The organism is Amycolatopsis sp., assembly GCF_036008905.1.
GTDB lineage: Bacteria > Actinomycetota > Actinomycetes > Mycobacteriales > Pseudonocardiaceae > Amycolatopsis.
In genome coordinates, this window is record NZ_DASYMU010000220.1 from 1 (window position 1) to 45,131 (window position 45,131).

General features: G+C 69.3%; 47 protein-coding genes and 1 pseudogene. 28 read left to right on the forward strand and 20 right to left on the reverse strand.

What is annotated here, in order from left to right:
• Positions 1–79 precede the first annotated feature (79 nt).
• Genes VGP60_RS35545 through VGP60_RS35560 form a run of 4 tightly spaced genes read right to left on the reverse strand, consistent with a single transcriptional unit; the run spans position 80 to position 3,737 of the window.
• Complete coding sequence (locus VGP60_RS35545; RefSeq protein WP_327552579.1) at positions 80–1,240, reverse strand: sulfotransferase; 1,161 nt, start codon at positions 1,238–1,240, stop codon at positions 80–82.
• Positions 1,241–1,249: 9 nt separating this feature from the next.
• Positions 1,250–2,041, reverse strand: coding sequence for an SDR family oxidoreductase (locus VGP60_RS35550; RefSeq protein ID WP_327552580.1), 792 nt, complete (start codon positions 2,039–2,041; stop codon positions 1,250–1,252).
• 4 nt (positions 2,042–2,045) lie between these two features.
• Positions 2,046–3,209: a hypothetical protein gene (locus VGP60_RS35555; protein WP_327552581.1), complete on the reverse strand. Its 1,164-nt coding sequence runs from the start codon at positions 3,207–3,209 to the stop codon at positions 2,046–2,048.
• Positions 3,210–3,248: 39 nt separating this feature from the next.
• Complete coding sequence (locus VGP60_RS35560; protein ID WP_327552582.1) at positions 3,249–3,737, reverse strand: nuclear transport factor 2 family protein; 489 nt, start codon at positions 3,735–3,737, stop codon at positions 3,249–3,251.
• Between the two features lie 85 nt (positions 3,738–3,822).
• Between VGP60_RS35560 and cysD the strand changes: the two genes are divergently transcribed.
• On the forward strand, positions 3,823–4,728 hold the full coding sequence (gene cysD / locus VGP60_RS35565) for a sulfate adenylyltransferase subunit CysD (RefSeq protein WP_327552583.1): 906 nt from the start codon (positions 3,823–3,825) through the stop codon (positions 4,726–4,728).
• Entirely contained in the window at positions 4,728–6,533 is a 1,806-nt protein-coding gene (gene cysC, locus VGP60_RS35570) for an adenylyl-sulfate kinase (RefSeq protein ID WP_327552584.1), read from the forward strand. The genes cysD and cysC overlap by 1 nt, the downstream gene beginning before the upstream one ends.
• Before the next feature lie 172 nt (positions 6,534–6,705).
• On the opposite strand, the gene VGP60_RS35575 is transcribed toward cysC, so the two are convergent.
• Entirely contained in the window at positions 6,706–6,915 is a 210-nt protein-coding gene (locus tag VGP60_RS35575; RefSeq protein ID WP_327552585.1) for a hypothetical protein, read from the reverse strand.
• Positions 6,916–6,962: 47 nt separating this feature from the next.
• Here VGP60_RS35575 and VGP60_RS35580 point away from each other — a divergent pair, with 47 nt between their 5' ends.
• Complete coding sequence (locus VGP60_RS35580; protein ID WP_327552586.1) at positions 6,963–7,379, forward strand: hypothetical protein; 417 nt, start codon at positions 6,963–6,965, stop codon at positions 7,377–7,379.
• Between the two features lie 69 nt (positions 7,380–7,448).
• Here the strand turns inward: VGP60_RS35580 and VGP60_RS35585 are convergent, their stop codons facing one another.
• From VGP60_RS35585 to VGP60_RS35595, 3 genes are all read right to left on the reverse strand, one after another.
• On the reverse strand, positions 7,449–7,892 hold the full coding sequence (locus VGP60_RS35585; protein WP_327552587.1) for a hypothetical protein: 444 nt from the start codon (positions 7,890–7,892) through the stop codon (positions 7,449–7,451).
• Positions 7,893–8,017: 125 nt separating this feature from the next.
• Positions 8,018–8,311, reverse strand: a complete 294-nt coding sequence (locus VGP60_RS35590) for a hypothetical protein (RefSeq protein WP_327552588.1) — start codon at positions 8,309–8,311, stop codon at positions 8,018–8,020.
• Between the two features lie 530 nt (positions 8,312–8,841).
• Positions 8,842–9,849 (reverse strand): glutathione S-transferase family protein, encoded by a 1,008-nt coding sequence (locus VGP60_RS35595; protein WP_327552589.1) that lies wholly within the window; start codon positions 9,847–9,849, stop codon positions 8,842–8,844.
• Positions 9,850–10,056: 207 nt separating this feature from the next.
• Here VGP60_RS35595 and VGP60_RS35600 point away from each other — a divergent pair, with 207 nt between their 5' ends.
• Positions 10,057–11,187, forward strand: a complete 1,131-nt coding sequence (locus VGP60_RS35600; protein WP_327552590.1) for a sialidase family protein — start codon at positions 10,057–10,059, stop codon at positions 11,185–11,187.
• Positions 11,188–11,324: 137 nt separating this feature from the next.
• Here VGP60_RS35600 and VGP60_RS35605 read toward each other — a convergent pair whose 3' ends face one another.
• Positions 11,325–11,852, reverse strand: coding sequence for a winged helix-turn-helix domain-containing protein (locus VGP60_RS35605; RefSeq protein ID WP_327552591.1), 528 nt, complete (start codon positions 11,850–11,852; stop codon positions 11,325–11,327).
• A gap of 75 nt (positions 11,853–11,927) precedes the next feature.
• Here VGP60_RS35605 and VGP60_RS35610 point away from each other — a divergent pair, with 75 nt between their 5' ends.
• The gene (locus VGP60_RS35610; RefSeq protein WP_327552592.1) at positions 11,928–13,157 is read left to right on the forward strand and encodes an MFS transporter; all 1,230 of its coding nucleotides are present in this window, start codon (positions 11,928–11,930) and stop codon (positions 13,155–13,157) included.
• Here the strand turns inward: VGP60_RS35610 and VGP60_RS35615 are convergent.
• Positions 13,154–14,257, reverse strand: coding sequence for a M20 family metallopeptidase (locus VGP60_RS35615; protein ID WP_327552593.1), 1,104 nt, complete (start codon positions 14,255–14,257; stop codon positions 13,154–13,156). The two genes, VGP60_RS35610 and VGP60_RS35615, sit on opposite strands and share 4 nt — an antisense overlap.
• A gap of 528 nt (positions 14,258–14,785) precedes the next feature.
• Here VGP60_RS35615 and VGP60_RS35620 point away from each other — a divergent pair.
• The 10 genes from VGP60_RS35620 to VGP60_RS35665 are packed head-to-tail and all read left to right on the forward strand — an operon-like array spanning position 14,786 to position 25,816.
• On the forward strand, positions 14,786–16,003 hold the full coding sequence (locus tag VGP60_RS35620) for a threonine synthase (RefSeq protein ID WP_327552594.1): 1,218 nt from the start codon (positions 14,786–14,788) through the stop codon (positions 16,001–16,003).
• Positions 16,004–16,022: 19 nt separating this feature from the next.
• On the forward strand, positions 16,023–17,540 hold the full coding sequence (locus tag VGP60_RS35625; protein WP_327552595.1) for an ABC transporter substrate-binding protein: 1,518 nt from the start codon (positions 16,023–16,025) through the stop codon (positions 17,538–17,540).
• 2 nt (positions 17,541–17,542) lie between these two features.
• Positions 17,543–18,529, forward strand: coding sequence for an ABC transporter permease (locus VGP60_RS35630; RefSeq protein ID WP_327552596.1), 987 nt, complete (start codon positions 17,543–17,545; stop codon positions 18,527–18,529).
• Positions 18,526–19,392: an ABC transporter permease gene (locus VGP60_RS35635; RefSeq protein ID WP_327552597.1), complete on the forward strand. Its 867-nt coding sequence runs from the start codon at positions 18,526–18,528 to the stop codon at positions 19,390–19,392. The genes VGP60_RS35630 and VGP60_RS35635 overlap by 4 nt, the downstream gene beginning before the upstream one ends.
• Entirely contained in the window at positions 19,389–20,168 is a 780-nt protein-coding gene (locus VGP60_RS35640) for an SDR family NAD(P)-dependent oxidoreductase (protein ID WP_327552598.1), read from the forward strand. Before VGP60_RS35635 ends, VGP60_RS35640 begins: the two co-directional genes overlap by 4 nt.
• Complete coding sequence (locus tag VGP60_RS35645) at positions 20,168–21,004, forward strand: polysaccharide deacetylase family protein (protein ID WP_327552599.1); 837 nt, start codon at positions 20,168–20,170, stop codon at positions 21,002–21,004. Before VGP60_RS35640 ends, VGP60_RS35645 begins: the two co-directional genes overlap by 1 nt.
• Positions 20,997–21,968, forward strand: a complete 972-nt coding sequence (locus tag VGP60_RS35650; RefSeq protein ID WP_327552600.1) for an ABC transporter ATP-binding protein — start codon at positions 20,997–20,999, stop codon at positions 21,966–21,968. The genes VGP60_RS35645 and VGP60_RS35650 overlap by 8 nt, the downstream gene beginning before the upstream one ends.
• The gene (locus tag VGP60_RS35655) at positions 21,965–22,942 is read left to right on the forward strand and encodes an oligopeptide/dipeptide ABC transporter ATP-binding protein (protein WP_327552601.1); all 978 of its coding nucleotides are present in this window, start codon (positions 21,965–21,967) and stop codon (positions 22,940–22,942) included. The genes VGP60_RS35650 and VGP60_RS35655 overlap by 4 nt, the downstream gene beginning before the upstream one ends.
• Positions 22,939–25,173, forward strand: a complete 2,235-nt coding sequence (locus VGP60_RS35660) for a penicillin acylase family protein (RefSeq protein WP_327552602.1) — start codon at positions 22,939–22,941, stop codon at positions 25,171–25,173. The genes VGP60_RS35655 and VGP60_RS35660 overlap by 4 nt, the downstream gene beginning before the upstream one ends.
• A complete protein-coding gene (locus VGP60_RS35665; RefSeq protein ID WP_327552603.1) occupies positions 25,166–25,816 on the forward strand; it encodes a GntR family transcriptional regulator in 651 nt (216 codons plus the stop codon). Before VGP60_RS35660 ends, VGP60_RS35665 begins: the two co-directional genes overlap by 8 nt.
• On the opposite strand, the gene VGP60_RS35670 is transcribed toward VGP60_RS35665, so the two are convergent.
• Complete coding sequence (locus VGP60_RS35670) at positions 25,813–26,577, reverse strand: GntR family transcriptional regulator (protein ID WP_327552604.1); 765 nt, start codon at positions 26,575–26,577, stop codon at positions 25,813–25,815. The two genes, VGP60_RS35665 and VGP60_RS35670, sit on opposite strands and share 4 nt — an antisense overlap.
• Before the next feature lie 113 nt (positions 26,578–26,690).
• Here VGP60_RS35670 and VGP60_RS35675 point away from each other — a divergent pair, with 113 nt between their 5' ends.
• Positions 26,691–27,770 carry a YeiH family protein gene (locus VGP60_RS35675; protein WP_327552605.1) on the forward strand — a complete coding sequence of 360 codons (1,080 nt, stop codon included), beginning with the start codon at positions 26,691–26,693 and terminating at the stop codon, positions 27,768–27,770.
• A 10-nt stretch (positions 27,771–27,780) separates the two neighbouring features.
• Positions 27,781–28,278 carry a GNAT family N-acetyltransferase gene (locus VGP60_RS35680; RefSeq protein WP_327552606.1) on the forward strand — a complete coding sequence of 166 codons (498 nt, stop codon included), beginning with the start codon at positions 27,781–27,783 and terminating at the stop codon, positions 28,276–28,278.
• A 46-nt stretch (positions 28,279–28,324) separates the two neighbouring features.
• Here VGP60_RS35680 and VGP60_RS35685 read toward each other — a convergent pair whose 3' ends face one another.
• From VGP60_RS35685 to VGP60_RS35715, 7 genes are all read right to left on the reverse strand, one after another.
• The gene (locus VGP60_RS35685; RefSeq protein ID WP_327552623.1) at positions 28,325–28,654 is read right to left on the reverse strand and encodes an SAM-dependent methyltransferase; all 330 of its coding nucleotides are present in this window, start codon (positions 28,652–28,654) and stop codon (positions 28,325–28,327) included.
• Positions 28,655–28,701: 47 nt separating this feature from the next.
• Positions 28,702–29,418: a hypothetical protein gene (locus VGP60_RS35690; protein WP_327552607.1), complete on the reverse strand. Its 717-nt coding sequence runs from the start codon at positions 29,416–29,418 to the stop codon at positions 28,702–28,704.
• A 52-nt stretch (positions 29,419–29,470) separates the two neighbouring features.
• Positions 29,471–29,815 carry an MmcQ/YjbR family DNA-binding protein gene (locus tag VGP60_RS35695; RefSeq protein WP_327552608.1) on the reverse strand — a complete coding sequence of 115 codons (345 nt, stop codon included), beginning with the start codon at positions 29,813–29,815 and terminating at the stop codon, positions 29,471–29,473.
• 62 nt (positions 29,816–29,877) lie between these two features.
• Positions 29,878–30,522 carry a response regulator transcription factor gene (locus VGP60_RS35700; RefSeq protein WP_327552609.1) on the reverse strand — a complete coding sequence of 215 codons (645 nt, stop codon included), beginning with the start codon at positions 30,520–30,522 and terminating at the stop codon, positions 29,878–29,880.
• A complete protein-coding gene (locus tag VGP60_RS35705; RefSeq protein ID WP_327552610.1) occupies positions 30,510–31,736 on the reverse strand; it encodes a sensor histidine kinase in 1,227 nt (408 codons plus the stop codon). Before VGP60_RS35705 ends, VGP60_RS35700 begins: the two co-directional genes overlap by 13 nt.
• 4 nt (positions 31,737–31,740) lie before the next feature.
• Complete coding sequence (locus VGP60_RS35710) at positions 31,741–34,257, reverse strand: ABC transporter permease (RefSeq protein ID WP_327552611.1); 2,517 nt, start codon at positions 34,255–34,257, stop codon at positions 31,741–31,743.
• Positions 34,254–35,003, reverse strand: coding sequence for an ABC transporter ATP-binding protein (locus tag VGP60_RS35715; RefSeq protein ID WP_327552612.1), 750 nt, complete (start codon positions 35,001–35,003; stop codon positions 34,254–34,256). The genes VGP60_RS35710 and VGP60_RS35715 overlap by 4 nt, the downstream gene beginning before the upstream one ends.
• Positions 35,004–35,146: 143 nt before the next feature.
• Between VGP60_RS35715 and lexA the strand changes: the two genes are divergently transcribed.
• The 9 genes from lexA (at position 35,147) to VGP60_RS35760 (ending at position 43,465) form a co-directional block, all read left to right on the forward strand.
• The gene (lexA, locus tag VGP60_RS35720; RefSeq protein ID WP_327552613.1) at positions 35,147–35,809 is read left to right on the forward strand and encodes a transcriptional repressor LexA; all 663 of its coding nucleotides are present in this window, start codon (positions 35,147–35,149) and stop codon (positions 35,807–35,809) included.
• A 61-nt stretch (positions 35,810–35,870) separates the two neighbouring features.
• Complete coding sequence (locus VGP60_RS35725; protein ID WP_327552614.1) at positions 35,871–36,848, forward strand: hypothetical protein; 978 nt, start codon at positions 35,871–35,873, stop codon at positions 36,846–36,848.
• Between the two features lie 208 nt (positions 36,849–37,056).
• Positions 37,057–38,187 carry a sensor histidine kinase gene (locus VGP60_RS35730; RefSeq protein ID WP_327552624.1) on the forward strand — a complete coding sequence of 377 codons (1,131 nt, stop codon included), beginning with the start codon at positions 37,057–37,059 and terminating at the stop codon, positions 38,185–38,187.
• Positions 38,184–38,828, forward strand: a complete 645-nt coding sequence (locus VGP60_RS35735) for a response regulator transcription factor (RefSeq protein WP_327552615.1) — start codon at positions 38,184–38,186, stop codon at positions 38,826–38,828. The genes VGP60_RS35730 and VGP60_RS35735 overlap by 4 nt, the downstream gene beginning before the upstream one ends.
• A 104-nt stretch (positions 38,829–38,932) precedes the next feature.
• Positions 38,933–39,358: a hypothetical protein gene (locus tag VGP60_RS35740; RefSeq protein ID WP_327552616.1), complete on the forward strand. Its 426-nt coding sequence runs from the start codon at positions 38,933–38,935 to the stop codon at positions 39,356–39,358.
• Positions 39,359–39,364: 6 nt separating this feature from the next.
• The gene (locus tag VGP60_RS35745) at positions 39,365–40,684 is read left to right on the forward strand and encodes a DJ-1/PfpI family protein (RefSeq protein ID WP_327552617.1); all 1,320 of its coding nucleotides are present in this window, start codon (positions 39,365–39,367) and stop codon (positions 40,682–40,684) included.
• A 137-nt stretch (positions 40,685–40,821) separates the two neighbouring features.
• Positions 40,822–41,658: a CPBP family intramembrane glutamic endopeptidase gene (locus VGP60_RS35750; protein ID WP_327552618.1), complete on the forward strand. Its 837-nt coding sequence runs from the start codon at positions 40,822–40,824 to the stop codon at positions 41,656–41,658.
• Complete coding sequence (locus VGP60_RS35755; protein WP_327552619.1) at positions 41,655–42,809, forward strand: sensor histidine kinase; 1,155 nt, start codon at positions 41,655–41,657, stop codon at positions 42,807–42,809. The genes VGP60_RS35750 and VGP60_RS35755 overlap by 4 nt, the downstream gene beginning before the upstream one ends.
• Entirely contained in the window at positions 42,806–43,465 is a 660-nt protein-coding gene (locus VGP60_RS35760) for a response regulator transcription factor (RefSeq protein WP_327552620.1), read from the forward strand. The genes VGP60_RS35755 and VGP60_RS35760 overlap by 4 nt, the downstream gene beginning before the upstream one ends.
• Positions 43,466–43,575: 110 nt before the next feature.
• Here the strand turns inward: VGP60_RS35760 and VGP60_RS35765 are convergent, their stop codons facing one another.
• A complete protein-coding gene (locus VGP60_RS35765) occupies positions 43,576–44,055 on the reverse strand; it encodes a GNAT family N-acetyltransferase (protein ID WP_327552621.1) in 480 nt (159 codons plus the stop codon).
• 73 nt (positions 44,056–44,128) lie between these two features.
• Here VGP60_RS35765 and VGP60_RS35770 point away from each other — a divergent pair, with 73 nt between their 5' ends.
• Positions 44,129–44,542 carry an MmcQ/YjbR family DNA-binding protein gene (locus tag VGP60_RS35770; RefSeq protein WP_327552622.1) on the forward strand — a complete coding sequence of 138 codons (414 nt, stop codon included), beginning with the start codon at positions 44,129–44,131 and terminating at the stop codon, positions 44,540–44,542.
• Positions 44,543–44,854: 312 nt separating this feature from the next.
• On the forward strand, positions 44,855–44,998 hold the full coding sequence (locus VGP60_RS41830) for a hypothetical protein (RefSeq protein WP_414640459.1): 144 nt from the start codon (positions 44,855–44,857) through the stop codon (positions 44,996–44,998).
• A gap of 20 nt (positions 44,999–45,018) precedes the next feature.
• Here the strand turns inward: VGP60_RS41830 and VGP60_RS35780 are convergent.
• A pseudogene (locus tag VGP60_RS35780) lies at positions 45,019–45,131 on the reverse strand (IS982 family transposase); the annotation flags it as partial.

The following is a 45,131-nucleotide window of genomic DNA, read 5'->3' on the forward strand; positions in this document are numbered from 1 at the left end:
GTGAGTGGCTACAAGTGTTCTATAATAACACTTGTAGCCACTCACGACCCCTGCCCAGCGGAAACGTCCAGCAAGGCCGTCACTGGGCGTGGGCCTGCAGGTAGTCGCCGAAGCGGGCGTCTACCTCCTCGCCGGTCAGGCCGAAATCGGCCAGCTGGTAGCGGTGCGAAGGCCGCCGTTCGCCGGACCGGCTTTCGGTGTGCAAGGTGGCCATCGCGGTTTCGGCTTCGGGGGTCAGCGGGAGGCCGAAATGGGCGTAGATCGACTCGACGGTGCCGATCGGGTCGGCGACGAAGTCGTCGTAGTGGACGTCGTAGAAGCGGTTCGGATCGTGCCTCGCGCGGGCCGAGCTGAAGCTGTCGAGCCCGCCGGCCCAGAGGTCGAGCTGGGCGCGGCCGACGACCGCTCCCCGGTAGACGTCGGACCAGCCTTCGGTCGCGCGTTCGGTGAGGCTGCACACCGACGCCATCGCCACCCGCGGCGCGCGGTGTGTCTGGATCACCAGCGCGTCCGGGTACGCCTCGAACAGCGCGTCGACCGCGAACAGGTGGCTGGGGTTCTTGAGTACCCAGCGTTTCCCGGCGTCGGGCAGGCCGATGAGCTGCAGGTTACGGCGATGCCTGCGGTAGGCGTCCGTCCAATCCCGACCGTCCAACCAGGACGAATAGCCAGGCAGGAAAGCCAGGCACTCGAAGGAGATCGACGTCATCGACTGCCGCAGCAGTTGCCAGCACTCCTCGACCTGCTCGGCCGACATGAAATGCAGCCCCATGAATTCCGGATGCTCGACGTGATGCTGCTCGTAGGCGGACTGAAGTCGTTGGAACACCGGGTTGTCCGGCCACGTCTCGCGTGGCGGCCGGGGCTGGGGCACCTCGGTGAGCCACACCTCCAGTCCCTGGTGCGCCGGATCCTCGGTGAGCAGCCGGTGCAGCGCGGTGGTCCCGGTGCGGGGAAGCCCGGTGACGAAGATCGGCCGCTCGATCGCCACCTGGGCGTAGTCCGGATACTGCTTCCAGCCCGACTCGCTGAGCAGCCGGGCCATCAGCGCGCCGCGCAGGAACGCGCGTTTCACCTTGTTGCCCAACGGGGTCAGGCCCGCGTCGCGCTCGTAGGACTCAAGCAGCACCTGAAGTCCGTCGAGGTAGTCGCCGGAGCCGAAGTCGGTCAGTCCGGTGACCTTCGTGGCCGAGGCGTGCAGGTCTTCGACGGTGCCGACGTCGTCACGTCCGAGAGGCATTTTGCTCCTTCAGTGGTGGTACTCGCCACCGTTGACGTCGAGGCACTGCCCGGTGATGATCCGGGCCAGCGGCGAGGCGAGGAACACCACGGCGTCGGCGATCTCGTCCGGCTCCGGCAGCTTCCGCAGGTCGATGGTGGCCGCGGTCTCGTCGTAGACCTGTTGCGGTTCGACGCCGCGTTTCTCGGCCAGGTAAGCGAAGTACCACTTCAGCGAGTCCGCCCAGATATAGCCCGGCGCGACGGTGTTGACCCGGATGCCGCGTGGCCCGAGTTCGGTGGCGAGGCTCTGCGCGAGGGCGAGCAGGCTGGCCTTGGCCATCTTGTACGGGCCGAAGGTGCGGCGGGAATGGCGCAGCACCGCCGAGTTGATCATCACCACCGAGCCGCCGGTGTCTTCGAGCGCAGGGGTGAACAACCGGGTCAGGCGCAGCGCGGCGAGCGACGACGCTTCGAACCCGGCCCGGACGTCATCGAGGTCGACCTCCAGCAGATCGGTGATCGGCGGGATCGCGAACGCGTTGTTCACCAAGGTGTCCACCCGGCCGAACGCCTCCACCGCCTGGTCGGCCAGCTGTGTGGCGGACGCGTCGTCGGTGATGTCGGTGGGGACCGTCACCGCGCGCCGGCCCAGGTCGGTGACCTCTTTGGCCACCTCCGCGAGCCGCGATTCGGTGCGGGCGGCGAGAACGATGTCGGCACCGGCGTGCGCGCAGCGAAGCGCGATCGAGCGCCCGAGCCCGGGGCCGATGCCGGAGACGACCACGACTTTCCCTTGGAGTAACGGTGTTTGCGGGGACACAGTTTCAGCCCAGCATCCTGGCGGCCACGGCCGCCTGTCGGGTCGCGATCGTCGCCGCGTACTGCTCGGGAGTCACACGCGCGGTGTCGTAGAACGGAAGCCGCTCGGGGAGTTCGTCCACCTCGACCACCTCGACTTCGGGCCCGTCCTCGGCGGTGAGGTCGCGGGACAGGCGCTGCCAGCGGATCTGCACGTAACCGCGGGCATGCCCGGTGCGTTCGAGCCAGTTCGCCAACCCGGGATCCCGTTCGCTGATCACGAATCGGATCTTCCCGTCCGGGTCCACGTGCGCCTGGTCGGCGGTGAGGCTCGTCTGGTGGTTGAGGTAGTCCAGCGACAGGTACCACATGCTGCCGAGCTGGATGCCCTGGTAAGGCGCGTCCGACTTCGGCACGGTGACCACCATCGCCTGGTTGTCGGCCAGTTCGTAGTGCCCGGCGGAGGAGAACTGCGTGGTGAGCCCGCCCGGGGTGGACCGCGGCGCGGTCATCGTGTTCACCGGCAGCTTCAGGTAGAACCACTCGGGAAAAGCGAGGAACGTCTTGAGCCGCCCCAGCAACATCTTTCCCGCGACGCCGTAGCGTTTGCGGATCAGGTCCTCGGTCAGTGCCGCGGGCGCCGAGCCGACGCGGTCCGCGCGCTGGATGCGCAGCACACCACGGTTTTCGGCCGTCCAGTCGCTGTACACCTCGCGCACCACGAGCATCGCCGAGCCGGGTCCGAGCGTGAAGTGATTCGGGCCTGAACACTCAGGGCCGAACCGGACCTCGAACTCGCCGTCCTCGCCGATCTTGATTTCCCGATCGTCGAACGCGGTGAGACTGTCCGGCACGTCGACGGGGGAGTAGTCGCCGTTGAGCACCTGGAAACTCAGGTCCCGGGTGCTGCCCCGCCTGCCGGTGACAATGTATTCGGCGTCGTCGCGGATGTTGGCGTGGAAGTACAGCGTGTCCGGGTTGTCGAGGCCCATTTTCGTGTACGGCCCGGTGGACTGCGTGAAGAACGGGAAGTCGCGTTCGTAGGCCCAGGCCATCTGCATCGAGGCCCGGATGCTGCCCGCGAGATAGTCGTAGCCCTCCAGCAGGTCCTGTTCGGTCCGGATATGCGGGGCTTCCGTGATGATCTTTTCGGCCGCCAGTACCGCGTCGGCGAACGGCTGGGTGAACAACCGGGTCTCCTTATGGTCCGAATTCGATGAGAACGCGTTCTAAGACTGGGTTTGTTCGACCGGTGCCCAGCGGTTCGCGGTGAGCCGGAAACCCGGGAGGTCGGCGTAGGAGAACACGGCTTCGTAGGTCCGGGTGTAGCCAGTGCGGCTGATCCGCCAGACGCCGTCCTCGCCGCGGGCGTAGGTGTCTTCGTAGAACGCGGCGCCCTGGATCACCGTCTTGTGCTCGCTGGCGATCACGGTGTCCTCGAAGCCCCAGGTCCCGGTGGCGGTGTCGCCGTCGATGTCGATTTCGGGCTGGCTCGCCAGATGCACCGTGGTGATACCGGGCCCGAGTGTCTCCCGCATGAACCGCACGATCTCGTCGCGGCCGGTCAGGAGCAGTGGTTTGCCGTAGACCGGGGTCCCGTAGTCGGCGACGGCGTCCGGCGTGAGGGTCTCGGCGAGGTCGTCCCAGAGCTTCAGGTCGACGCAGCGCAGATAGCGGTACTTCAGCCGGCGAATTTCTTCGAGAGCGACGAGGTCCATGCCAGGCAGTTTCCTCCGCGCCTTGACCGCGCACAAGAACCTGTTCTACTTTTCGACAGTGTGAAGGTCGAGAAGGCGGTGCGCGGTGACCACGAGCTACGAGCTTTCCCATCTGGGCGCGCTGGAAGCCGAATCCGTGCACATCTTCCGCGAGGTGGCGGCGACCTTCGAACACCCGGTCCTGCTGTTCTCCGGCGGCAAGGACTCGGTGGTCATGCTGCACCTGGCGGCCAAGGCGTTCTGGCCCGCGCCGCTGCCGTTCCCGGTGATGCACGTCGACACCGGGCACAACTTCGACGAGGTGCTCGCGTTCCGGGACCACACCGTGCGGAGACTCGGTGTACGGCTGGTCGTCAGCAGCGTGCAGGACGATATCGACGCCGGACGCGTGGTGGAACAACCAGGCGCCGGACGCAACCGGCTGCAGACCACGGCGTTGCTGCGGGCGATCGGTGCCAACGGGTTCGACGCGGTGTTCGGCGGCGCCCGGCGCGACGAGGAGAAGGCTCGCGCGAAGGAACGGGTGTTCAGCTTCCGCGACGAGTTCGGGCAATGGGATCCGCGAGCGCAGCGGCCTGAGCTGTGGAGCCTCTACAACGGCGGCCACCACAAGGGCGAGCACATCCGCGTCTTCCCGCTGTCGAACTGGACCGAGCTGGACATCTGGCAGTACATCCTCGACGAGGGCATCGAACTGCCGTCGCTCTACTACGCGCATCGCCGCGAAGTCGTCCAGCGCGACGGGATGCTGCTCGCGCACACGCGGTTCCTCGCCCTGCAAGACGGCGAAAAGCCTTACGAGGCACTGGTCCGGTTCCGGACCGTGGGCGACGCGACCTGCACGGGCTGCGTCGAATCCGCCGCGGTGACCCCGGAAGCCGTGGTCGCCGAAGTGGCCGCCACCCGCGTCACCGAACGCGGTGCGACCCGGGCCGACGACCGGATTTCCGAGGCGGGCATGGAAGACCGGAAGAAGGAAGGCTACTTCTGATGGCCCGCTTGCTGCGGATCGCCACGGCCGGCAGCGTCGACGACGGCAAGTCGACGCTCATCGGCCGCCTGCTCTACGACTCCAAGACGATCTTCGCCGACCAGCTGGCCGCGCTCGAACGTGTCAGCGCGCAACGCGGCGAGGAACACCCGAACCTCGCGCTGCTGACCGACGGCCTGCGTGCCGAGCGGGAACAGAACATCACCATCGACGTCGCCTACCGGTATTTCGCCACCCCGCGGCGGAAGTTCATCATCGCCGACACCCCGGGCCATATCCAGTACACCCGCAACATGGTCACCGGCGCCTCGACGGCCGACCTCGCGCTGATCCTGGTCGACGCCAGGAAGGGCCTGCTGGAGCAGTCGCGGCGGCACGCGTTCCTCGCGAGCCTGCTCGGCGTCCCGCACATGGTGCTGTGCGTGAACAAGATGGACCTGGCCGGGTACTCGCAGGAGCGCTTCGACGAAATCCGCGAGGACTTCCTCCGGTTCGCGATGAAACTCGACGTCCACGACCTGAGCTTCGTGCCGGTTTCGGCGCTGCACGGCGACAACGTGGTGCACCGCGGCGCGGAGATGCCGTGGTACGAGGGGTTGCCGCTGCTGCACCAGCTGGAGCAGGTGCACGTCGCCTCGGACAGGAACCTGATCGACGCCCGGTTCCCCGTGCAGTACGTGATCCGCTCGAAGGAGTACCGCGGGTACGCGGGAACAGTGGCCGGCGGCGTGTTCAAACCGGGGGACGAGGTCGTCGTGCTGCCGTCGGGCTTCGCCACCACAGTCCGCGAGATCCGGGGCCCCGGCGGAGTGCCGGTGCGGGAGGCGTTCGCGCCGCAGTCGGTGACGCTGCGGCTGACCGACGATCTCGACGTCGCGCGCGGCGACCTCGTCTGCCGCCCCGGCAACCGGCCGCACGCCGGACAGGAACTCGACGCCATGGTCTGCTGGCTCACCGAACGCTCCCGGCTGACGCCGGGCGCGCGGTACGTCGTCCAGCACACCACGCGGCAGACGCCCGCCCGCGTGCGCGAACTCGACTACCGCCTCGACGTCAACACGCTCCACCGCGACGACAGCGCGGAAAGCCTGACCCTCAACGAGATCGGCCGGATCAAGCTGCGCACGCAACAGCCGCTGCTGTTCGATCCCTATCGCCGCAACCGGGACACCGGTGGTTTCATCCTGATCGACGAAGCCACGCACGACACCGTCGCCGCGGGCATGATCACCGGGCCCACGCTGCCGGCGTCGAACGTGGTGTGGCATTCGGCCGCGGTCGCCAGGAAGGACCGCGCCACCCGCGGGATGACGATCTGGCTCACCGGACTGTCCGCGTCGGGCAAGTCCACGCTGGCGGTGGAGATCGAGCGGCGGTTGGTCGCCGCGGGCAGGCCCGCCTACCTCCTCGACGGGGACAACCTCCGGCACGGCCTCACCTCGGACCTCGGCTTCAGCGCGCAGGATCGCGCCGAGAACGTGCGCCGGGTCGGCGAGGTCGCGAAGCTGTTCGCCGACGCCGGGGTGATCGCGATCGTCTCGCTGATCAGCCCGTACCTGGCCGGCCGCGAGCTGGCGCGAACCGCGCACGAGACCGCGGGCCTGTCCTTTGTGGAGGTCTACGTCGACACGCCGCTCGAGGTCTGTGAGGCACGGGATCCGAAAGGGATGTACGCCAAGGCCCGGGCCGGGGAGATCACCGGGTTCACCGGTATCGACGATCCCTACGAGGTGCCGCCCGACCCCGAACTCGTGCTGCGCCCGGATACCGACGACGCCGCCGGAGCCGTGCTCGACCTGCTGTGACGGCTCACCGGAGTTCGAGAGTGGCGAGTAGCCGGGTCTGGGCGTTCACCCACGCCGTGACCCGGGCCTGTTCGTCCTCGCCGAGCGCCTTCACGAACAGGACCAGATGATCCGCCGCCGTGCTCAGGCCGACCTTCGCCAGCAGCCGACGGTGTGCGCCACCGGTTCTGGTTCAGCTGGTCAGGTCGGCGAGATCGGCGAGGAGTTCGGACGCGCTCAACGCGTCCAGCTCCCCGAAAAGCAACCCGTCGCGATGGTTCCACTTCGAGCCGGGGGCGTCGTTGAGCCAGACATTCTCGATCGTCTGCTCGGGAAACTCGCGCATCGCGGAAAAGGTGCCGGTGATCAACGGAGGTGCGCGGACTGGGTATCTTTCACTCATCGCCTCCAACCCCGGCGGGTACGTCAGACGATCGAAGGGAAAGCCGAGTGGCAACGTGGAACGACCTGGTGCGGTACGTCAGGCTCCGCTACGAGGTGATGCGGGGTGATGAGGACGAGATGAGGATCCTGTACCGGCTGGGCGACCAGGACGAGGACAGCATCATCGAGGAACGCACCCAGGTGATGATCCTGGCGCGCGAAGAGCTCGACAAGGAAGAGGACTGGGTCCAGATCGCCACCCCCTTCGCCAAGGTCGCCGGCGTGGACGTCAACGCCGTTCTCGAGGAGATGGGCCAGACCACGGTCGTCGGCGGCGCGGTGATCATGGGCGAGTGGCTCGTGCTCCGGCACTCGCTGCCGCTGCGGAACCTGCAGTACAACGAGCTCGACGACCCGCTCCACCTGGTGGCGAGCGCCGCCGACACGCTCGAACACCGGTACGTCGGCGGCGACAACTTCTAGCCCTGCCGACCCGAAAACCCGGAATGGCCCGTCTCGCGGATCGCGGGACGGGCCATTCCGGGCTTCAGGTCAGCGAGGGACGATCTCGAACTTTGAGCCGCTCGTGGTGAACGGAGAGGCCACGAGGTCGAAATGGCGGTACTCGCCCACGATTTGCCAGGGCCCGATGATCTGGATCCGATACTTGCCAGCGGGTCCGGTCGCCGTGCTGTCGCCGTTCGCGTCCGTGCGGGCGGCGATGATCCGGCCGTTGCCGACATCGGTCAGCACCAGCTTCGTGTCGGCCAGCCCTTCACCGGCATCGGAGCTCCCGTTCCCGTTGTCGTCGCGGTAGAACTGCCCGCCGGTGGAGTCCTGCATACCGGTCACCTTCACGGTGGCCAGGGTTTCCGGGCCGCCGTCCGGGCCGGGATCCAGGTTGAAGTCACACCCCTGGCCGAGGTGCCCGAAGTAGGCGTTGACCGCTCGTACTTTGCCGGCCACGACGAAGGTGCGGCTCTGCCCGGCGGGCATCGTCACTCCCGCGGCGGAGGAGTGGAGTTCGCCCCACGCGGCGGGGGTGATTTCGAGGTCCCGCCCGAATCCGCCACGGTCACAGGTCGCCCTGATCCCCGCGATCGGCTGCGAACTCGTGTTCGTCAGCTGATGACCAGCTGTGCCGGGTCGTCGGCGACGTAGGACTTCTTGTCGAGGTACGTCGTGGCCGACAGATCCGCGGAAAGGGGCCGCCGCGCTAGGAACGAAAGTCCGTTGTTGGCTCCGGAACCGTCGAGCCGGAAGCTTTTGTCGTTGTTCGGGACGTACCACTCCCTGGACAGGCCGGTGGCGGTGACGTAGTAGTCCGTGCCGACGGGGATGTCGGTGACGGAGAATCTGCCATCGGCGTCGGTGGTCCGCTCGGCCACAACGCGGTCGATCCCCTGCCCCAGCACCGCTTTGACCCCGGGCAGACCTTCGCCCGGTGACGCCGAACCGTTGCCGTTACGCGGCCGCCGAGCCAGACGTTATGGGTATGCCCAGGGGTAATGGATGCGCCGCCGCCGTTCGGGTCGATTTGTCCCCAGAACTCGACGGCGAAGGCCGACCCCGCGATGTTCGTCATGCTGCCGAACGCGGGTTTGGACGCGACGTCGCCGATATTGTGACGGTCACGTGCACCAAGATGAGTTCCCCGACCAGGCGAGGTCCGCCCGTGACCGAGGCGGTGACCCGCAGATCGACGGTCGGACCTGGTTGCGCGGCGGCCGGTGTGGCGGCCAATCCACTCAGCACCAGTGAAAAGATGCCGCCGCCAGTATTCGGGCAGCACGAAATGTACCTGTGGACATGCGATGTTCGCCCTAGAACTCACCCCGATGCGAGCCCCAGAAATCCTCGCACCTGGTTTCGCGACGCTACCGGGAGATCCGGACATTGCCGGTGCGGACGTATCGAACCGTTACCAGTGCACGTGGGCGCTTTGTCAGGCGGCTACGGCTTCTTCGGGGGCGACCGGGCCGGGCGGGGTGCCGTCGCCGAACGGGCGGCCACCGAGCTGCTCCCGGTCGTGCGGCGTCGTCCAGCCCGACAGGTCCGGGCCCGCCGGGATGATGCCGCTCGGGTTCACGTCCCGGTGCACGACGTAGTAGTGCTCCTTGATCTGGGCGAAGTCGATGGTGTCGCCGAAACCCGGGGTCTGGAACAGGTCGCGGGTGTAGGCCCACAGCACGGGCATCTCGGTGAGCTTGGTGCGGTTGCACTTGAAGTGGCCGTGGTAGACCGCGTCGAAGCGGACCAGCGTGGTGAACAGCCGGATGTCGGCCTCGGTGATGGTGTCACCAACCAGGTAGCGGCGGGTGGACAGGTGTTCGGAAAGGACGTCCAGCCGGGTGAACAGCTTGTGGTACGCCCGCTCGTAGGCTTCCTGGCTACCGGCGAAACCGGCTTGGTAGACGGCGTTGTTGACGTCCTTGAAGACGTCGGCGTTGATCCGGTCGATCTCGTCGCGGTGCCGTTCCGGATAGAGGTCGGGGGCGCCCACACGGTGGTATGCGCGCCACTCCGATGAGAGGTCCAGGGTGAGCTGCGCGAAGTCGTTGGTGACGACCTTGCCGCTCGGGACGTCGACGATGGCGGGCACGGTGATGCCGAGCGGATAGTCCGGGTCCCTGGCGAAGAAGGCCTCCTGAAGCCGCTCGATGCCCAGGACGGGATCGCGGCCGCCCGGATCGAGGTCGAAGGTCCAGCTGCGCGCGTCATGGGTGGGACCGCAGATGCCCATGGACAGGACGGGTTCGAGGCCGAGCAGCCGCCGCACGATCACCGCCCGGTTGGCCCACGGGCACGCCCGGCTGACGACGAGGCGGTAGCGACCGGGTTCGACCGGGTAGCCGTCGCGGCCGTCGGCGGTCACACGGGTGGTCAGGTAGCGCTGGTCGCGAACGTAGTCCGTGTCGGGGGCGACTGAGGAGGGATCACGATCCGTGGTCATGCGGTGCATCCTTCTGCCGGGGGTGCTCTGTTCGAGGCTATCCCGCCCGCGGCCGGCGCACGACTGGCCCTTGACGTGCGGGGTGGCGGCTCTTAGGTTCGGACATCAGACGTGGGACATCCCATGTCCTACCCTCTTCCCCGAGGAGTGCCGGTGTCCCCGCGTTCCAGGCTTGCCACGACCTTGTTGGCCACTGCCTTGCTCTGCGTGTCTTTCGCGCCCCAGGCTTCGGCGGCGCCGCCAAGTCGTTGTGCCGCTTCCGTGCCGTTCGCCTCGGGCACCGACGGCTATCACACCTTCCGCATCCCGGCCCTCGTGCGCACCGCCACCGGTGCCCTGCTGGCGTTCGCCGAGGGGCGCCGGGACTCGGCAGGCGACTCGGGCGCGATCGAGGTCGTCTCGCGCGCGTCACGGGACGGTGGCTGTACCTGGGGCCCGCTGTCGGTGGTGTCGTCCAATGGGGACGCCACCGCGGGCAACCCGAGCCCGGCTCTCACGCGACACGGCGACCTCGTGCTGCTGACCACCCGCAACGGGCGGGTCTCCGAAGCCGAGATCATGTCGGGCAAGGCGTCCGAACAGGACAGTCGCCGCGTGTTCGTCCAGCGCAGCAAGGACAACGGCCGCACCTGGAGCGCGGCGACGGACATCACCGCGGACACCAAGCAGGCGGACTGGCGCTGGTACGCCACCGGCCCCGGTCACGCGATCACCTTGCGGCACGGCCCGCACGCCGGCCGGATCGTGGTGCCCGCCAACCATTCCTGCGCGCCACCGGCCGGCTCGGCTGACGTCGGCACCGAGGCGAAATACTACGGCGGGCACGACCTGTACAGCGACGACGACGGCCGGACCTGGCACATCGGCTTCCGCGACGACCGGACCGACGGTGTGATCGCGGCCAACGAAACCACCGTGACCGAGCTGCCGGACGGCAAACTGTACTTCTCCAGCCGCAACCAGGGCTCCTCGCCGTCACGCCGGGTCGACGCCTACAGCACGGACGGCGGCAAGACCCTCACCGAGCCGTACCAGCCACAGGAAACCCTGACCGGCCCGAAGGTCCAAGGCAGCGTGATGCAAACCTCGAAACGCGACCTGCTGGTGTTCTCCGGCCCGTCCGACCCCGCGGCGCGGACGGTCATGCAGCTGCGGATCAGCACCGACCGCGGCCAGAGCTGGCAGCCGGGTCTGACGGTGACCGCCGGTCCCGCCGCGTACTCCGACCTGGTCCAGATCGACCCCCGCACGATCGGCCTGATCTACGAGACCGGCACCGCCGGACCGTACGAAACCCTGACCTTCCAACGGATCCCACTCGGAGAGGTCAAGGGCTAGTAGTAGAACGCTGTGGTGCCTCAGGGATCGTGAGTCGAGCGCGGTGTTCGCCATCTGTCGACAGGTGGCGGTCTCTTGGTTCGTGAGAGATCACGTGATGTCGACATCTTGCGGGTTGTCGCTGACCGCGATGGGGGCTAATCAGCAAGCTGATGCAGGACGATGATGCCGCCATGCGCCGGCTGATCAAGCCGTTGGCCCTCGGTTTCGAGGTACTCGTCGATGATCGCAAGGACGCGGCTGCTGAGCGTCGCCGCGTCTTCGGGGGAGAGGTGCAGCGCGAACCGGGCGAAAGCGCGGACGGAATCCGTCCCCGCCTCGTTCAGTTCGTCCTTGAGCGCGTCGATCGGAGCGAACGCGGCGTCCGCGTCGGTGTCGGGCGGGTCGTCGAGCCACCACGACCGTGCCTTCGAGCGGTAGGGCTTTTCCAGCGCGCCGCTCTCGCCGGTACGCACCGGCGCCTGCTCCAGCAAACCCGCATCGGCAAGCTGCCGGACGTGGTAGAGCACAGTGCCCGGATCGCGGTCGAGCCGGTCGGCCAGCTGCTTGTTGGTCAACTCTTGCTGCCAGCACAACCGCAGGATCCGCAAGCGCAGCGGATGCGCCAGAGCCTTCGCCTCGCGAGCGGTTGCCTCCCGTCGAGGTCGTGAAGCGTGATCATCCATCACGTCAGCGTAGCCCACCGATAGACAACAGTCAGATCGATTGAGTTTTCTCAATCGATGTGCGATCCTCCATCAATGACCGACGAACCGGGAGCCCTGGGCGGTGCCTACTGGCGGATGTGGACCTCGTCGGGCCTGTCCAACCTGGCCGACGGTGTTCTCAAGGTTGCCCTCCCGCTGGTCGCCCTCGATTTCACCCGATCGCCCGCACTGATCGCGGGGCTCGCGTTCGCCTTCACGCTGCCGTGGCTGCTGTTCGCCCTTCCGGCGGGCGCGCTCGTCGACAGGCTCGACCGCCGCCGCGCGATGCTGGGTGCCAACGGTGTCCGGGCCGCACTGCTGGCGGGGCTCGCGCTGGGCGTTATGTTCGACGTCGGTTCCATCTGGGCGCTGTACGTCGTCGCGCTCGGGGCGGGCGTCGCCGAGACGATCTACGACACGTCGGCGCAGTCGATTCTGCCGCAGCTGGTGCGGCGCGACCAGCTGTCGCGCGCCAATGGGCGGTTGTACGCGGCCGAGTTGTCGGCCAATGAGTTCGTCGGGCCGCCGCTGGCCGGGTTCCTGGCCGCGGCGGGTGCGTTCGTCGCGCTGGCGTCGCCGGCGGGGCTCTGGGTCGTCGCGGTGGTGGTGCTGCTGTTCGTGCGGGGTTCCTTCCGGGTCGAACGCGGGCCTCGTACCACCTTGCGTGCCGACATCGCCGAAGGGCTGCGTTTCCTGTGGCACAACCGGCTTTTGCGGATGTTCGCGGTCATGGTCGGGGTGTTCAACTTCGCCACGAACGCGACTTTCGCGGTCTTCGTGCTGTACGCTGTCGGCCCCGGATCGGCCATGGGGCTGTCCACTCAGGCCTTCGGCGTGCTGCTGGCGACCCTGGCCGGCGGGAGTCTGGTGGGTTCGTTCGCCGCCGAAGTGGCCGAGCGGAAGTTCGGCCGCTCGCGGGTGCTGTGGGCGTCCATCGTCGGTGGCGCGCTGACCGTCGGTGTCCCGGCGTTGACGGGGAATCCGTTCTTGATCGGCACGGCGTTCTTCGTCGGCGGCGTCGCGCTCGTCATCTCGAACGTGGTCATGGTGTCGCTGCGGCAGCGGATCACCCCTGACCGGCTGCTCGGGCGGCTCAACAGCAGTCACCGTCTCGTCGCCTGGGGCAGCAGGCCGCTCGGCGCGGCCGCCGGTGGAGTGCTGGCGCAGGTGCTCGGGCTTCGCTCGGTGTTCGCCATCATGGCGGTGGTACTGCTGATCCTGTTGGCAGGCATGAGAAACCTGAGCGACTCGGCCATGGCCGCCGCCGAGCGCGAAGCCGGCTAGCCGGCAAATGCCAATGAGCCGAGGAACTCTGTGAGCGCCCGGCAATACGGTTCGATCGTGGTGACGTCGGCGTACTCGCCGGGGCCGTGCTGGCCGTCACCGCCGATGCCGAAGATGACGGCGTCGATACCGTGCTGGTAGTAGAAGCGGCCGTCGGCGGCGCCGTGTTTGCGCAGGAACTCCGCCGAGTAGCCCTGGTTTTCCGCCGCCCGGCGGAGTTTCGCGACGTAATCGGTGGTCGGATCGGCTTTGTGGGGCGGATCCAGGTTGGCGACGGTCACCGTCACCCCAGGCGGGCAGTGGGCCGACAGGTGCTTGGTGATCTCGTCGCTTGTGCGGCCGTCGAAGTCGCTGTCTTCCGGGGGATAACGAATGTCGAGCCAGGCGGTCGCGTCGGCCGGGATCTGGTTGAGGGCCTGGTTCGTGGTCTCGATCCGCGCGAGGTTGATCGTGGTCCGCCAGACCTCCTCGGTGACCGGGGGATAGGCGGCCATCAGGCCGTCGATGCCCTTCATCAGGGTGAGCAGCGCGTTTTCGCCCAGCCAGGGGTACGCGCTGTGGGCGGCGCGCCCGGTCGCGTGCACCGAAGCGGTGAGCAAACCCTTCGACTCGGCGACGATCCGCAGTCCGCTGTGCTCGCCGATGACGACGAATTCGCCGCGCACCCCGCGTTCGAGCTGGTAGCGCGTTCCGTCCCGGCCGCCGACCTCCTCGTCGGTGACGAGTTGCAGCGCGATCGGGTAGGGCAACGACGCGGCCAGTTCGCGGAAGACCCTGGCCTGTATCAACGCCGAGATCTTCATGTCCTGGGCGCCCCGGCCGTACAGCCGGGTGCCGTCCCGGCGCGGGCGGAACCGCTCGGGTGTCGCGGGCACGACGTCGAGATGGGCGTTGAGGATGACCCGGAACCGCGGCCGTGTCTTGCCCGAGTACACCAGCGCGCTGGGTTTCCCGTTTGACTCGAAGCGTTCGGCGGTGAAGCCGGGGCCGAGAGTGGCGAGCACGAATTCCAAGGCGCGGTACAGGTTTTCGGGCCGGTCCGCGGTCGACGGGATCGCGAGAAGTTCCTCGGCTTCGGTCAGGAAGAGGTCCAGGTCCACGCGCATATGGTGCCCGGCGGCCGTGGGGTGCGGCTAGCGCCGAACGCGGTAACCACTTGCCGTGCAGGTTGTGAGTCGCTGGGGCGCACGATGGACCGGGTGCCGGGGTTGAGCCGGACCACGGAGCATGCCGCCGCGCTGCCCAAGGGCGGCCGGCCGCCGCTGATGTGGCGCTGGGACTCGTAGCCCACTCGCCATCTGTCGACAGGTGGCGATCTTTTAGTTCGTAAGAGATCACCACCTGTCGACATCTCGCGCCGCGTCCGGCGGACCTGGAAGTACCCCAAAGCGGCGTTGGGGGCGTGACGGCTTCAGCGCGGCGCACTTTCCCGCGAAAGTGCGTTCCGCGGGGATTGTGCGACTCGCCATCTGTCGACAGGTGGCGATCTCTTAGTTCGTGAGAGATCACGAGGTGTCGACATCTTGTCGGGGTTTGAGTGTGAGCGTCGCAGTAGGTGGGCAGGGGTTGACGCGGGCGTGTTTTGGATCCAATATGTCGGGCAACTGTCGCCGTCCGGAGGAGAATCCGTGGCCTTTTCAGCTCTCACCCACCTGGAGTGCTCGCGGACCGGGGAGCGGTATGACGCCGAGAAGGTGCAGGGGACCTCGGCGGCCGGGGCGCCGCTGCTGGCGCGGTACGACCTGGAGCGGGTTCGCGAGACGGTGACGCGCGAGGAGATCGCGAGCCGGGCGCCGGATTTGTGGCGTTACCACGAGCTGTTGCCGGTGCGTGCCGAGGAGAACATCGTCAGTCTTGGCGAGGGCATGACGCCGTTGCTGAACCTGCCCAACTACGCCAAGCAGATCGGGCTTTCCCGGCTGCTCATGAAGGACGAAGGGCTCGTCCCGACGGGCACCTTCAAGGCCAGGGGAGCGGCGGTCGGCGTCAGCCGGGCCAGTGAGCTCGGGGTCCGCGGGGTCGCGATGCCGACCAATGGCAACGCCGGCGCGGCGTGGGCGCTGTACGCGGCGCGCGCCGGGATGGCGAGTCTCATCGCGATGCCGGTCGACGCGCCCGCCATCACCAGGGCGGAGTGCCACGCGGCCGGGTCGGAGCTGTACCTCGTCGACGGCCTGATCGGGGACGCCGGAAAGCTCATCGGCGCCGCGGTCGCCGAACGCGACGGCTATCAGGACGTGTCGACGCTGAAAGAGCCGTATCGGCTTGAAGGCAAGAAGACCATGGGCTACGAGATCGTCGAGCAACTCGGCTGGCGGATGCCCGACGTCATTCTTTATCCGACCGGCGGCGGCGTCGGGATCATCGGGATCTACAAGGCCCTGCGGGAAATGGTCGAGCTCGGCTGGGTGACCGGCCCGCTGCCGCGGCTCGTCGCGGTTCAGGCAACGGGCTGCGCCCCGATCGTCGAAGCCTTCAAAAACGGAGCCCGGGAGAGCGAACCGTTCCCGGATGCCAAGACCGTCGCCTTCGGCATCACCGTGCCCAAGGCGCTCGGCGACTTCCTGGTGCTCGAAGGGGTCTACGACACCGGCGGCACCGCCATCGCGGTCACCGACGAGGATCTGCTCGCCGCGCAGGTCGAGCTGGCCACCGCGGAGGGCACGTTCATCTGCCCGGAGGGCGCGGCCTGTTTCGTCGCCGCCAAGCAGTTGCGTGAAGCCGGGTGGCTCGGCGAGGACGACGAGGTTGTCGTGCTCAACACCGGTACCGGCGTGAAGTACCCGGAGACGGTGGCGGTCGACGTGCCGACGCTGGCGAAGGACGGCCGTATTCCCGCTAGGTAAACAGATTGGATCCGATCCAATGGGACGGGATCGCACACGTAAGGCCGTGGCCGCGATGGCGGTCGCGCTGGCGACCGCCGCCTGCGGCATCGCCCCGGCCACCGAAGGACGCGACGCGTCCACCCTGGTCATCGACACCACGAACTATCCGTCCACACTGGACCCCGGCCAGCAGTACGACACCGACAGCTATTCGGTGTACCGCAACATCTTCGACCCGCTGCTGCGCCGGGACCCGAAGACGAACGAGCTGGAACCGTCGATCGCGACCTCCTGGTCGCAGGTCGATCCGAAGACGTGGAAGTTCGCCATCCGGCCCGGCGTCACCTTCAGCGACGGTACCCCGCTGACTGCGGCGGACGCGGCCTTCAGCCTCAACCGCATCCTCGACAAGAGCTTCGGCAGTCAGCAGTACGCGAACTTCTCCGTCGTCAGTGCCGCGTCGGCGGAAGGCCCGGATCTGATCGTGCGGACGTCGGTGCCGTCGCCGACCCTGCTCAGCTACCTGACGACGTTGTCCGTGGTCCCCGAGGCGTACGTGAAGAGGGTGGGGGACAAGGAGTTCGCGGCCAAGCCGATCGGCTCCGGACCGTACGTGCTCGCGTCGGCGACAGCGGGCTCGGAGATCGTGCTGCGGGCCAATCCGACGTGGTGGGGACCGGCGCCGCAGGTGCGCGGCGCGGTGTTCCGCGCCGTGCCCAACGTCGCCAGCCGGGTCGCGGACCTGCAGTCCCGCAAGGCCGACCTCGTCACCACGCTCACCCCGGACGCCGCCGACCAGATCACCCGCGACCCCAAGCTGTCGATCCTCTCCACGCCGACCGAGCGCGTCGCCTATGTCGCCTTCAACGCCATCAACGGCGGCGCCGTCAACGATCCGCGCGTCCGGCACGCGATCGCGGCCGCGATCAACTACGACGCGCTCATCAAGAACCTCCAGCGCGGCTACGCGAAACCGATCAACTCCCTGCTCAGCCCGCTCGCGTTCGGCTACGACACGAGCCTGCCGGACAACCGGTACGACCCGGCCACGGCGAACCGCTTGATCGACGAAGCCGGCGTGCGCGGCGCGACCGTGGTGATGGCGACCTCGCCGTCGTTCAACCCGCAGATCGTGCAGGCCATCCAGGCCGACCTCGCCGCGGTCGGGCTCCAGGTCGAGATCCGCAACACCGACCAGGCGACCTACCTCAAGAAGGTCCAGGCACCCGCGCACGACTGGGGCGCGGTGCGCTTCGGCCGCTGGTCGTGCTCGTGCCTCGACGCCGACGGCGTGATCTACCCGCTCTTCCACACCGGCACGATCTGGAGCTCCTACTCGAATCCCGCTTTCGACAAGCTGGTCGAGCAAGCCAGGACCGTCACCGATCCGGCGAAACGCGTCGAACTGTACAACGCGTCGTTCCGGATCCTCGCCGACGACCTCCCCGGCATCGGGCTGTTCCAGGACTACGCGATCTACGGCGCCAACTCCCGTCTCGGCTGGACACCGGACGCGCAGGAAAGCTTCTTCCTGACCGACATGAAGGTGAGCTGACCATGGCAGGAGTTTCGGTGCGGCGCTCGCCGTCGCGTGTGCTTTCCTCCGGCACCACCAGATATGTCGCTGGACGGCTGGGTCAGGCGCTGCTGGCGCTGTTCGGTGTGGTCACCATCGTGTTCTTCGCGCTGCGCCTGTCGGGCGACCCCGCGCGCCTGCTGGTCCCGGACGGCGCGACCGCGGCCGACATCGACCGGCTGCGCGACAAACTCGGGCTCAACGCGTCGTTGTGGGACCAATATCTCCACTTCCTGGGCAACGCGCTGCACGGCGACCTCGGCTATTCCTATGTGCAGAACCGGCCCGCGACCGACCTGATCACCGAGCGTCTCCCGTACACCGCGAACCTCGCGGTGGCCGCGTTGCTGCTGTCACTGCTGTTCGGCGTCACCGTCGGCGTGATCACCGCGCTGAACCGGGGCAAATGGCAGGAACGGGTGTTGATGCCGATCGTCTTGGCAGGGCAGGCGATGCCCGCGTTCTGGACCGGCCTGCTGCTCGTCCTGGTGTTCTCCGTCGGACTCCGCTGGCTGCCGTCGACCGGCTACGACGGCCCGCTTTCCCTGCTGCTGCCCAGTATCACGCTCGCCTCGCTGTCGGCCGCGGCCATCGCGAGGGTGACGCGCGGCGCGGTCCTCGAACAGCTGCCGCTCGACTATATGCGTACGGCCCGCGCGAAAGGTGCGAGCGGATTCCGGTTGGTCAGCAGGCATCTCGCGCGCAACACCGCGATCCCGGTGCTCACGGTGGCGGGGCTGGAGCTGGCGAACCTGCTGGGCGGCGCTGTGGTCACCGAGGTCATCTTCGCCTGGCCAGGACTCGGCCAGCTGACCATCCAATCGGTCTCGGCCCGTGATTTTCCGGTGGTGCAAGCGACCGTGATCCTGGCTTCCGCGGTGTACGTGGTGATCAACCTGTGCACCGACCTGCTCTACGGCGTGATCGATCCCCGGGTTTCGGCCGGTGGCAAGGGAGAACCCGCATGATGAAGCGACTGCGCGCGGCGGCCGGGGTCCGGCTCCCGCTGGCGATCCTCGTTCTTTACGTGCTGGTGGCGATCTTCGCGCCGCTGGTGGCACCCTACGACCCGGACACGACGACGCTGGCCCAGCGGCTGATGAGCCCGGACGCCCACCACCTCATGGGCACCGACGCGCTCGGCCGGGACGTCCTGTCCCGCACGATGTACGGCACCCGCGTCTCGCTCCTCGTCGCGGTGGTCGCGGTGCTCGCCGCGGGGATCTTCGGCGTCGCGCTCGGCGTGATCGCCGGCTGGCGACGCGGCTGGCTCGGCGCGGTGATCATGCGGCTCGTCGACGTCGTCCTGTCGGTGCCGTTCTTCCTGCTCGCGATCCTGGTGGTCGCGGTACTCGGCCCGAGCCTGGTCAACGTCGTGCTGTGCCTCGCGCTCGTCCGCTGGCCGCGCTACGCCCGCATCGCGTATTCGACGACGTTGCAGACCCGCGACCGCGGATTCGTCCGTGCCGCGACCGCCACCGGCGCCCCAGCCTGGTGGATCGTGCTGCGGCACGTGCTGCCGGAGGTCCTGCCGGTGACGATCGTGGTGGGGACGCTGGAACTGGGCCTGATGGTCGTGTACGAGGCGTCGCTGTCGTTCCTCGGGCTCGGCGTGCAGCCGCCGACGGCGTCGTGGGGCTCGATCCTCTCCGACGGCCAGCAGTACCTCGGCTCCGCGTGGTGGCTCGCCACCTTCCCCGGGCTCGCGCTGTTCGTGCTGGTGCTGGCGGTCAACCTGCTCGGTGACGCGGCCAGGGACCGGCTCGACCCGGCCAGGCGGACCGACGTCCGGCGCAGCCGCATCTTCAAGCGTGAGGTCGTGACGGCATGACGATTCCCGACTACGGCAAGGAATTCGACGGCAAGCGGGTTGTCGTCACCGGCGCCTCCGGGATCATCGGCACCTGGATCGCCGAGGCGTTCAGCGCCGCCGGAGCCGAGTTGTTGTTGTGCGACAACCGTGTCGAGCCGCTGAAGGACCTCGCCGGGCGACTCGGTGCGCACAGTGTGGTTTCGGATCTGAGCACCGAACTCGGGGTCGAAGAGCTGCTCGTCGCGCTCGACCGCTTGTGGCCCACGGCCGACATCCTGGTCAACAACGCCGGGATCTACCCGCGCACCCCGGTCGCCACCACCGAGCGCGGGCTGATCGAGTCGATCTTCGACGTCAACGTGATCGCGCCCTTCCAGTTGGCACAGCATGTGATCGCGACGATGACCGAGGCCGGTGTCGAGGGCAGCGTGATCAACCTCAGCTCCGGCGCGGCGCAGCGGACGACCCGCACCGGCGGGGTCTACGCCGCCAGCAAGGCCGCACTGGAGATGCTCACCAAGGCGCTCGCCCTGGAATCCGCCGAGGCGGGGATCAGGGTCAACGCCGTCGCGCCCGGGTTCGCGCCGGGCAGCGAGGTCAGCGACCTGCCGGCCGAGCACGTCGACAAGATGCGCCGGACGATCCCGCTGGGCCGGACGTCCGGGCCGCGCGACGCGCCGTCGGCGATCCTGTGGCTCTGTTCGAGCGCGGCGTCGTTCGTGACCGGGACGACGCTCACCGTCGACGGTGGCCGCACCGCCGGCGACTTCACCCCGACTCCGAGGAGTTCGTGATGACCTATCCTTGGCCTGACGGCAAACGTGCCGCCGTGTGCTTCACCTTCGACTTCGACGGTGAGTCCCCGTACCTCTGGCGCAGCAGGGATTCCCACGGTCCCGCGGTCGGCGAACTCGAGCAGCGCAGGTACGGCCCGAACCGGGGTGTGCTGAACCTGTTGTCCATGTTGGACAATCTGGGCCTGGCCGCGACGGCGTTCGTCCCCGGCTGGATCGCCCACGAGTACCCGGATCGCGTCGCCGAGATCGTCCACAAAGGACATGAGCTCGCACTGCACGGCTGGTGCCACGAGCCGCCCACGCACCTTTCGGCCGACGACCTTCGTCGGACCCTGGACCGGGCGGCGGACGAGCTCACCGGGATCTCGGGTACCCGTCCGGTGGGCTACCGCTCGCCGAGCTGGGACATGTCCGTCGACGTCTTCCCGGTGCTGCGGTCGCTGGGGGTGACCTACGACAGTTCGCTGATGGGCGACGACCGGCCGTACGAAGTGGACGGCGTGGTCGAGGTCCCGGTGGACTGGGCGACCGACGACGCGCCCTACTACCGTTACGTGGCAGGCGATCCGCGTCCCCCGGCCACGGTGCCCGAGGTGCGTGAGGGGTGGCGCGCGGAGATCGCCGCCGCGAAGAAGCACGGCACGTTGTGCATGATCACCGTCCACCCGTGGCTGTCGGGCAGGCCGGCGCGGGTCGACGCACTCGAAGAACTCCTCGCCCCGGTGGTCGAAGACGCCGAACTGTGGACGCCGACAGCGGGCGAGATCGCCGCACACCACACGGGCGGCCGGAAAGTGTCCCTGGAGAACCTGAGGCGGCCGTTCCATGACTGAGCAGCTGCTCGAAGCCCGCGACCTGCGGGTGGATTTCGGTCAAGGGCGCGAGGCCGTCCGCGGGGTGGATCTCACGGTCGCGCGGGGGGAAACCGTCGCATTGGTGGGGGAATCCGGGTGCGGCAAGAGCCTCACCGCGCTGGCGTTGATGGACCTCCTGCCGCCCGGTGCCCGCGCGTCGGGGTCCGCGCGCCTCGGTGACACCGAGCTGATCGGCCGCGACGAACGGACCATGCGGCGGATCCGCGGCGACCGGATCGGCATGATCTTCCAGGACCCGATGAGCGCGCTGAACCCGACGACCACGGTCGGCACCCAGATCGCCGAGGTACTCGCCATCCACACCTCGATGGGTCGGCGGGAGCGGCGGCGCCGGGCGCTGGAACTCCTTGACTCCGTGGGCATCCCGGATCCGGCGGTGCGGGCGAAGCAGATGCCGCACGAGCTGTCCGGCGGAATGCGGCAGCGGGTGATGATCTCCATCGCGCTGGCGGGTTCGCCGGAGCTGCTCATCGCCGACGAGCCGACCACCGCGCTCGACGTCACCGTGCAAGCGCAAGTACTGGCGCTGCTGCGGGAACGCACCCGCGACACCGCGTTGCTGTTCATCACGCACGACATGGGCGTGGTCGCGGAGATCGCCGACCGGGTCGCGGTGATGTACGCCGGATCGGTCGTCGAGTCGGGGCCGGTGGCGAAGGTGCTGGAGGCGCCCGAGCACCCGTACACCGCCGCGCTGCTGCGCTCGGTGCCCGACCCGGACCGGCCCGCCATCGGTGACCTGCCCACGATCCCGGGACAGGTGCCGTCCGTCGGCGAACACATCGAGGGGTGCCCGTTCCGGCCGCGCTGCGCGAGCGCCACCGACGAGTGCGCGACCGCGCCCGCGCTGGTCACGACCGGCGAAAGTGCCGTCGCCTGCTGGAATCCGCGTACCGACCTGCTGAGCGAGGTGGCCCGATGACCGGTCAGGACCTGGTGGTGGCCGAAGGCCTCACCAAACGCTACGACGTGCGCGGCCGCGGCACACTCACCGCTGTCGACGGCGTCGATCTGCGCATCGAAAAGGGCACCACGCTCGCGCTGGTCGGCGAGTCGGGCTGCGGGAAGTCGACCACCGGGCGGTTGCTGCTCGCGCTCGAACGCCTGAGCGCGGGCAAGGTCACCATCGACGGCGATTCGGTGCACGACCTCGGAAAGCGGGAGCTGCGAGCGCTGCGGCGGAAGATGCAGCCGGTGTTCCAGGACCCGTACGACTCGATCAACGGCCGGATGACCGTCGAGCAGATCATCGCGGAACCGTTGCGGGTCCACCGTTTCCCCGGTGATCTCGCGGGCAAGGTCGGGGAGCTGCTCGACGCGGTGAACCTCGCGTCCGCGCTGGCCCGGCGGTTTCCGCACGAGCTGTCGGGCGGTCAGCGCCAGCGGGTCGCCATCGCCAGGGCCATCGCGCTCGACCCGGAGTTCATCGTCTGCGACGAACCGGTGTCGGCGCTCGACGTCTCGGTGCAGGCACAGGTGGTGAACCTGCTGCGCGGACTCCAAGCCGAGCGCGGGCTCACCTATCTGTTCATCAGCCACGACCTCGCGCTCGTGCGGTATCTCGCACAGCGCACCGCGGTGATGTACCTGGGCCGGATCGTCGAGGAAGGACCGACCGCGCAGGTCTTCGCCGACCCGCGGCATCCGTACACCCAGCTGCTGCTCGCCGCCGCGCCACGACCCCGCGTTCGTGCGCAGGACAAGGTGGCCGCGACCGTGCGCTCGATCGGCGAGCTCCCGAGTCCGTTGTCCAAGCCGTCGGGTTGCGCGTTTTCCTCTCGCTGCCCGCTGGCGACCGATCGTTGCCACGAGGAGACGCCAGTGCTGCGAGGGCTCAGTGACGGGCGGGCCGCGGCTTGCCACTACGCGGAAACGGCGCAGGTGGGGGCGGCATGACCCAGCCCGTGGAAGGCGTGACGATCCATCGCGACGATTACGGGATTCCCCGTATCGAAGCCGAAACCGAGCGCTTGGCGTGGTTCGGGTTCGGCTGGGCGGCCGCGCAGGACCGGCTCTGGCAGCTCGAATACGACCGGCGCCGGGCGCGCGGCCGCTGGGCCGAGATCGTCGGACCGTCGGCGCTTCCGGCCGACAAACTGGCCCGCCGTCTCCAGCTCACCGACTCCGCCGACAACGACCTTGGTGTGATGGACCCGGCCACCGCGGAGTCCTTTCAGGCTTACGCGGACGGCATCAACGGCTATGTCGCAGACGAAGGCTTACCGGCGGGCTACGACCTCGTCGGGCTCTCGTGGGAACCGTGGACCCCGCGCGATTCGATGCTGGCCTTCAAGATCCGGCACGTCATGATGGGCGTCTGGCAGTACAAGATCGCCCGCGCGATGCTGCGCGCCAAAGCGGGTGACGGGGCCGCTGCCATCCTCGACCCCCGTCCGCTGCCGGGGATGCGGGTCACCGTGCCGCCGCTGGGCCGCATTCCGGAGGACGACCCGCGCGCGGCGCTGCTCGATCAGGCACGCGAGGACGTCGAGCGCGCCGCGGAACACCTCGGTTTCCTCGCCGAGGCCGAAGGCGGTTCCAACGCGTGGGTCATCGGGCCCGAGCGCAGCTCCACCGGTTTCCCGATTCTCGCCAACGACTCCCATCGCGCGCTGGAGGCGCCGAACACCTATTGGCAGGTGCACCTGAGCTGCCCGGAGTTCAGCGTCAGCGGCGCCACTTTCCCCGGTGTGCCCGGGTTTCCGCATTTCGGCCATAACGGCCGGGTCGGCTGGGCGATCACGAACGCGGCGGGCGACGCGCAGGACCTCTACGTCGAGCAGTTCCGCTCAGCGGACCGCGGCCTCGAGCTCCGCACCGCCGAGGGATGGGTTCCGGCCGTTCCCAGGGAAGAACGCATCGCCGTGCGCGGGGGAGAGGACCACGTCGAGACCTGCTGGCGGAGCCCGAACGGGCCGATCGTGCACGGCGACCCGGCGTCGGGCGCGGCACTGTCGCTGCGCTGGACCGCGACGGCCGAACCCTGCGGCCAGTTCGGCGTGCTGCGGCGGATGCTGGTCGCCGACAGCGCGCGGGCGATGCTGGACGCCCAGGAGGAGTGGGTCGAGCCGCTGAACAACCTGCTTGTCGCCGACGTCGGCGGCCATATCGGTTATCTGCTGCGAGGTCAGCTTCCCGACCGGGCGGACCTGGCCGCGACGCAGGTCCCGGTACCCGGCTGGGACGGGACGTCGAAATGGCGCGGCCGGGTGCCGTTCGCGGCGATGCCCCGGATCGAGGACCCGATCGAGAACATCCTCGTGACGGCCAACAACACCGTCACGCCCGACGAGCGTCCGTTCGTCTCGCACTCCAACAACGATGCCTATCGCGTGGAACGGATCCACGAACTCGCCGCGAAGACGAGCCACATCAGCGTGGCGGACGTGACCGCGTGGCAGGGCGACACGACGTCGGTGGCCGCCCGGCGCTGGTCCGAGCTGCTGGCGAAGCGTGGCCCGTTCACCGGTGCCGCCGAAAGCGCCCGCACGGTTCTCGTTTCCGGCGCCGGCGAACTTCGCGGTGACACCGGAACTGGGCTGGTTCACGCCGGTTTCCGGCGCGCGCTCGCACGTCGGCTGCTGGACCGGAAGATCGGCGAGGAAGCCACGAAGTGGTTGCTGCGGGCCGGTTTGCCGGGGCTGCCGGTGGTGCTCCGACGCTGGTTCGCCGGGCTGACCTGGCCCCGCGAATCGGGCGCGTGGCCCGCCGAGGAGCTGGACGACGAGGTGCTCGCCGAGGCGCTGGAATCCGCCTGGCTGAGCGCCGGCGTGCGGCCCTCGAACTGGGCCGACGTGCATCGGACGTCGGCCCGGCATCCGCTGCATCCGGTGACCGGGACGGCGTTCGACCCGCCGGACGCCGGCATCGGCGGGGACAACGAGACCATCCAGAACGGCGCCTACGGCTGGGTGGAGGGCACGCCTTACCCGATCACGAACCTGTCGGTGTACCGCCAGGTGCTCGATTTCGCCGACCTCGGCCGCTCCGGCTGGGTCGTCCCCGGAGGCGCTTCCGGCAATCCGGACAGCGCACATTACGCTGACCAGCTGGACATCTGGGCCCGCCACCTGCTGGTGCCCATGCACCCGAAGAGTCCAGGAACAGGGGAGCAGGGTCTTGGCTGATCTGCCCGACGAGTCCGGCAGCCGGGTTCAGCTCGCCTACGAAACCGTGCGTGAGGCCGTGCTGAGCCGGGGGCTGAAGCCCGGCGAGCGCGTCACCGTGCGCCCGTTCACCGAGCGGCTCGGCATCTCGCCCACACCGGTCAAGGCGGCCCTCGCGATCCTGGAGCGCGAGGGATTCCTGGTGGCGAAGCAGAATTCCGGTTTTTTCGTCGCCGAGCTCACGCTCGAGGACATGCGGGATATCTACGAGCTGCGCTCCGCGGTCGACGCGCTGGCCGCCAGGGACGTCGCGCGGACCCGGCCCGCCGAACTGCTTGATCGGCTGCCGAAACTCCTTGCCGGGCAATACGAAGCGCTCGCCAACGACGACGTCGAGGCCTACGCGGAGCTTGATCGCGAGTTCCACGCGCTGATCTGGAGCGGGTCGCGCAACCGCAGGCTGCACGCCATCGCCGACCTGCTGGGCGCGCAGCTGCGGCTCGGGCAGAACTTCACCATCACCGTCTCGGGCCGGCCGCAGGCGAGCCTGGAGGAGCATCGGGAGATCGTGGACGCCGTGCTCGCCGGGGACACCTCGGCCGCGGAGCAGGCCACGCGACGCCATGTCGCCCAGGTGATCCGAGCGCTGGAGAACGTGCTCTAGGTCATCTTGGGGTGCACGAACCGGTACCCGCTGCCCGCGGAGAATTCGGCGGTCAACGCGAACCTGTCGCCCCGCACCAGGGTGTGGCGCCATTCGACGGGCGTGCCGTGGGCGTGGCCGAGGCGGTTGATGGAGAACGCGGCGACGTCGTGCGCGCAGTGCAGCTGGGTGCGCTCGGCGGCGGTCGGGATGACCGCGTGGACATCTTCGCGGCCGTGGTCGAGGCGGATACCGGTGCGCTGCGTCAGTTCGGCGTACAGGCTGGTGTGGGTGAAGTCCGCTTCCAGCAACGGTTTGGCGAGTGATGCGGGCAGCCACACCCGGTCCAGCGCGAGCGGTTCGTCGCCGGCGAGGCGCAGTCGTTCGAGGTAGATCAGCGGGGTCGACGCTTCGAGGTCCAGGCGTTCGGCGACGAGGGCGTCCGCGCGGGTGTCGAAGGCGCGCACGACGCTGTGCTGGGGGAGTCCGGCGGCTTCGACGGAGGCGAAGAGGCTGTAGAGCGCACCCATCGGCTGTTCGATCTCCGGCGGCGGCGCGATCCGGGGCTGGCGTCCGCGTTCGGCGACGATCACGCCGTCGGCGCGGAGCTGCCGCAGCGCCTGGCGGACGGTGTGCCTGCTCACGCCGTATTCCTCGACCAACGCCATCTCGCCGGGGAACTGCTCGGTGAATTCGCCGGCATCGAGCCTGGTCAGGAGCTCGTGCCGGAGTTGCCGCCAGAGGGGCTCGGAGCCCACGCGGTCGAGTGCTCGCGTCGCCATGTCGCCCTCCTTCTCCGAGCTGCCGACTCTACCGGTTGAGAAATGTACGTACATGGCTTACGTTAAATGTACGGACATTAGTTCGGTCAGTTCAGGAGCACGGAGGTGACGCGGTGAGCGCGATCCAGGAGATACGGCCGGTCCCGGCAACCGAGCACCACACGCCCTGGCTGAGGCGGATCGCGCCGGGCCTGGTGATCGCGCTGGTGATCGCCGCGGTCGCCACCGCGCTGGGCAAGCTGCTGCCGATCGTGGGCGGGCCGGTCTTCGGGATCCTGCTGGGCGCGCTCGCCGCCGCACTCGTGCCGGGACTGCGCGCGGCCCGGTGGAAGCCGGGCTACGAGGTCGCGTCGAAGCCGGTGCTGCAACTGTCCATCGTGGTTCTCGGTACCGGCTTGTCGTTGCGCCAGGTGATGGACGTCGGCGGGCAGTCGCTGCCGGTCATGCTCGGCACCCTCGCCGTGGCACTCGGTGGCGCGTGGCTACTCGGCCGCTGGCTGGGTGTCCGGGGTGACACGCAGATCCTGATCGGCGTCGGCACCGGGATCTGCGGTGCGTCGGCGATCGCGGCCACCACCGCGGTGATCAAGGCGAAGCAGGCGCAGGTCGCCTACGCGCTCGGGACGATCTTCACCTTCAACATCGCGGCCGTGCTGCTGTTCCCGCCGATCGGGCATCTGCTCGGGATGAGCCCGCATTCGTTCGGGCTGTGGGCGGGTACCGCGATCAACGACACCTCTTCCGTGGTCGCGGCCGCGTACACCTACGGCGGTGACGCGGGCGCGTACGGCCTGGTCGTGAAGCTGACGCGGACCCTGATGCTCATCCCGGTCGTCGTCGTCCTGGCGATCCTCACCGCCCGCAAGGAAGCCCGCCGCGATGCCGCGCTCAGTGGGTCCAGTGGCTTCAGCTTGCGGACCATGCCGTGGCGCCGGATCGTGCCGCTGTTCCTGATCGGGTTCATCGTCGCCGCCGCGCTCGGCAGCCTCGGCGTCTTCCCCGCGGCCTGGCATCCGGCACTGTCGTTCCTGGGCACGTTCCTGATCACCACCGCGCTCGCCGGGATCGGCTTGGCGATGCGGCTCGGCGACATGCGCAGGGCCGGGGCCCGCCCGCTGCTGCTCGGCGCGCTGCTGTGGATCGCGGTCGCGGGGAGCAGCCTCGGCCTGCAGGCCCTCACCGGCACGCTCTAGGCTCGGCCGCATGCTCGTCCCTCCGCCATCGCTGCACACGGAGGCCGGGGAGCTGCGGGGATTGACCGCCGACGACTGGCGGCTCGACCAAGCCCTGTCCGAGGACCCGGACGTGGTGCGCTGGACGTTGCATCCGGCTGGTCTCGCCGAGGCGGCCGCGCGGGCCCGGGTCGAACGCAGCCGGGCGAACGCCGTGGTGCGCCGGTATGCCATCGTCCTCAGTGGACAGATCGTCGGCTTGGCCGGGATCGCGGTCTCGGCCGATCCCGAGATCTTCTACGCCCTGCTTCCCACCGGGCGCGGACGAGGCGCCGCCACGGCCGCGGCTCGGGCATTGGCGGACTGGGCGCTGGAAGCCGGGGCCCGCCGGGTCGTGCTGCTCACGATTCCCGGCAACGCCGCCAGTGAAGCCGTCGCCCGCCGGGCCGGGTTCGCCGAGGCGGGTACCGAGGTCCGCCCGCATCGTGACATCCCCACGGAAATGACCGTCTGGGAAGTCACTCGCTGATCATGGGTTCTGCTGGGCGGGTGGCTCGTGAGTGGCTACGAGTGTTCTAACACTTGTTGCCACTCACGAGCCCTGACCAGCAGCAACGTCGGGCTGCGATGATCCCGTCCTCGGCGAGGTGATCCCCGGCGGCTTTCAGCGCGGGAAGCAGTTCCCCGAAAGCGTAGGCGGCGCCGACGCACAGCACCACGTCCGCCTCGCGGGCCGACCGGTACTCGGTCACGTCCTCGCGGCGCAGCTCGAGCCGATCCGCGACACCCGACTCGGTTGCCAGCTCGCGCGTCCGGTCGAATCCCGCGTCGGAGATGTCGACGCCCACGGCCGTGATGCTTTGGTGCGCCTGGAGTGCGCGCCAAAGCGCTGAGCGTCTGTCGATCCATGGCGCACGCGGGGATCACCTCACCATTTTCGGCGGTGCACGCGTTACTTGAGGGTGGCCAGCACCGAGTCGAGCGCCCGTTCGACGGCTTTCCTGGACTGCTCGGTGTGGTCGAGCTGATCGAAGCCGTGCTGTCCGTCCGGTACGTCGATGATCTCCAGCCGGGCGTCGTGCTTACGAGCGGCGGCGACGAACGCCTCCTGCGAGGGCACCAGCGCCGGGAATTCGGTCCCCACCCTGGTGAGGATGATCGGGAGCTCACCGGCTCCGGCGACGGCTTCGTAGGCGAAGAACCGGGGGTCCATCTCGACTTCGGGCCACGGGCCCAGGAGCGGATAGGTCGCCCCGAGTGCCCGCAACCACGGCGGCGGCTCACGCAACCAATCGGAGATGAGCGGCGAACCCCCGGAGAAGAACCACAGCGCGACACGGTCGCCGTCCACCCGCGGATCACGCCGGGCGAATTCGACGGCTTCGGCCACGTCGTCGGCGGCCGTGGCATAAGCGGTGACGTCGTGCAGCCGGTGGTCGACCGTGACCCCGACGAAACCGCGCTGCGCCACGGAATTTCCGTAGCCGAGGAAGATCGGCCAATCCCGCGGTGTCGGGGTGAGATCGGGCCGAACCGGGCCGCCGTGCAGGAAAACGACGGCGGGTCGTGGCTCGTCGGCTTCCGGCAGATAGAGGTCGACCCGGCCGTGGCGCTCTCGCGTCGCCGGATCCGTGGACAGGACAAATGGCTCCAGATAAGGAGGATTCACCTTTTCAACGTAGCAGCCGAGATCATCGCCCGTAGGTGTTTCCCGCGACTGCCTACCAGGGAAGCGGGGCCTCGGCGACGAGTTCCTCCGGCGCGGAAAGCCGCCAGGCTTCGTAGACCAGTTCGGACAGCTCGTCGGCCTCGATCCCGTCCAGGTAGACGACCACCCAGCCGAACCCGCCGGAGGTGAACTGCTCCTCGAAGACGTCCGGGCGCTCGGAGACCAGCGCCTTCTGCTCGGTCAGCGTCTGCTTCAAGCCGACGGTCTGGGTCTTCGGCCAGTAGTACCCGAACCGCTTGCCGCGCACGCTGAACGACGTGTACTCACCGCCCTCCGCGCGCTCGACCTCGGCGAGCGCGTCCACCAGCCGCTGGAACTTGCTGCTCCGCACACTCATTCCCTGCCCCCAAAGCCCTGCTCCCAAGGAGCGTCGAAGCACACAGTTTAGGCACCGGTCCGTCAGTGGTTGAGATAGGCCAGTACCGCTCGCACGCGCCGGTGTGTGTCGTCGGCCAGTGGGAGTTCCAGCTTCGCGAGGATGTTGCCGATGTGTTTCTCCACCGACGCCGGCGCGAGTACCAGCTCCGCGCAGATCGCCGAGTTGGACAAGCCCTGCGCGACGAGCCCGAGCACCTCGCGTTCCCGCGCGGTGAGGGTCGCGACGCCCTGGTCCCTGTTGTTGCGCGCGAACAGTTGCCGCACGACCTCCGGGTCCATCGCGGTGCCACCCGCGGCCACCCGGTCGATGGCGTCCAGGAACTCGTCCAGCGCGGTCACCCGGTCCTTCAGCAGGTAGCCGACCGCGCCGTTGCCGTCGGCGATGAGCTCCGCCGCGTAGACCCGCTCGACGTACTGCGACAGGATGAGGATCGGCGTTTTCGGGGCGCGGCGGCGGATGGCGAGTGCGGCGCGCAGCCCCTCGTCGCGGAACCCCGGTGGCAGCCGGACGTCCACAATGGACAGATCGGGCCGGTGTTCGGCGACGGCTTCTTCGAGCTCGGGTGCGGTGGCCACGGCGGCGACGACCGTGTGCCCGGTGTCGGTGAGGATCCGCACCAGCCCGTCCCGCAGCAGCAGGAGATCCTCGGCGATCACAATGCGCATGGCAGCTCCGTGTGGACGATGGTCGGACCGCCGACCGGACTGGTGACCGTGATGGTTCCGTCGAGCGCCTCGACCCGGCGGCGCAGACCGTCCAAACCGGACCCCGAGGCGTCCGCGCCGCCGCGGCCGTCGTCGTGGATCTCGACGGTCAGCACGTCGGCTTCGCGGGTCAGTGTGATGGTGCAGGTGGTCGCGGCGGCGTGTTTCACGGCGTTCGCGAGCGCCTCCGCGGTGACGAAGTACGCGGCCGATTCGACGGCCGGGGCCGGTTCCCCGAGGTCGCCCGCGTGGATTTCGACCGGCAGCGGCGCGTCACCGGCGAGGGCGGCGAGCGCGGCGGCCAGTCCCCGGTCGGTGAGGATCGGCGGGTGGATGCCGCGCACCAGCCTGCGTAGCTCGGCTAGCGCTTCGTCGAGCTGACGCCGGGCGGTGCTGACGTCGTCGCGGGCGGGTTGCCCGGACAGCCGCATCTTGCGGTCGGCCAGCGCGAGGGTCATCCCGGCGGCCACGATCCGGGCCTGCGCGCCGTCGTGCAGGTCGCGTTCGATCCGCCGCAGTTCCGCGGCCTGCGCATCCACCACCCGACGGCGTGTGGAGGCGAGCTCGCGGGCACGCCGCGCGAGTCGCAGCCGCGGCCCGGGTTCGAGCAGCGCCGCCGCGACCCGCGCCTGCACGCCGGCGACGCCGGTGACGAGCCACCACGCCGTCGGGGCCAGCGCGAGACCGAGGGCGGTGAGGACGAACCGGCCGCCGGTGGTGTTGAACAGCCAGTCGACGATCGGTGGCAGGTAAGGATTCGGCACCGACCACAGCCACACCGGGGCGACGATCGTGGCGAGGTCCACCACCGCGACGACCACCCCGCTCAGCGCGCCGGCGAGTCCGAGCGGGAACAACAGCAGCAACCAGGCCAAGTCCCGCCAAGTCGCGGGCTCACGGACCAGCGCGCGGCCCCGGACCCACGGATTCCCGGCGGGTAACGGAGGATAGGGAGCTTCGATCGCCTTGCCGAGGACGAGCGCCGCCCGCAGCCGTTCGAGGCGAGCGATCCAGCGGGTCACCCAGGTCACCGTCAGGAATGTCGGCGGCGCGAGATAGGTGAACGACAGCACGCCGCTGACCAGCGTGGTGACCACGGCCCACACGAAGGTGGCGGGGCCCAGTACCAGGCTGGTCAGCAGGTAGGCGAGTGCGCGGACCCCGCGGTGGAACACCTGATCACCCTAGTGTGGTGACCGCGGGCAGCGATCGGCGCCTGATCACCAGCCGGGCGGGCACGGCCCCGGCGATCATGCCGAGTAGTCCCACGCCACCGAGCAGCGTCAGATACCGCACGGGTTCGGCGAAAAGCCGCCACTGCCCGTCCTGCGCCACGCTGAACGTGCCCACCACCGCGCCGCTGATCACGCAGCCCAGCACCAGCGCGACGGCCACGGCCACGAACGTCTCGCGCCCGAGCATCCGGTGCAGCTGCCGGGCGGTGGCACCGGCGAGACGCAGTCCGGCGAACTCGCGACGGCGGGCGTTGGTGGCGATGGCGAAGGTGTTGACCACGGCGATCGCGGTGAAGCCGAGCGAGATGACCACCATCAGTTCCCACGCGGCCTGCTGGTTCTGCACGTCCGCGGTACCGGCCCGCGGGTCGGCGGTGTCGGTCACCGCGAGCGTGGGCCACCGGCCGGTGACCGTGGCGGCGGCGTCCGGAGTGCCGCGCAGATACAGCGCCCCGACGAGACCGCGGGGATCGTGCGTCGCCACGAGGTCGGCGGGCAGGACGAGGTCGCCGAAGCCGCGCCAGTTGGTGAAGACGGCGACCACGGTCAGGTCGACGCGGGTGCCGTCGGCCAGCCAGAACACCGGCCGGTCGCCCACATGCCAATCCCTCGCCTCGGCGAGTGGGCCGCTGACGGCGACCGTCCCGTCGTGCAGGTTCGCCAGGTCTCCGGCGGAGACGCCCAGGTCCACGGCCGGTTCACCGGTGGTCCGCAGGCCCTGCGCGGGGTAGTCCTCCGGCTTGCCGTCCTCGTCGACGACGACGCGGGTGGCCAGCGTCGCCGCGGAGCCGGTCACGCCGGGCAGGGCCGCGACCTCCGCGGACGTGGTGAGCGGCAGGCCCGGTGCGTTGGTGGCGGCGACCCGGGCGGTCGCCGGTGCGGTGCGGGCGGCCCGCTGGCCGGCGGTCACCTCGGTGAGGATGTCGCCGTTGATCAGCATCGTGGCGTTGACGGCGAACATCAGCGTCAGCGGGATCGCGACGCCCACGATTCGCCTGCTCTCGGCGCGGGTCATGGCACCGGCCACGCGGCCGAGGACTCCGGTGAGGCTGACCAGCCGCGACAGCACGGCGGTCAGCGCCCCGACGAGGATCGGCCCGAGCGCGGCGGCCGCGCACAGCAGCAGTGAGCAGGACACGAAACCCATACCCATGCCGAACGCGCCACCGAGCGGTACCAGGCTCAGCACCGCGACCGCGCCGAGGACCAGCACTCCCGCGACGACCACCCGGGGCAGCCACCCGGCGTGGCCGGCGGTGACCGTTTCCCGCAAGGCCTGCGTCGGCGCGATCCGCACCGCCCGCCGGGCGGCGAGCCCGGTGGCGGACACGGTCACCAGCAGCCCGAGCGCGACGGCGGCGATCAGCACGATCGCGTTGAGCGACACGGTGAACTGCGGCGGCACGGCGCCGAGCTCCCGGAACCGGGTGGCCACCAGTTGCGCCACCACGATCCCGGCCGGAAGTGCGGGCACGGCGGCCACGAGCGTCACGAACGTGATCTCGAGGCGCAGCATCCGGCGCAGCTGCCGAGGTGTCGCCCCCGCCGTCCGCAGCAGCGCGAGCTCCCGCAGCCGTTGCCGGACCGCGAGCGAAACGGTGCCGGTGAGCACGAACACCGCCGCGAACCCGGTGATCCCGAGGACGAACCCGAAGATGGAGATCGCGCCGATGTAGTCGGGCACGGCGCCGGGCAGATCGGCCGTCACTCGATCGAGTCCAGTGTGGACAGTCGCGACGCCGTCGAGCCGCTCACTCAAAGCCGTGAGCACCGCGGCACTGTCCACATCGGACGCGAACCGCACGCCGACCGCCGTCGGTCCCGCCAGCCCGGACACCTCGGCGACCTGGCCGTCCGCGACGAACACCGCCGCCTGGCCCGGTACGTTCCCGTCGGCGATACCCGCGACGCGCAGGTCCCGGGCGCCGGTACGGCTGGTCAGCCGGACAGTCTGGCCGACGTGCGCGCCGAATGCTTGCTGCAGCACGACTTCGCCCTGCCGTGGCTCGGTGCCTTCCCGCAGCGAGTACGGCGTCAGTGCCGCGGACGACCAGCCGTGCGCCACGGTGGCCGCGTCTTTCGCACGCATCGGCGCGCCGGTGACGTCGAGCGAGACCGGGAAGGCGTAGTCGGCGACCGCACCGGCCACCCCCGGGGTGCTCGCGACCGTGTCGGCGACCGGCGCTGGCAGCGGCTGAGCACCGGTCAGCCGCTCGTCTTTCGTCTTGGTCTTGACCTTGTCGCCCTTGTCCTCCGACGTGGTGAGGACGATCGACCGGTCACCCGCGACCATCGCGTCCGTGGTGGCGAAGCGGTCCGCGCCCGGCCCGGCGGTCAGGACCGACCAGAGCAGCAGGCCGCTGCCGGAGATCAGCGCGATGGCGAGGAACGCGGTGAGGAACGTGCCCGCGAAGGACCCGCGGCGGTGCCGCACACTCGCCACTGCCAGTTTCGTCATCATCGGGTCAGCTCCATCATCCGTGCGGACACCTTGTCGGCGGACGGCGAGTGCAGCTCGCCCGCGATCCTGCCGTCGGCGAGGAACACCACGCGGTCGGCCCACGCCGCGGCGGCCGGATCGTGGGTGACCATCACCATCGTCGCCCCGAGCTCGTCGACGAACCGGCGCAGCAGCGCGAGCACCTCACGCCCGGTGGAGAGGTCCAACGCCCCCGTCGGCTCGTCCCCGAAGACGACCGCGGGGCGCCCGGCCAGTGCCCGGGCGAGCGCGACCCGTTGCTGCTGCCCACCGGAGAGCTCACCCGGCCTTGCCTTCTCCCGACCGGCCAGGCCGACGCGTGCGAGGAGTTCCTTCGCCCACGCGCGATCCGGCTTCGTCCCGGCGAACTGCTGCGGCAGCAGGACGTTGTCCCACACCGACAGCGCGTCGACGAGGTTGAACGACTGGAACACGAAGCCGACGTGCGCCCGCCGCACGCTGGTCAGCTTCGGTTCGCGCAACGCGCCGATGTCCTGCCCCGCCAGCACGATCCGGCCCGAGGTGGGCCGATCCAGCCCGGCCGCGCAGTGCAGCAGTGTCGACTTTCCCGACCCCGACGGCCCCATCACCGCGGTGAACGACCCTCTGCCGAACCCCACCGTCACTCCGTCGAGCGCTCGCACCCCACCCGGGTGAACCTTCGTGACCTCGGTCAGCTCGACCGCGTCGCGCGGCGGGGCATCCTGTGAATCCCGTACCAGAACCATGCCGGAAACATTGCCGGAGCAGGGGTTCCGAACCCACCGTGCGAGCCGTGATCTACGGGGTAGGGCTGGCCCTACCGTCGTTTCGGAGAGTGAAATCGAGACCACGGACAGTGGGAAAGGTGCCTACGTCTACCATTCCGCGGGTGACCGCCTACGACGATTTCGACGCCTTCGAGCACCTGGACACCTCGTCCCTGCCGCCACGCCAGCAGCGAATCCTGCTGACGATCCGGGATTCCGTGATGCGGTACGGGTATTCGCCGAGTACCAGGGAGATCGGCGACGCGGTCGGCCTGCGGTCATCGTCCTCGGTGTCGAAACACCTGACGAGCCTGGAGGAGAAGGGCTTCCTCAGGCGCAGCAACACGATGTCGCGGCCGATCGACGTGCGGGTGTTCCTGCAGGACTCCTCGTCGCGTGAGCCTGCCGACGATTCGGTGAGCGTGCCCGTGGTCGGCCACATCGCCGCGGGAAGCCCCATCATGGCCGAAGAGCATTTCGACGACACGCTGACGCTGCCCCGCGGCCTTACCGGCCGTGGCAACGTTTTCGGTCTTCGCGTGCGCGGGGACTCGATGATCGACGCCGCGATCTGCGACGGCGACATCGTCGTGGTGAAGCAGCAGTCCGAGGCTCACTCCGGCCAGATCGTCGCCGCGATGATCGACGAGGAGGCCACCGTCAAGGTGTACCGGCGCCGCAACGGCCACGTCTATCTCGAGCCACGCAACCCGGCTTACGAAGTCATCGACGGCGACAAGGCCGTGGTGCTGGGCACGGTCGTCTCGGTACTGCGCAGCATGTGAGCCCCGACCGGCCGCGAAATCCCGGTGCGGGTTCGCGACACCGTCGTACACGATGGCGCCCATGACCGACAAGGAAGGCGAGCTCCCGGAACAATCCCTGCACAACGCCGTGGTGGGCTGGGACGCCGACCACGGACCGGCTGCGCTGATCGACGCGGCGTGCGAAGCGCTCATCGGCGGGCTGGACTCACCGGCGCTGCGGGAACTGGCCGGTGCGTCGGCGAAGGATTCTTCGTGGGACATCCGCGAACTCGCCTTCGCTGCACTCGACGAACTGAGGATCCCCCGGCCGGGCGCGGTTCCTGTCGGCCATGTCGTGGCGGCTGGCGGGGGAGTGGCCCGCCGGTCGGGCGTCAACTCCCTCCGGCTGGAGGTGGCGCCGTTCCCCCGCGAGGCGCGTGACGGATTCCAGGTGCTAGTCCACGTCGACGGAATCGAGATGACCGCCAGGGCCGCGGGGCTCGGCATGGACCCGTACAAGGTCTTTGTCCCGGACTCTCGGCTGGCCGCCACCACCGAGCCGCGCACAGTTCCCATCGCCCGCTGCACCTGCGGCGTGTACGGCTGCGGGTCCACCGACGTCACCATCGTTCGCGACGACGACGTGGTGCACTGGGACTGGTCGATCGAGGTGCCCATGGACCGGGGCGTCACCTTCGACACCGCCCAGTACGACAGCGAACTCGCGCGGCTGGCCGCGGATCACTCGTGGGAGACCCCGGTGCGCACCGCCGGTCGGCTCGTCCTGACGGGCGTGGACCGGGAACGGCTGCGCTCCTATGGCCTGTCCCTCGGTTGGGTCTCCAACAGCTATCCCGACCCCGAGCTGTTCCAGGTCTCCCTGCAGATCGGGAACGACTACCAGGTTTTCCTCGACACCCCCTGGCGCGGCCGCGATCCCGAAGAACTCGCGCGGGAGGTGTGCGCGACCGTGGCACGCCCGCTCCGCGAGTGGGACGCCACCTGGTATGCCAACAAGCCCGCGCTGACCGCGCCACCCGCGATCGCGGAACCGTCGTGGCGGCGCAGGCGGTTCTAGTGATGAGGGCATCGGGGCGGCGGCCTTGGGTGAGCGGCTCGCAGGTTTCGCGGGGTTCTCGTGGTGGGTGGGGCGGGCACGTCCGGTGCTATGAACGGACCTTTCCTAGCCGGAAACGCTAGGAAAGGTCCGTTCATAGCGTGCCCGGGCCAGCCGCCCGGGGCCCCAACGACGTTGTACCCTCCTCACCAAGTCCTGGTTGACCCTGGTGTTCGGGGTCGAGCACAGTGGGGGCGTGCACTGGGCGCTGAGCATCCTGACGGTGATCGCGTACGCGACGCTGCCGCTCGGTTCCGCGAACTTCGAGCAGGAGCTCGTGCCGACGCTGGTCGTCGGGCTGGTCTACGCCCTGCTCGCCATCATCGGCTTCCGGTACGTCCAGCGGCGGGGCCGGGCGTTCGCCGTGGCGTACGTCTGCGTCCAGGTGCCGCTGGGTTTCGTCGTGTTCGCGCTGTCGGGTGCGGCGATCGGGGCCGTGCTGCTGCTGGTGGTGCTGGTTTCGCAGAGCGTGTTGTTGTTGCCGCTGCCCGCCGCCGCGGTGGTGGCCGCGATCATTCCGTTGATCCACATCGAGATGGAGCTGCCCGCCGGGCTGCGCGAGGGGCTCGGCACGTTGGCCGTCACCACGTTCACGCTCGTCGTGACCGAGTTGCTGGTGCGGGAACAGCGCGCCAGAGCCGAACTCGCGGCCGCCAACGAACAGTTGCGCGGGTACGCCGCCCAGGCCGAGCAGCTCGCGACCACCCAGGAGCGCAACCGGCTCGCCCGTGACATCCACGACGGGCTGGGCCACCACCTGACCGTCGTGCAGATGGTTCTGCAGGCCGCGCGCGCGGTGATCCCGACAGCCGGTCCCGACAAGCTCGACGCGATGCTCGCCAAGGCACAGGACCAGTCGAAGGAAGCGTTGGCCGAGATCCGCCGTTCGGTCGCGGCGCTGCGCGAGCCGCGGTGTGCACCGCTGGTCGACGAGGTGCGCGCGTTGGCCCGTGCGGCTTCCGAAGCGGGGGTGCCGACGGAGCTGGAGATCCTCGGCGAGTCCCGTGTGGTCCGCGCGGACGTCGAGGAGTCGCTTTTCCGGGCGGCGCAAGAAGGATTGACCAACGTCCGCAAGCACGCCGAAGCGACGGTGGCGACCGTCGTGCTCGACTACGGCAGCGCCGACCTGGTCCGGCTGGAGGTCCGCGACGACGGCCACGGGCTGCCCGCGAGCCCCTCACCGGATGCCGGGTTCGGCCTGGTCGGGCTCCGCGAGCGGGTGACCGGCCTCGGTGGGCAGGTGTCCGTCGACTCGGTCGCCGGGCGCGGCTTGACGCTGACCATCGAGGTGCCGGGATGACCGCCGTTCGCGTCCTGATCGTCGACGACCAGGCCCTGTTCCGCGAAGCACTGGCGACGCTGCTCGAGGTCCAGCCGGAGATCTGCGTGGTCGGCGAGGCGGGGAACGGCGAGCAGGCCGTGCGGCTGTCCGCCGAACTGTGCCCGGACGTGGTCCTGATGGATCTGCGGATGCCGGTCCTGGACGGGATCGCGGCCACCGACCGGCTGCGGGTCGAGCAGCCCGGGGTGCGGGTACTGGCATTGACTACGTTCGATGACGACGCGGACGTCTTCGCGGCGCTGCGGGCAGGCGCGGTCGGCTATCTGCTCAAGGACGTGTCCTCGGCCCGGCTGGTCGAGGCACTGGTCGCGGCGCGACGCGGGGAGTCGGTGCTGCAGCCCTCGGTCGCGGCCAAGCTCGTGGCCAGGGTGGCCCGGCTGCCGCGGGAGGACGCCGAGCCGCTGGTGGTGCCGTTGTCGGAGCGTGAGCTCGACGTCGTCCGGCTGCTCGCCGACGGCCGCAGCAACCGGGAGATCGCCGGGCGGCTGTTTTTGGCCGAGGGCACGGTGAAGAACCTCGTCAGCGGTGTGCTGTCGAAGCTCCAGGTGCGTGACCGCACCCAGGCGGCGCTGCGGGCCAAGGAGCTCGGCCTGTTCTGAAACACCGGCGAGTCATGACCAGAAGCATGACCTTCGGCACCTGACCGCGCCCCCGTCGCGGCCGAGGATCTCTTGTGACCGCAAGAGAACCCGAAGGAGTCATCGTGAATCCCGAACAGTCGATCGCCACGGACGCCCGGCGATCCGAACCTCAGCACCGGCCCGGTGCCGTGTGGCGCTTCACCCGGCACGCGCTGGAGATGATCGTCGCCATGGTCGCGGGCATGATCGTCCTGGAGCCGGTCTGGTCGTTCGTCTTGCCGGACCTGCCCGAGGTCGTGACCGCGCACGTACTGGTGATGGCCACGAACATGTCGCTGGGAATGGCGCTGTGGATGCGGATCCGCCGCCACGGCTGGGCCGGTATCGCCGGGATGTCCGCGGCGATGTACCTGCCTTTCCTTGTGCTGCTCCCGTTTTACTGGACCGGCGTGCTGTCCGCGATGGCGCTGATGACCGCGGGCCACGTGCTGATGCTTCCGGCGATGCTGGCCGCGATGCTGCGCCGTCGCCACGAGTACGGGTGCTGAGCGGCCATGCGTACCGTCCCGCGCGTCACGGTCACCGTCCTGGGCTTCCTGCTCGCAGCACTCGCCCTGCCCGCCGGTCTCGGTGCTTTGACCGCCACGTCTGCCTTCGGCGAGCGGTACGCCGCGCGAACCGACGGCGCGGCACCCGCGGCCGCACCGCTGAGGCACGACCCGGCGAAGCCGACCGCCGTGGTCGTGGTGGGGGAGTACGGCGCCGTCGTGTCCGACACACTCGCGCCCTACGAAATCCTGGCCACGACCGGCGCGTTCAACGTCTACACCGTCGCGCCCGCCGGCCACCCGGTTCCGCTGACCGGCGGGCTGGACCTGGTGCCGGACCTGACCTTCGCCGAGCTGGACCGCCTGCTCGGCGCCGCCGCGGACGTCGTCGTCGTACCTGCCCTGCCGGACGTCGGTGAGAGCACGTCGAAGCCGGTCGGTGACTGGCTCAACCGGCAGGCGGCCGGGGGATCGCTGCTGGTCAGCGTCTGCAACGGCGCCGCGGTGCTCGCCTCGGCCGGGCTGCTCGACGGGCGGCCGGCCACCGCGCACTGGTTGCGCATCGACGGCTATGAAGACCGCCACCCGGCCGTCGACTGGGTGCGCGGGACGCGGTACGTCGACGACGGCGACATCATCACCACGGCCGGGATCCTGTCCGGTATCGACGGCACACTGCACGTCGTCGAACGCCTCGCCGGGCCGGAAGCAGCGGCCAAGGCGGCGCAGGCGATCGGCTGGCGTCACTACCACGCCGGCACCGCGGCTTCGTTGGTACAGGCCCATTTTCGACCGGCCGACACCGTTGTCGGACTCAACACCGCGTTTCGCTGGGACCGCTCCACGACCGGTGTGCTGCTCACCGACGGGGTCGGCGAGATCGAGCTCGCCTCCGTCTTCGACACCTTCGGGCAGTCGCTGGCCGTCAGTACTCTGGCCGTGGGTCCCGGCGCCGAGCCGGTGCGCTCCCGGCACGGGCTGAAGTTCGTGCCGAGGGCGGATCCGTCGGCCGGTGAGCTCGACCGGCTGATGGTGCCGGGAGCGCGGGCCGCGGATCACCGCTACCTAGGACTGGAAACCGTTTATCCGCACCGGGATCCCGGCTTCGCGTTCGACGGAGTGCTGCAGGATCTGTCGCGCACCACCGACAACGCCACCGCGCGGTGGACCGCGAAGATCCTCGAGTACCCGGCCGACGACCTCACCCTGACCGGGTCGGCGTGGCCGTGGACCCTCACCCTCCGGCCGCTGGGACTGGCCGTTCTCGGTGTGCTGGCGGCGTTCGGCCTGATCCGGATCGGGCGGCGTGCACCCCGGAAACCGTGACCGCTCGGCACCGGGCTTGTCCCCCGTGCGAGCTACCCGCGAGTGTCCACTGTGCGGGGACGTTTCGCGGCCGCCGAATCCCTAGCGTTTCGCCGTAGCCGCGGCACCTTGGCCGCGGACCTCGTGAAGGAGTCATCATGCGTTTGCTGAAGCAGTTCCTGGCCGTCGCGGCGGTCGCCTTCGCCGGCGGTCAGGCCGTCGCCGCGGTGCAGGGGAACGCCTGGCTCACGCTGGTTCTCGGTGTCGTGACGGCCGTGCTCGCGATCTACGTCTACACGTGGGTGGTGCGGCGCACCGAACGCCGCGAGCCCACGGAGATCGCGCCGGCCGGAGCCGGCGTCCGGGCCGCACGGGGTGTGCTGATCGGGGTCGCGATGTTCGCGGCCGTGATCGCCAACATCGCCTTTCTCGGCGGCTACCACGTCAACGGCCTGGGTTCGGTCACCGGCGCGGTGGGGCTGCTCGGGGTCATGGCGGCCGCCGCGGTGACCGAGGAGCTCCTCTTTCGCGGCGTGCTGTTCCGCGTCGTCGAGGAACGCCTGGGCACCTGGATCGCGCTGGTGCTCACCGGTGTGGTGTTCGGTCTGTTGCACCTGGTCAACCCGGACGCCAGCTTGTGGGGCGCCACCGCCATCGCTGTCGAGGCCGGTTTCATGCTCGCCGCCTGCTACGCCGCCACCCGCAACCTCTGGGTGCCGATCGGACTGCACTTCGGCTGGAACTTCGCCGCGGGTGGCATCTTCAGCGCCGTGGTCTCCGGCAACGGCGAGTCGAAGGGACTGCTGGACGCCACGACGTCGGGCCCGGTCCTCGTCACCGGCGGGGACTTCGGACCGGAGGGCAGCCTGTACACCGTGGGGGCGGGCGTGGCGCTGACAGTGGTGTTCCTGTGGCTGGCCCACCGCCGCGGCCACATCGTCCCGCGTCGCCGTCGCGCGGCCGGTGCCGAGACGCCCGCTACTGTTTCCCGGTGATCGACTTCCTGAAGGTCCCGGGCCGGTGGCGGACATGGGATGTCACGGCCCGGGACCTTCCGCTCGCGCTGGTGCTGGTCTTCGCTTCGCTGCTGCCGGTGCTGCACAACCGCGGGACGCAGCTCGGAGACCTGCCTGCCCGTCCCTTCGACGCGCTGACCGTCGTGGTGATCGCCCTGGAGTGCCTCCCGCTCGCCATCCGGCGACGCTGGCCGACCCTCTGCCTCGCGCTGGTGTCGCTCGGTTTCACGCTTGACCAGCTTCGCGCTTACCACCTGGTCGCCGGCATCGCGCTGCCCATCGCGCTGCTGAGCGTGGCGGCGTATCTGGAACACCACCGGCGTACCACCGTGGTCCTGCTCTCCGCCGCGTACGTGCTGCTGGCCGTCGCGCTCAGTCGGCAGGGGTCGGCCGAAGGGGTTACCGGGTTCGCGACGTTCTACGTGGCGTTGGCCATCGCGTGGGGCGTAGGGGCCTGGCTGCGGTTGTCACGGGAGGCCGAAGCGGAACGCCGCCGCGGTGTCGCCGAGACCACGCGCACCGCCGAACGCACCCGCATCGCGCGCGAGCTCCACGACATCGTGACGCATCACGTGACGGCGATGGTGGTGCAGGCCGAGGCGGCGCGCTACCTGACCACCGCCCCCGAACGTCTCGACCAGACCCTGACCGCCATCAGCGACACCGGCCGGCGGGCGATCAGCGAACTGCGGCACCTGCTCGATCTGCTCAACCCCGACCACAGCACCGACGTGCGTATGCCGGCTGTCGGCGAGCTCCGCGTCCTCGTGGAGCAGACCCGGCTGGCCGGGCAACCGGTGGAGTTCACCGAGGACGGTGAGCCGGCGGAAACGCCCGGCAGCGCCGAGGTCGCGGCCTATCGGGTCGTGCAGGAGGCGTTGACGAACGCCCTCAAGTACGCCACCGGCAGCCGGACCACGGTCCATGTGCGACACGGCGAAAGGGAGACCACGGTGGAAGTCGGCACAGACGGCTTGGGGTCGTATGCCGCGTCCCCCGGCGGAAGCGGGCGAGGCCTGGCCGGACTCCGCGAACGGGTCGGCGTGCTGGGCGGCGAGTTCAGCGCCGGCCGCCGGACGGGCGGACGGTTCGTCGTACACGCCCGCATTCCCACCGGAAGCCCGTCGTGACCGCGCCCGTTCGCGTGCTGGTCTGCGACGACCAGGCGCTGATCCGCACCGGCTTCACCACGATCATCGACGCCCAGCCCGACCTCGAGGTCGTGGGCGAGTGCGGGGACGGGCGGGCCGCGGTCGAGCTCGCCAACCGGCTGCGCCCGGACGTGGTGGTGATGGACGTGCGGATGCCGGTGCTCGACGGCATCGAGGCGACCCGACTGCTGGCCGGTGCCGGGGTGGCCGATCCCGTCAAGGTGCTCGTCGTGACGACGTTCAATTTGGACGAGTACGTGTACGAGGCGCTGCGGGCGGGCGCGAGCGGGTTCCTGCTCAAGGACGCCCCGCCGGCGCAGTTGCTGCACGGGATCCACACCGTCGCGAGCGGTGCCGCGTTGCTGGCGCCCGAGGTGACCCGGCAGCTCGTGGGCCGGTACGCGGCGCGGATCCGGCCGGCCGGGGACGCGCCGGACAACGTCGCGCTGGCGCCGCGTGAGCTGGAGGTGTTGCGCCTCATCGCCCACGGCCTGTCCAACGGCGAGATCGCCGCGACGCTGGTGATCAGCCACGAGACCGTCAAGACCTACGTTTCGCGCATCCTCACCAAACTTGGCCTGCGTGACCGCGTACAAGCCGTGGTCTACGCCTATCGCAAAGGCCTGGTGACCTAAGCGATCACTCACTCAAGCCGCGAGATGTCGACATCACGTGATACCCCGCGTGCGCAACCATCGCCATCTGTCGACAGACGGCGGTCTTCTGCCCAATCTGTGGGCTGCGGTTATGCGGTGACCTGCTTGCCGTACCGGCGGCACGGAACGGGAACGGGGCCGGCGGCACTCGCCGCGAGATAGTCGAACGGACCCTCGTCGGCCCAGCCGTTGCGCTCGTAGAACTTGCGGGCGCGTGCGTTGCCCGCGACGACGGCGAGCCAGGCGCGCTGATAGCCGTTCGCCGCTACCAGCCGTTCGGCTTCGGCGAGCAGCACGGCCGCCACGCCGGTCCCGCGGTGGCCCGTCGACACGTAGACCTGTTCGACCTCGTCTCCGACCACCATCACGAAGCCCGCGACCTCGTCACCGGCCGTCGCGACCGTCGTGTCACCGACCCGCTCGGCGGCGCGGGAGCCGAACGACTCCTCGGTCCGGACGGCCAAGAGCGCGTCGGGGATATGACCCAGGTGGCCGTCGCGCCAGCCGTCGTACCAGATCAGAGCGACCGCGGGCGCGTCGCCGGGCTTCGCGGGACGGAGTGTCGGCACGCCGCCGAGTGTAGTGAAAGTGTCGGTGGTCGCCGGTAGGTTCGAACGAAGAACCGGACATGGGGAGGGAACGGTGACCGGATCGGGAGAGGTGCCGCGCGAGGTCGTCGACGCGCTGCGGTCGGTGTGCCTGGGGCTGCCGGAGACCTACGAGGAGCCCGCCTGGGTGGGCACCAGATGGCGCGTTCGCAAGCGGACGTTCGCGCACGTCGTCATGATCGACGAGGGGCGGCCGCCGGCGTTCGCGCTGGCCGCGGCGGACGACGGCCCGATCGTCGTGGTGACGTTCCGGTCGCCCGGCCCGGAGCTCGCCGCGCTGACCAGCGCCGGCCCGCCGTTCTTCCGGCCCGCGTGGGGCAGTGACGTCGTCGGCATGGTGCTCGGCACCGGCGTCGACTGGGACGAGGTAGCCGAGCTCCTCACTGAGAGTTATTGCGTGCTCGCGCCGAAGAGACTGGCCGGGCTGGTCGACCGGCCGGGCGCGTGAACGGAATTGTCGTTCCGGAACGGTCGGAATTCGCGTTTTCCGCACCCGGTCGACATCGATTATGGATACAGCCTGCCGTGACGGCATCCACCCTTTCGAGAATGGTCGTGCAATGGGTAATCCGTTGGTCGCCGATGTGAAGAGTTCGACCGAGGCATATACGGGCATCTCGTTGCCGGCAACCTGGCGTGGGAGAGCGACTTCAACGGCCGGGAGCGGCACTACCGTTACGACTCCGCGGGCCAGCTGGCTGAGCAGGTCAACGCCGCTGGGCAGACCGTCCGGCTGACGCGGGACGCGCTGGGCCGGGTCGTGCGGCGCGAAGACGGCGAGGCCAGCACGACCTACGCCTTCGACGCGGCGGGCAGGCTTCTGAACGCCCGCAACGCCGACGCCGAACTCGCCTTCGTCTGCGATGCCACCGGCCGGGTGCTGACGCCGACACCGACTAGATGATTGATTCCGTGAAGTTGGTGTTAGTGGTCGAGTGCGATCAGTGACCTTTTGCTGGTCACGTCGGTGTTCCAGTTGTGCCAGATGCCTGCTGCCATGGCGAGCAGGCGTTGCGCGACCCGCACAAGGACCCCGG

Bases quoted from the DNA above. Each gene is read 5' to 3' on its own strand.
- VGP60_RS35545 (WP_327552579.1), bottom strand. From the start codon at position 1,240: ATGCCTCTCGGACGTGACGACGTCGGCACCGTCGAAGACCTGCACGCC.
- VGP60_RS35560 (WP_327552582.1), bottom strand. From the start codon at position 3,737: ATGGACCTCGTCGCTCTCGAAGAAATTCGCCGGCTGAAGTACCGCTAT.
- cysC (WP_327552584.1), top strand. From the start codon at position 4,728: ATGGCCCGCTTGCTGCGGATCGCCACGGCCGGCAGCGTCGACGACGGC.
- VGP60_RS35575 (WP_327552585.1), bottom strand. From the start codon at position 6,915: ATGAGTGAAAGATACCCAGTCCGCGCACCTCCGTTGATCACCGGCACC.
- VGP60_RS35585 (WP_327552587.1), bottom strand. From the start codon at position 7,892: ATGCCCGCCGGGCAGAGCCGCACCTTCGTCGTGGCCGGCAAAGTACGA.
- VGP60_RS35595 (WP_327552589.1), bottom strand. From the start codon at position 9,849: ATGACCACGGATCGTGATCCCTCCTCAGTCGCCCCCGACACGGACTAC.
- VGP60_RS35605 (WP_327552591.1), bottom strand. From the start codon at position 11,852: ATGGATGATCACGCTTCACGACCTCGACGGGAGGCAACCGCTCGCGAG.
- VGP60_RS35610 (WP_327552592.1), top strand. From the start codon at position 11,928: ATGACCGACGAACCGGGAGCCCTGGGCGGTGCCTACTGGCGGATGTGG.
- VGP60_RS35625 (WP_327552595.1), top strand. From the start codon at position 16,023: ATGGGACGGGATCGCACACGTAAGGCCGTGGCCGCGATGGCGGTCGCG.
- VGP60_RS35630 (WP_327552596.1), top strand. From the start codon at position 17,543: ATGGCAGGAGTTTCGGTGCGGCGCTCGCCGTCGCGTGTGCTTTCCTCC.
- VGP60_RS35635 (WP_327552597.1), top strand. From the start codon at position 18,526: ATGATGAAGCGACTGCGCGCGGCGGCCGGGGTCCGGCTCCCGCTGGCG.
- VGP60_RS35640 (WP_327552598.1), top strand. From the start codon at position 19,389: ATGACGATTCCCGACTACGGCAAGGAATTCGACGGCAAGCGGGTTGTC.
- VGP60_RS35645 (WP_327552599.1), top strand. From the start codon at position 20,168: ATGACCTATCCTTGGCCTGACGGCAAACGTGCCGCCGTGTGCTTCACC.
- VGP60_RS35650 (WP_327552600.1), top strand. From the start codon at position 20,997: ATGACTGAGCAGCTGCTCGAAGCCCGCGACCTGCGGGTGGATTTCGGT.
- VGP60_RS35655 (WP_327552601.1), top strand. From the start codon at position 21,965: ATGACCGGTCAGGACCTGGTGGTGGCCGAAGGCCTCACCAAACGCTAC.
- VGP60_RS35660 (WP_327552602.1), top strand. From the start codon at position 22,939: ATGACCCAGCCCGTGGAAGGCGTGACGATCCATCGCGACGATTACGGG.
- VGP60_RS35670 (WP_327552604.1), bottom strand. From the start codon at position 26,577: ATGGCGACGCGAGCACTCGACCGCGTGGGCTCCGAGCCCCTCTGGCGG.
- VGP60_RS35680 (WP_327552606.1), top strand. From the start codon at position 27,781: ATGCTCGTCCCTCCGCCATCGCTGCACACGGAGGCCGGGGAGCTGCGG.
- VGP60_RS35695 (WP_327552608.1), bottom strand. From the start codon at position 29,815: ATGAGTGTGCGGAGCAGCAAGTTCCAGCGGCTGGTGGACGCGCTCGCC.
- VGP60_RS35700 (WP_327552609.1), bottom strand. From the start codon at position 30,522: ATGCGCATTGTGATCGCCGAGGATCTCCTGCTGCTGCGGGACGGGCTG.
- VGP60_RS35710 (WP_327552611.1), bottom strand. From the start codon at position 34,257: ATGATGACGAAACTGGCAGTGGCGAGTGTGCGGCACCGCCGCGGGTCC.
- VGP60_RS35715 (WP_327552612.1), bottom strand. From the start codon at position 35,003: ATGGTTCTGGTACGGGATTCACAGGATGCCCCGCCGCGCGACGCGGTC.
- VGP60_RS35725 (WP_327552614.1), top strand. From the start codon at position 35,871: ATGACCGACAAGGAAGGCGAGCTCCCGGAACAATCCCTGCACAACGCC.
- VGP60_RS35735 (WP_327552615.1), top strand. From the start codon at position 38,184: ATGACCGCCGTTCGCGTCCTGATCGTCGACGACCAGGCCCTGTTCCGC.
- VGP60_RS35745 (WP_327552617.1), top strand. From the start codon at position 39,365: ATGCGTACCGTCCCGCGCGTCACGGTCACCGTCCTGGGCTTCCTGCTC.
- VGP60_RS35750 (WP_327552618.1), top strand. From the start codon at position 40,822: ATGCGTTTGCTGAAGCAGTTCCTGGCCGTCGCGGCGGTCGCCTTCGCC.